Raw genomic sequence first — 46,908 nt, 5'->3', positions numbered from 1 at the left:
CGCCAAGCCGCCACCGTTAGACCTCAGGAATGAGGGGTCCTTATTCGACGCCGATCACACCGCTAACGGGGTCCCTTTTCCACGCCGATCCACACCTACCAAGCGTGAACCCCTCTCCTTCCTGCCGGTCGCCAGCGATGGCCCGCAGACGATGTCGTCAGTCGTGATCGCTGACCTCACCGGCAAACGGCACGACCACGTCATTCGCGACATCAAGACGATGCTCGACGGCCTCAACATCAGCGCCCCCACTTTTGGGGGCACGTATCGGGACAGCCAGAACAAGGACCGCCCCTGTTTCAACCTCCCCCGCCGCGAGTGCCTGATCCTCGTCTCCGGCTACAGCGTCGAACTCCGCGCCAAGATCATCGACCGCTGGGAAGAGCTGGAACGCTCGGCCCAGAAGCCGAACATCGACCTGAACAACCCGGCGCACCTCCGTCTGCTCCTGGCCGACTACGCCAACGACAAGATGGAGATGCAGGCCCAGATCGCGGACTTGGCCCCGAAGGCCGACGCCCTCGACCGGATCGCTACAGCGGAAGGCTCGCTGTGCATCACTGACGCGGCGAAGACCCTGCAGGTTCAGCCCAAGGTGCTGTTCGCCTTCCTGCGCTCGCACCGCTGGATTTACGGGCGTCTCGGCGCTGCCGGTGACGTGGCCTATCAGGACAAGCTGGCAAGCGGCCTGCTGGAGCATAAGACCACGACCGTTCACCGATCAGACGGCAGCGAGAAGGTCGTCACTCAGTGCCGCGTGACGCCCAAGGGTCTGGCCCGGCTGGCTAAAGAGCTGGAACCGAGCGTGAGGGCGGCCTGACCAACCAACCAGGGCGGCTTAGGGCCGCCCTTTCGAAGGGACGAGTCTGTCTATCGATTAACGCCGAAAGAGCTTTTGGCTCAGTCCGCTGTCACGAATGATAGATTTAAGGGTGCCAATCGGCACGTCATCGCTTTTGGTATGATAGGCAACTGTAACGAGCCACACCTTGCTCCCGGCCGCTCGACGGTAAATTTGGTGGCTTCCTGAGCCCTGCCTGTGCAGGACAAAGCCGTTGCGGAGCAGGATCTCTAGAACTTGCGCAAACGTACAGTTCAGGCGGGGCAAGGCATCTCGTAGCCAGCGTGCATAGTACGGTCATGCCCCGAAGGCTGCGAAATCAACATGTGGAGTGCAAAGGACCAAATCCACCCCATGCGCACATGCCAAGGGGCGCGGCGGGACAACAACCTCCGAGCCACCGCCGGTTCTTCCTGCAGAGCGGCGCGGACGTACATCTCAACGGCCTCGCCGAGGCAGCGCTGAACGTCCTGTATGGACCCGGCTACAACAGAAATATCGAGGTCAATGCAAATCGCCTCGTACTTCCCGTCATGCCCACGCGCAAAACAGCGCAACGTCTTAAACATTCAATCCTCCAGACCGGCGGACGAATTGAGGTCACTTTCCGGTTTGCATTTTCACCCTGAAGGTGACTCTGAAAGGTGTCAACGGAGGGGCGGTTCCCTTTTTTCATCGGATCGATGCGGACGTGTAGGGACCGACATGGATCGTTGCAGACAAACCGCGAACGTCGCAATCCCGCGCAGCAGCCTCTCCTAAAGGCCGCCCAGCACATTGCGTCGGTGAAATTTACGACCGCCCTTTGAGCGCGTCACCCTGAACAGAATTCGAACAGGCTCGCTTCGGCGGGCCTTTTTCTTTGGGCGCTCGCCCTCCCCCCGATATTCGGAGCCCGCCCATGTCTGACGCCTACGTTGTTGGGTCAGCAGCCTTTGAGCTGCGTGCCACCAAGGACAAGCTCAAGCAGGACCTGCGAGATTCTGAGGTGGATCTCAAGCGCTCAGTCGGCGTGATGGAACGTGAGGCGGGCGCTGGTGGAGACCGGATTAGTTCTGGAATGGCTCGAACCGCCAAGGGGCTCGCGGTTGGAATTGCAGCCTTAACCGCCGTCTTCGCTGCTGGACTGGCTATGGCACTGCAGTTTGGCAAGGCCAGCTTGAAGATGGCTGACGACCTGGCGAATTCCGCCCAGCGCATCGGTATCTCCACCTCTGCCCTTCAGGAGTGGCAATACGTCGCCCGCAAAACCGGCGAGGATGCCAGTGCCGTTAGCGGATCGCTGGAGACGTTCTCGAACAAGCTAGCTTCGGCAGCGGCTGGCCTGTCAAAAGCCGACGCCAAATGGTTCGGCGCCCTACTGCTCAAACCCGAAGACCTCAGAAACTTCAAAGACACCGAGTCCGCGTTAGATGAGGTCGTTGACCGGATTGGCGCACTGAAAAGCGAGAGCGACCGGGCGGCGATTGCTGAAAAGCTGGGGCTTGGCCCACTGGTCACAGCACTGCGGGAAGGTGGCGACGAAGTTGCCCGACTGCGCGATGAAGCGCGGTCCCTCGGATTTGTGATGGATGCGGAACTGATCCGTAAGGGTGCGGCCGCGCAAGGTCAGTTGGAGGATTTGTCGCAAGTCATCGGCATCCAACTGGCAGGTGCCTTTATCGGGCTCTCTGATGAGGTGATCGCCTTCACGACTTGGCTGGCAAATGCCCTGAACAAACTCAACGAGTTCTCCGAAGCTTTCAAACGCTTCGAACGCAAGGGTCAGGACCTTACAGAAGCCAACACGATGAGGCTTCAGGGCTTCGGAAAAGCGGCTTCGTCGTTGGTCAAGGGCGACTGGAGCGGCGTTCGTGAAGGCTGGAACCAAGCCAATGACGCCAACACGCTCTACTGGCGCATTCAGCGCGGCGAGGGCGTGGACGAAGACGATCCGGCCCTTCTCAATCAGCGAGGCGGTACGACGCCTTCCACCCGCCGACGCACGCCTACATACAACGCAAATCTGACTGTCCCTCCAGGACGACAAGACAACTCAGCCCAGCGTGCCGCCGAGCGTGAAGCCCGCCGCGCCGAGCGTATCGAGCAGGAGATCTACCGGGCCAAACAGCGCCTTCTCCAAGTCGCCGAACGGGACATCCTGACCGCCCAGCAGCGCTATGATCTGAACCAAGATCAGATCGCCATGGAGCGGGCTGCTCGGGACGCGGAGATCGAGAGCAAGACGATCCGCGGCGAGATCAAAGCCGCCGAAAGGACTAGGCTCGATCTGGCGAACAAGGAAGCTGACGCCCTTGAGGACCGCATCCTCGCCGACACGGCCTTCCGCGACATTCAGGACGAGCGCATCGCCAACGAGCGGCTGCTGGCGGACCTGACGGCGAACCTGCTTTCGCTCCAGAGCGCGGGCGCCAGAACTGCGGCCGAGCGCCAGCAGATCGAACTGCAGCTTCTCGCCATCACGCAGAAGCAGCGCCGAGACGCCCTGCAACTGCAGTTGGACCGCAAAGAAGGTCTGTCCAAGGCCGACCGCGACGCGGCGATGGCCCAGAACGCCAAGATCGAGAAGGAAGAGACGGCGGCGGTCGTCCGCAACAACCTGTCTCCGCTGGCGGCTTGGCGCGACCAGTCCCTGAAAGACGCTAAGCAGATCAGCCAGGCGCTGGAGAACATCTCGGCACGCGGCCTCGACAGCCTGAACTCCGGCTTGGTCGATGCGATCATGAACACCCGGTCGTTGGGCGACGTGTTCGGATCGGTGTCGAAGCAAATCCTCGCTGACCTGCTCTCCATCTCCGTCCGTCGCGGGATCACCGAACCTCTGGCGGCGATGTTGTTCGGAGACGGCAAGACCAGTGGCGGGGCAGCTGGAGCTGTGTCCAGCGGCGGGAACTGGATGCAGACGGCATTCTCTCTGGGCAAGCGGATGTTCGGCTTCGCTGACGGCCGAGTTGGAGGCGATGGAAAGGTCAGTGGGCCGGGCGGCCCTCGCACGGATTCGATTTTCGCCCTGCTTGACCAAGAGCCGATCCGCATCTCGACGGACGAGTCGATCATCAACGCTGAAGCAACGCGCAAATATGGATCGATCCTGCGGTCGATGAACGCCGGAACGTTCGACATGCGGAAGTTCGCTGACGGAATGGTTGGCCTGAGCGCCTTCCCAGCCCCTCCAAGTCTCCTGAGCGGGGTTCCGGCATTGGTTGGACATGGGGGCGTTCAGGCCTCGAAGGCGCAACAGGTGTTCGACATGCGCGGAGCCCTGACCACGGCCGATCTGCTGGCTGAGGTGAACCAGAAGGTATCGGCTGGCACTGCCGCCGCCATCCGATCCTCGACGACCATCGCTCGTAAGGGCGCGGCGTCCATCCAGCAGTCTCAACGACGCCTCGGAACGACCTGATGGACTTTTGGCCCTGGGACCTGCTGACGCCGCGCTCCGAGCGTTGGCGGCTGCGGGGTGTGACGATCAATGGCGGGATCAATGTCGCGGGCTCATCCCCCACGGCTCGCACTGATGGCGGCGGACTGTGGGTCGGCGAGCAGAACATCCTTGTGCAGGGCCGAGACGCCATCAAGGCGATCCGAGCTATTGAGGCCTGTCTCGATGCCGGTATCGGCAAGATGGTGGTCTGGTCGCACACAAAGCCGTTTGCGCCGGGCAATCTGACAACGGCTCAAGTCACCCACAGCGACGGCGCGCCCTTCGGTGACGGCTCCCTGTATGCGTCAGCCCCTCATGGCGCGACAGTCGCCGTTGCCGCTGGGTTGCGGGCCTCGTTCCTGACCATCGCAATGATCTCCGGCGTGATCCAGGGCGGCGAGGACTTCTCGATCACGCATCTGACCATGGGTACGCGCAAATACCGCATCGCCCGTGTTGATGGGGACAAGGTCGAATTCCGCCCTCCCCTTCGCGAGGCCGTGCCGGTCGGAGCCGAGATCAACTTCCTGCGCGTCGGCTGCGTCTGCAAGCTGGCGAACCCCGATGAGTTTCTTGACGCCCTCGATGCTCAGCGCGGCGCGGGTCTGTTGGAGGCAACGGCATCATGGGTGGAGGATTTCACTCGTGCTGCCTGAACAAGCCAAAGCCATGTCGGCGATGGGCGCGCCGCGCTTCTCGCTGTTCTTCCTGCTGAAGACCAAGACGGGCTATGTCCGAGCATGGCTGGGCGTGGGCGACTATGCCCTCCCCGCCGATGATGTTGACCTGACCGGCGGCATCTATCTGGGCATCGGCATGGTGGGTGACTTCCCTGCCCTGCGCCAACTGATCGGCGGGCTGGCTGAACGGATTGAGTTCGCCCTTGATGGTGCCAACTACGACACCTTCCGGCTGGCGGACGCTGATGCGGATGAGGTGCGCGGCGCCATCGTCAACGTCGGGGTGATCTTCTTCGACGAGCACTGGCAGCCCGCCGATGTCATCGCCTGGCTCTGGGAAGGCACGGCCGATGTCCCCGCCGTGGATCGCAGCTCGGACGAAGGTCAGATCACCCGTCGCGTCACCTTGTCGGTCGGCTCAGGCTTCACTGACCGGACCCGTCCGCATCTGGCCTTCTACACCCCGGCGGATCAGAAGCGCCGAAGCCCGACCGACACCTTCTGCGACCGCGTTCCGCTCTACACCCAGGAGAGCACCATCACCTGGCCCGCGCCCGGCTGATCAGTTCGGTCGATGCGTTCGCTCGGTTCGATATCCGAGCGCCTCTCCCAAGCCAGAATGCAAATCCGCCGCCAACTTCTTCGGGAAGGAGAATGCGTATGCTCCGCCGCCTTCTATTTGGAACCGCAAGTGGATCACGGCGCTACCTGCCCCCGCCTGCCATTTCCACACTGGCAGAACTGGTGGGTCAGCAGGACGCCCATATTGTTTGGCTGACGCCTGAAGGAGTTGGGCGCTCAAGTGCATCAAATCGGGAAGGTGCTGGATCGGCACCTCAATGATGAACTCGCCTTGCGGGGTGGGCAGTCCAATCGCCGCCCCGTCCACGTCCGCTGTGAAGCCTAGCGGCTTCGGTGTTCCTGAAACTCGACGCTTAGCCATTTCATCCCTCGATTGTGAGGCGCGCAGCCTGCGTCAATCCGAAGAAAGAGTCGAACTCGACGCCTTTCTGGAACGCATGGCCTGTCGCGCCTTCGACGACGGGGTGGCGGATTGTGGCCTGGTGCTAGCCGATTGGGTCATGACCGTGCGCGGGTGTGACGACCCTGCAGCCCATCTTCGGGGTCAGTACCGGACCCTGCGTGGCCGCGTGCGCCTGTTACGCCGTCTGGGCGAGATGGAGGCGGTCGTCACTGACTGCGCTGATCGAGCGGGCCTTCAGAAAACGGCGAACCCGGTTCGCGGCGATGTCGGGGTCATCGAGAAGTCCGGCCAGCTGTATGGCGGCATCTGCCTGGGTCAGCGTTGGGCGCTGCAGGGCGACGGTCTGGTCACCTGGGTTCCTGACCGCATCATTTGTGCGTGGAGCGTCTGAGATGCCGCAAGCCATTCCTGCGGCGGCGGCCGCCTTCGCAAACTGGGCCTTCGCCGCGACCGGCCTGGCCTATGGCGGCACGGCCCATGCCATCGTCACGGCAGCCCTGTATTACGGTGCGCAGGCCACGATCTATACGGCCGTCAGCATGGGCCTGTCCGCTGTCGCGCGGGCTCAGATGCCTGACCCCGAAGGCCAGAAGCTGCCGCGTAAACAGCCCCGGCCCGTTCGGGTTCATGCTCTGGGCGGTCCCTCGCGGATGTCGGGTGCCTTCATGTTGCGGGAGGCGAACGGCAACAAATACGGCGCCGTGCTGGCGGTGTGCGAGGGGCGTCTGGCCTCGATCATCCGCGTCTATGAGCACGACAACATCGTCACCCGTAACTCAGAGGGCTGGGTTCAGGGCCTGCCGGGCGAGATGTTCGGTTCGGGCGACCTGCTGCAAATCCAGACGCGGCTGGGGAACCCGGTCGAGACCCACTATTCGATGTTGACCCGCGACTTTGGGTCCTACTGGCCGACCTCGTGCCGGGGCGACGGCATTGCCTCCATCGGCATCTTCGCCCAGCACCGCTCTCGTGAGAGCTTCGCCCGGCATTTCGCCAATGGCGAGCCCAGCGTCTCCATCGTCGGCGCCGCCGTTTGCTATGACTGGCGCGATCCCAGCCAGAGCCGCAGCAATCCGGCGACCTGGAAGATGAGCTGGAATCCGGTCGTCTGGCTGGTCTTCATCGAATGGCATCGCCATGGCCGCAGTTGGGAGCGCAGCATCGCGCCCGTGCTGGCGGCGCTGAAGGTCGAGGCCGATTATTGCGACCAGATCGTCACCCGCAACGGCGTGACCGAGGCGCGCTATCGCTGCGCCGGCAACTATCCGGTCAACACCGAGCCGCAGGCGGTGCGGGAATCCATCCTGGCCACCTTTGACGGCTGGCTGTCCACCGATGGCCGAGGGCGGTTGGTGATCAAGGCCGGACGCTATGTGGCCCCGACCTTCACACTGACGGCCGAACATATCCAGGGCTACAGCTGGCGCGCCTTCCAGACCGACGAAGAGGCCTGCAATGCGTTGGTCATCTCCTTCGTCGACGGCGACAAGGACTATACCGAGGTCGAGGCCGGGACGGTCTTTGACCAGGCGGACATCGACGCCCGCAACGGCATGGAACGGTCCGAGCCGCTGCAGCTGCCTCTCTGCCCCAGCGCGACGCAATCCATGGAGCTGGGCCGCCGCAAGATGACCCGCCTGACGGCAGAGCGTCAGGGTCAGGTCCGCGCCGACATCTATGGGCTGAACGGCCTGGGCGAGCGGTTCATCCGCATCCAGAACCCCGAACTGTCGTCCATGGCCGATGTGGTGGTCGAGGTGATGAACGTCGAACTGGATTTGGCGAATGCTCAAGTCGTGTTCGACATCATCAAGGCGGACGTGAACATCGACGGCGGGGCGGCCCCGGCCCCTAACGTGCCCGAGGCGGAGAAACCGCCTGTCGTGCCGGGCGGTCAGGAACCGGCGCGCATTCTGGTGAACCGGACGGTACAGTTCCCCACCTCGGCGACGGCCGACACGATCAGCATTGTGGCCTTCAGCGGTGTGTTGCCCGATGGCTCGGCCCTGGACCTGCCTGCGGCGACCCTGACGGGCCTGGCGTCTCTAACCCAGTACGGCGTCTTCTGGCGTGCTGATGTCGGCTACGCCGCCCTGCCCGGTGATTTCGCGACCAACGCCATGGCCAGCGGCTCGTGGGTCTTCATCGGCTGGCAGGCGACTGCAGACGCAGGCGGCGACTTCCCGTCCAATCCGACGCCTCCGGGCGGCTGGGGCGGCGGCAGCGGTCAGCAAAACCAACTCTGACGCCGTCCAGCGGCTGACCCGCGCACGGCGTGCGCATCATCAAACATCGGGGGTGTCATGACTGATCTTCAGTCATTCGCGGAACTGTTCCGACGCGTGTACCGCGACTTCAATCTGGACGGCGTTCCGGCCTCTGGCGCCAATGAGCCAGAGAAGGCGGCGATCCGCGCTATCGGCCGCGCGCTGGATATTTCGTTGGCGGCGGCGTCGGTCGGCGATCTGGAAGAGGCGAGGGCCTTGCTGCAGCCGATTGCCGACGAGGCGACGGCGGCGCGGGATGAAGCGGTCGCTGCGGCCGACGGGGTGGCCTTGTCGCTTCCTGGAGGACTGTCGCGGACGTTCGGGATATTGCTCACCGGAGATATGACTGTTGCGGCCTCAGCGGTTGTTGCGGATAGCTCGATGCGGCTCGTCCAGGCTACTTCAGCACTTGGCGCTCCGGTGGTGACCGTTGATGATCCGACGGGCCGCAGCACGGCGACAGCTATCCTGCTGCCGGGCGACGTGCCGATTGGAACGGCTGTCGTCACAGTGGATGGCAAAGGGCGTCTGATCCAGGGCGAAGGCGCTGAAGGTCAAGCTCTTGTCCCCATCATTGAGCCGCGCGCACAAGTGGTGGCGCCTCTTATTGAGGCTTATGCTTCTGGCACGTTCGATGAGCGTGGCAATCTTTTGTCCGGTGTATTGCTGCCGTCACAGCTTCAATACGTGCGGCGACAAGACCCTCCAACGGCTGTCGCTTTGCCGATAGTTGGAGCATCGCCGAACCGAAGAATCCAAGTCGTCACCCGGGATGGCCGCACCGTCACGATCACCCCGCCGGACGCTGATCCCTCGGCCTTCGTCCAGAACGGCGACACCGTAAGCTACGTCCGCGCTGCGGCCTACAGCGGGGGGGCGGTCGAAATCTCTGATGAACTTCTGTCGAAAGAGGCCCATCTGCTGAGCGCGGGTTCGGTGCAGGCCTATTTCGGCTTCGGTCAATCCAACTCGAACGGCGGGACCAATGTCGAGGTTGTGACCCCCGCACCCTTCAGTGAGCGCGCCTTGATGTTCGCTCGCGGCGCCCGCCTGACCCAGACCGTTCCCGCCAGCGCGGCGCTGCCTTTGGCGGAAATCGCCTGTCTGCGGCGGCTGCGCGAGAGCCTGGACCCGCTCCTGAACCTTGGTGAGACCCCGACCAGTGGAGTGGCTTATTCCCTGACCCGGCCCGGCGCCCTGGCGGCTGACGTCTACACGATCAACGGCACCTTTGGCGTCGGCGGCTATCCGATCTCGGCGCTCAAGAAAGGCACGCGGCCCTATGCCAACCTGCTGAAGGGCGTGACGCGCGCGGCAGTGATATGCGCCATGCACGGCCTGCCCTTCACTGTCCCGGCGATCTGGTGGTTACAGGGCGAGGCCAACGTCAACACCGCGTTCTATAAGGCCGACCTGGCCCAGCTGCAGACCGACCTCGACACCGACATTCGGGCCATCATCCTCGCCGTGATCGGAACCGCCCAGGTCAATCCGGTGCTTCTGGCCGGCGCACAGTCGTGCAGTTGGACCCAGTCCAATGTCACGACGGACACGACGCCTCTGGCCATCGTCGAACTTGCCGCCCAATACCCGACCCGGTTCATCTGTGTTGGGCCGCTCTATCCTTATCCGCACACCACAAATCTGCACCTGACGGCGGCCTCTACCCGGATGTTCGCCGAAACCATGGGCAGGGCCATCGCACGGCGGATCGTGGACGGTGTGGCGCAGCCTTCGCTCGTCGCCACCGGGGCCACGCGGTCAGGGACGACGGTCACTTTGACAATGGCTGGGGCCGAAGGGGATCTGGTTCTCGACACTGCCTTGGTCGCCAACACGGCTGACGGGATGTACGGCGTCACCTTCAGTCAGGTCGGCGGCAACAGCGTGACGGTGACTGGGGTCGCGATCAGCGGCACGGACACTCTGACAGTAACCCTCAGCGCGGTCCCGACCGGGACTTCGCCTGCCATCGGCATTGCCCGGGTCGGGGTGTCCGGGGCGCTGGCCGGACCCGTCACCGGACCCCGTTCGTGCCTCAGAGACTCCGCCACCGCCACCCGCGCGGACGGCTCGCCCCTCTTCAAATGGGCCTGCGTCCAGAACATCCCGATCCTCTGAAAGGACCTTTGCTATGTCACTCATCCCCGCTCTCATCGCCCAGGGCGTCACCGGCGCCGACGCATCGCAGCCTGTGCTGCCGTTGACGGCTTATGATCAGGCCGTTGCGGCGCTAAGTGTACGTCCAGCCGCCCTTAAATCCGCCTATTGGGGAGGCAGACAGATTGGCGGCAACCCGCTTGATCGTCTGACGGGTTCCGCAATCGGTAATGTGACCGGTGTGGCTCCGGTCCTCGTTGCCTCCGACGGCGGATTTCCAACCACCATGCCAAGTGGCGCCGTCGTTAATGCTCCATCGCACGACTTTTCAGCGAACAGCAATGCGGCTTGGCGTGAGCGTGTCGGCTCTGCCACGACGGCAAGCTTCTCAATAGCAATGGTTTGGTTGCCTCCGACGCCCGAAGCAACCGGCGTACTGGCGATTGTAGGTTCAGGGCCATACGGTCCTGGTGTGTCTCTCAGTGCTGCAGATCTGCGATTGACTTTGCCTTACGGCTCGACCGTCCAGACCCTGACGAGGACAGGGAAGGTGCGGGAGGATGCAGCGAACCTCATAGTTGTCTGCGGCGATGCGGCGACAAGGCAGATCGCAACCTATCTCAACTCAAAGACGCCAGAAATCACGCCCACTGGGGTTGGACCTTCACCTTGGCCTGTATTGTCTGGAAACTCATCCAAGTGGGGCTACGCGAACTCGGGCGGAAACAATACAGCGTGTCCGATCCGCGTGGCGCAGGTGGCCACATTCGATAGATCACTACACCACGACGCCAGGTGCCAGAGCAAACTTCAGGCCTTGATCCAAGCGGCAGCCGATACTTACGGCATCCCGCTGGCTTAACGGCGCAACCAAACTTCACACGCCTATCGTCGCCCCAAAAACCTGAAAGGTGCCATCATGGCTGATACACCGCCACCTTCCGGGGCGCTGGCTGACTTTGTGCGCCTGATCGGCCCCTATGTGCCGGGGTTCGCGGGCGCCATCCTCAGCATGGCGTTCGGCGAAAAACTGACCATTCGCGGCAAGCTGCTGAGCGTAGCGGCGGGCATGGCGTCTGTGCTGTGGATCGCCCCGGCCATGGTTGCGCTGGCCGAACACTTCTGGCCCGGCGAGGGACCGCTGCCGGTCCAGATGGTCGGCTTCGTCGGCTTCGTTTCCGGCACTTTCGGCATGGTGCTGCTGTCCGGCCTGGCGCAGGCAGCGGCGCGCTATAGCCGCGATCCGCTGTCTCTGGTCCGCATACAGGTCGGAGGCGTCATCATCACGGGGGGCAACCGTGAAGGAGATGGATCATGATCGCCTGGCTTTCCGCCGCAGCGGCGGCCTTCATCGTCGGCTTGGTTGTGATGGCCGCCATCATCGGCTGGGGCGCACGGGTCACCCGATGCCAGCGGATCGGGTTGTGCGTCATGGCGGGCGGGCTGGTTTGGGCGGCGCCTGCCCGGCTGTTCGGCGCAGGGCCGGGATTGCCTGATCTGATGTTCCTGTCGGGCTTGGCGCTCTATCTGGCGGCGCGCCACGGCAAGCGGATCATGGGGCGCGTGGACCAGCTAGACGGGGTTGAGGACGGGCGGATGTCTTGGCGGCGACGCCCGTTCTGACGAACCCGGTTCGCGGCTCAGACTGCCCGAGCAATCAGCCACGCCGCCCCAGCGGTCACGACCCAGAGGCCCACGCTGATCCCGACCGCGACCGCAAGCCGAACGACAGGCGGCCGGTGCTTAATCGGTGTGTGATCCTCGGCCATCAACGTCATCCTGCGTTCAATCGGGGTGACGGCCCGCGCTGACGGGGTGGCGTTGGCGGGCCGTCGTGTCGCGCGGGTCAGTGGCGCAGCGACACGCGAGAGTTGCTGAAAGCGCCGCTTTTGGCAACTCCAACTTTTAATCTGACAATCTGGAGACTGACGATGACGGACATCAAATCCGCCAGCACGCCCGCGTGGGCGAAGGTCACGGCCCGCGTGGCCCTGGAGCTGATCGAGCACGAGGCTATCGTTCTGGAGGCCTACAAGGACTCTGTCGACGTCTGGACCTGGGGCGTCGGCGTGACCAATGCCAGCGGCCATCAGGTGCACCCTCGCTATCTCGACAAGCCCTCGACGCTTGAGCGGGCGTTGGAGATCTTCGTTTGGTTGTTGACGGAGAAATACGTCCCGGCTGTTGTCGCGGCATTCAAGGGAGAGGTGTTGACGGAAGCGCAGTTCGCAGCGGCCCTGTCGTTCCACTACAATACGGGCGCGATCGGGCGGGCCGAATGGGTCAAGTCGTGGAAGGCCGGAAAGGTCGCCACGGCGCGTACTGAGATCATGAACTGGCGCAACCCGCCGGAGATCATCGGCAGGCGCACCGCAGAGCGTGACCTGTTCTTCAGCGGCAAATGGTCGGCGAAGGGGTCGGCCAAGGTCTATCCGGTTCGGAAGCCGTCCTATCAGCCCGACTTCCGCAACGTCCGCATGGTCGATGTCCGCAAGGCGCTGGACGCGGTGATCGCATGAACGTCATCCGCACCCTCACCCCGACTTCCTGGCTGCTCGTCGGTGTCCTCGTTGCCTTCCTGCTGTTCGGAGCCTTCTGCTCATACAGGGGCGTACAGGGCCGTCAGGAGGTCCGTGCAGGCCAGACCCTAGCCGAAGGGCGCACAGGGGCCGCGCAGGACGCCAGCGCCGTCCGTGACCGCTCAGACGCCCGAAACGACCAAATCTCCAACGCCGTGAAGGAAGGAACCGCCGATGTTCGCCAAGCCCCTGATCGCTCTGCTGCTAATCTCGCCGCTCGTAGGGGCGTGTGCCGGATCAACCCAAGTGCTGGCCCCGACTGTCGGTTGCTCCTCACTGATCCCGCGCGGGTGGACTGAGCCTGTTCCGTCCGCCGCCTTGCCGTCGAGCGATGCCGTTGAGGCCGACTGGCAGGTGTTCGGCATCGAGCAGACCGGGCAGTTGGCCCGCGCCAATGGCCGCACGTCGGATGTGGTGGAGATCGTGACCTCGTGCGAGGCGCGTGATGCGAAGGCGGTGCGACAGATCGAGCGGCCGTGGTGGCGCAGGTTGTGGGCGGGCTAAAGGAGCGACAAAGTCGCATGTTGTCGCGAAATCCTCCTGTTGCATCCGCAGCAAACCGCGAAGAACGAAAGGCAGTAAGAGCGACAGTTCAGCTTTAATCATTAAGCACGACAACGAAAGCAGCCGGCGTCGCATTTCGCGTTCGACCGCCAGGCGGTGATCATGCTCCGACACCCGGCCGAAGTAGGCGAGGCCTCGGGCGATAGCGCCGATGTCATTTGCGGACGGCTTGGCCGGGCTTGTCCGCGCGTCCAGTTCAGCGATCAGCAGAAGGCGCTCTGAGAGCGGTAGGGGCTGCGACATTTCGTCCTCCGTCGTGCCACCGACCCGAGGAGAAGCGACCTACATCGACGCGAACGAAAAGAGAACAGATAGTTTGCAACCGCCTCTGTGATCCAGTGCGCTCGTGGGGATAACTCAGAGCGGTTTGCTGCTTGAGTTTTGTATTTTCGGCGCAAGTCGTGGTCTGCAAATCCTTGCACCCGGGTTCGATTCCCGGTCAGGCCTCCATCGCGATACAGAAAAGGCGCGGACCCCACGGTCCGCGCCTTTTTCGTTTCTGCGGCCCAATCAGCCGTTCGGCCCCAGTCCCGGATCATTGGCGCGCACCCGACGGATCAGCCCGCTGCGAATCCCCTGACGGATTTCCAGGGTGACACGCTGCGCTTCCTGCGCGGCCTGACGACGCCCTCGGCGATTCTCTCCATGTCTGAGTTCCGATTCGATCCGTCGCCTCGCTGCTTCCTGCTCAGGGGCGCATTGCGCCAGGGCCGCGTCCACCGTCGCGGCGGGCATTCGCCGCAACGGCTGTCCGGGCGCAGCGTGCCGGGTGACGCATTCGCGCCACCGCGCAACCTCGTCCGCCGCTTCCGGCGCGATCTGCAAGGCGGTCAAAAGAGCGAGCACGATCATGGACTGACGAAACGCCGCCCCTTCCCCGCCGTCAAATCACGCGAGCGGGATCGACAAACGCGTCGGCGATCCGCCGAAGCCGCGAATGCAAGCTTGCGCAGCCCCCGTCTCGGCTATCATGGCGCGTCTCCCCGACCATTCCAGAACGAGATTTGCGCGCGGACCACATCGCCCGCCGCTGGACTGTCTTGCCCCTTGCTGATGCGCGCGCCCCGCATGGATTGAACTGCCGCCCGTCCGAATCCCTCGCCTGCTGGAGTTTCGCTTTCAATCTGGCAGCCAGAGACTGTGCCAGTCCCTGTCGCAGTGCAGATCAAATGGACCCGCCCTCGATTGGCGCGCGCGGTCATGGGAAAATCCGGCATCGGTCGCCGTGTGTATTGAACCTCATCCGACGCCCAAATCCTGGGCGGTTCAGAGGCCTGAGCACCCAGAGTCAGCGCAAACATGAAGGCAGCGATCATGGAATCCTCCGATTGTCAGATCGAGGCGGCGCTATCGACGCCGTACAGCCTCAGACCATCTAAGATTGCCGCCGCACGCCATTTGAACAACCCTCAATCTTCAAGCAGATCGGTCGCTGTCAGCCGCAAAGGCCAGCCTAAAATGACCACAAGTCACGGTCGCGACGCCCATTGCAGGTGATGCAGAGCTACGGCGCTGGTCGCGGCGACATTCAGCGAATCGAATCCACCCGCCATCGGTATGCCCACCGCCGTGCAGCTTTCGATGACGCTGCGGGGCAGGCCTGGGCCCTCAGAGCCTAAAACCACCGCCGCCGGGCCCTTGCGCCGATAGTCCGCCAGCGTCTGGGTCGCGGAAGGCGTCAGGGCCAGAACATCGACGCCCGCCGCCTGCAGGGCTTCGGTGATGGTCTGCGCCCGGTCCATCACCACGAACGGCGTCCTAAGCACCGCGCCGACCGAGACGCGGATGGACTTGCGATAAAAGGGATCGCAGCAGCCGCCGTCCAGCAGCACCGCCCGCGCCCCGAACGCCGCCGCATTGCGGAACAGCCCGCCCATATTGTCATGATTGCCGATGCCGCTGGCGACGACGAACACATCCTGCGCCCTCACCTCGCCCAGGACGGCGTCCAGCGACAGCACCGGCGGCTTTTCACCCAGGGCCAGTATGCCCCGATGCAGGTGAAACCCTGCAATCTGATCCAGCACGTCCTGAGCCGCAACATAGACTGGCGCGTCGTCCGGCAGGGCGGCGATAACGTCCGCCAGCGCCGCCACCCGTTTCTCAGCCAGCAGCAGGGCGCGAGGTCTGCATTCCGAGGCGTCGGACGCCAGCACGCGAACGACAACCTCGCCCTCAGCAATGAACAGGCCTTCGCGTCCCGTCAGATCACGTTCACGGATATCGCGGAAGGCGGCGATGCGGGGATCCTGAGGATCGGAGACGACGAACTGATTCATGGCGCACTTTTCCCGTTGCACGAATCGAACGGGCACTGCTATAGCGCCGCTCCCGAGCAGTTCCGCGGTAGCTCAGTGGTAGAGCAGCCGACTGTTAATCGGCTGGTCGTAGGTTCGAATCCTACCCGCGGAGCCACTCGGGTGTTTGATATGGTTGAGCTTCCAGCTCCCAACTTAGATAAGTCCAGAGCAGTTCCGCGGTAGCTCAGTGGTAGAGCAGCCGACTGTTAATCGGCTGGTCGTAGGTTCGAATCCTACCCGCGGAGCCACTCAGGCATTTGATCGGATTGAGAAATCCTCCCTGCTCACGGAGCATCTGTTGGCGATGCGTCTGAACGGCGCCATCTTGGGTCGAACAGGCTCGGGGAGGTCAATATGGCTCTAGCGACAGCGAATATCGGCGCCACGCGGTACGTCACCCGCATCGCCACGGGCGGCGATCTGCAGCACAGCTTCACAGCGGACGAACCGGAGCGGCTGGGCGGTCAGGATGCCGGGCCCGCCCCGTTCGACCTGCTGGTGTCGGCGCTCGGCGCCTGCACGGCCATCACCTTGAAGATGTATGCCGACAAGAAGGAATGGCCGCTGGAAGCGTTGGAGGTCCGCCTGGAATACCGAGGTGGAGAGCAGCCGCCGCGAATCGACCGGGTGCTGGTTCCGTCCGGATCGCTGTCCGATGAACAGAAGGCGCGCCTGGCCGACGTGGCGGAACGCACGCCGGTCACCCTGGCGATCAAGAACGGCGTCCCGATTCAGACGACGCTCAGCGTTTCCTAGGCTCTAGGCGCACCCGCTTCCTGCGCCGCCTTGCGCAGCACGTCAGCCAACACCTCGTCGCCGTCCTCCTTGGCCATGCGCGCCATCTCCAGGCACATGGCCCCAATATAATGGCGCGTGGGGAATTGGGGCGAACCCGCCGACAGAGGTGCAGGCGGCTTTGAGCGGGGTCCGGGATGAGCGGTCGCCATGGCTATACTCTTGGAATCAGTCCGACAACCTATACAAGCACATATTCAGATTAAAACTACCTATACGTGCGTGATGCAGCCGACGATTGACACGCGGCTCCGCTCCAACCACGTTCGCGCCCCTTCCCGAGACCGAACCAATCATGAACCTCGTCATCGTCGAGAGCCCCGCAAAGGCCAAGACCATCAATAAATACCTGGGCTCGGACTACGAGGTCCTGGCTTCATATGGTCACGTCCGCGACCTGCCTTCCAAGGATGGCTCGGTCCTGCCCGACGACGACTTTTCAATGCATTGGGAGGCGGACGCCAAGGGCGCCAAGCGCCTGTCGGAGATCGCCGAGGCCGCCAAGCGCGCCGACCGCGTCATCCTGGCGACCGACCCCGACCGCGAAGGGGAAGCGATCAGCTGGCACGTTCTGGAAGTCCTGAACAAGAAGAAGGCGCTGAAGGACACCCACGTCGAACGCGTCACCTTCAACGCCATCACCAAGTCCGCCGTGCTGGAGGCCATGGCCAATCCGCGCCAGCTGGATATGGAGTTGGTCGAGGCCTATCTGGCCCGCCGCGCGCTGGACTATCTGGTGGGCTTCACCCTGTCGCCGGTCCTGTGGCGCAAGCTGCCGGGCGCGCGCTCGGCCGGACGGGTGCAATCCGTCGCCCTACGCATCGTCGTCGATCGCGAAATGGAGATCGAGAAGTTCAAGCCTCAGGAATACTGGTCCATCGAGGCCGACCTGAACGCCGACAGCCCGCCCTTCACCGCCCGTCTGGTCAAGCACGCCGGAAAGCGCGTGCAGCGTCTGGACATCAAGGACGAAGCCACGGCCAGCGCCGCACGCGCCGCGATCAACGCCGGCGACTTCACCATCAACTCGGTCGAGAAGAAGCCGGTCCGCCGCAATCCCTCGCCGCCTTTCACCACCTCGACCCTGCAACAGGAAGCCTCGCGCAAGCTGGGCTTCACCGCCCAACGCACCATGCAGGCGGCGCAGAAACTGTATGAAGGCGTCGACGAAACCGGCGGTCTGATCACCTATATGCGTACCGACGGCGTCTCGGTCAGCCCGGAAGGTCTGGCCCAGGCCCGCGAAGTGATCGGCAAGGAATACGGCCCCGCCTACGTCCCGTCTGAGCCGCGCTTCTACAAGGTCAAGGCCAAGAACGCCCAGGAGGCGCACGAGGCGATCCGGCCGACCAATATCGCGCGCCATCCCGATTCCGTGCGCCTCGATTCCGATCTGCAGCGTCTGTACGAGCTGATCTGGAAGCGGATGGTCGCCTCGCAGATGGAGGCCGCACGCCTGGACCGCACCACGGTCGAGATCGAGACGCACGACGGCCAGACCGGCCTGCGCGCCACCGGCCAGGTGGTCACCTTCGACGGCTTCCTGGCCGTCTATGAAGAAGGCCGCGACGAAAAGCAGAAGGGTTCGGAAGAGGACGAAGGCGACGACACCAGCCGCCTGCCCGCCCTGAAGGAAGGCGCCAAGGCCAAGGTCGACGCCATCCGCACCGACCAGCATTTCACCGAACCGCCCCCGCGTTATTCGGAAGCCACCCTGGTCAAGAAGCTGGAAGAACTGGGCATCGGCCGCCCGTCGACCTACGCCTCGACCCTGTCGACCCTGCGCGACCGCGAATATGTCCGCGTCGACAAGAACCGCTTCTATCCCGAGGACAAGGGACGGCTGGTCACGGCCTTCCTGGAGCAGTTCTTCAGCAAGTGGGTCGAATACGACTTCACCGCCGCGCTTGAGACGCGCCTCGACGAGGTGTCGGCAGGCGACCTGAACTGGAAGGTGTTGCTGCGCGAGTTCTGGCAGGACTTCCACGCCGCCACTCAAGCGGCTGGCGAACTGCGCACCACGGCCATTCTGGACGCCCTGAACGAAAGCCTGGGCGCCCATATCTTCCCGGACAAGGGCGACGGCTCTGATCCGCGCGAATGCCCCCTGTGCCACGAGGGCCAGCTTAGCCTGAAGACCAGCCGTTTCGGCGCCTTCATCGGCTGTTCGCGCTATCCAGAATGCAAATACACACGCCCCGTCGCCTCGCCCTCGGCCGAGGACGGATCGGCGGAAAGCGGCGACCGCGAACTGGGCATCGACCCGGCGACCGGCCAGCCCGTGCAGCTGAAGATCGGCCGTTTCGGCCCCTATGTCGAAATCACGCCGCCGGATGGAGAGAAACCCAAACGGTCATCTTTGCCCAAGGGCTGGTCGCCTGCGTCGCTGGATCTGGACCGGGCGCTGCGCCTTCTGGCCCTGCCGCGCGAGGTCGGGGTTCACCCGGAAGACGGCAAGATGATCACGGCAGGCCTTGGCCGCTACGGTCCCTTCGTGCTGCACGCGGGCACCTACGCCAACGTCTCGGACATCGATGAAGTGTTCGAGGTCGGCCTGAACCGCGCCGTCGCCCTGCTGGCTGAAAAGCGTGCGGGTCGTCCAGGACGCGGTGCCGCCGCCGCGCCGCTGAAGGACCTTGGCGCCCACCCGGAGACGGGCGAGCCGATCCACGTCATGGCCGGTCGTTTCGGCCCCTACGTCAAGTCGGGCAAGATCAACGCGACCCTGCCCAAGGGCGCCGCGCCGGAAGACCTGACGCTGGAAGACGCCCTGCCCTTGCTGGCCGCAAAAGCAGGCGCCGCGCCCAAGAAGAAGACCCCTGCCGCCAAGAAGGCGGCTGCGCCCAAGAAGGCTGCGGCTCCGAAAAAGGCTGCGGCCAAGAAACCAGCCGCCAAGAAGGTGCCCGCTAAAAAGGCCAAGGTCGAGGAATAGACGTCTCGCCCAGTAAGACGGATGGGGGGAGCGGTCAGTGCATGACCGCTCCCTCTTTCAATTTTATCCCCGACGCGGCTCGTCGCCGCCGCCGATGAAGGCTCCGGCGATCCAGCTGACCACGCCCGTCACGATCGCCGCGCCGATTCCCGCCCAAAGCCCATGGACGGCGAACCCATCGAGGAACAGCGACGTCAGACCGATCATCGCCGCATTCACGACCAGCAGGAACAGACCGAAGGTCAGCACCGTGAACGGCAGGGTCAGCACCACCATGATCGGGCGCACCACCGCATTGACGACGCCCAGAATGATCGCCGCTGCGATCAATGACCCATTGTTGGTGAAGTCCACGCCCGGCACCACCTTGGCCGAGAGCCAGAGGCCAGCCATTGTGACCAGGGCCTGGATGATGAAGCGGATCATGTCGTCCTCGATGAAAATGTTTTGAAGCTTGACCATAACGCGCGATGCGGACGAAGGCTCCCGTTCCTCAGCATCGGCTGCTATCCAGCATCGACAACGCGCTTCGGAGCCCCCCATGAGCCTGCACGGCGATTATGACCCCGACAATATCTTCGCCAAGATCCTGCGCGGCGAAATCCCCTCGGTTAAGGTGTGGGAGGATGAGCACGTCCTGGCCTTCATGGACGTTTTTCCTCAGTCGGAAGGCCATGTCCTGATCATCGCCAAGCAGTCGCAGGCGCGCAATCTGCTGGAGGTCGAGCCGGAGGTTCTGGCCCGCCTGACCGCCGCCCTGCAGCGCACCGCCAAGGCCGTCGAGCAGGCCCTTCAGCCCGAGGGCCTGGCCATCATGCAGTTCAACGGCGACGCAGGCGGCCAGACGGTCTTCCACCTGCATTTCCACATCATACCGCGCTGGAGCAGCCGCGAACTGAAGGGCCACGGCCATGCGCCGATGGCAGATGCCGACACGCTGAAAGCTCTGGCGGCCCGCATCGCCGAGAAACTGGACTGACCCATCTTGCGCCTTATGCAATCCGTCCGCATAAGGCGCGCCTGTCCATCAAGGACGCCGGCTTAGCTCAGTTGGTAGAGCGCCAGTTTTGTAAACTGGATGTCGCGGGTTCGATTCCTGCAGCCGGCACCACTTCCCCGCCCTTCCGCGTCAATTCCACACGTCACGCCGTCCTTGCGCTTCGCAACGGCGTGCGATGTCATGAGTTAAGCTGGGACCACGTTTCAGAAATCGTGTCTCATCTCCCACTTGGCAGATGGGGATTTATCCGGTCACTTCACGGCCTTGGGCAGGGAGGACATTGATGTTTCATCGCCGCGGATTGCTGCTGGGCGCAGGTGCGCTGACGCTGGCCGCCTGCTCGCCCCGTTCGGGCGGAGGCGCGGGCGGCGTGTCTCTATTGAACGTCTCCTATGACCCGACACGAGAACTATACCGCGCCTATAATCAGTTGTTTGATGCGCATTGGCGCGAGACCGGCCAGCCCGGCGTCAATGTCGAACAATCGCACGGCGGGTCAGGCAAACAGGCCCGCGCGGTCATTGACGGACTGCAGGCCGACGTCGTCACCCTGGCGCTCGCCGCCGACATCGACGCCATCGCCGAGCGCGGCCTGACGCACCGGGACTGGGAGACCAGCCTGCCGGACAACGCCTGCCCCTACACATCGACCATCGTCTTCCTGGTCAGGAAGGGCAATCCGAAGGCCATCAAGGATTGGCCCGATCTGGTTCGTCCGGGTGTTCAGGTCATCACCCCGAACCCCAAGACCTCCGGCGGCGCGCGCTGGAACTATCTTGCGGCCTGGGCCGACGCCATTCGTCGTCCCGGCGCGACCGAGGCGACCGCCACCGCCTATCTGCGCGAACTGTTCCGCCATGTGCCGGTGCTGGACACGGGCGCGCGCGGCTCGACCACCACCTTCGTCCAGCGCGGCATCGGCGATGTGCTGCTGGCGTGGGAGAACGAAGCCCATCTGGCGGTCGCGGAACTGGGCGCGGACAAGGTGGACATCGTCGTGCCGCCCTTCTCCATCCTGGCCGAGCCGCCTGTCGCCGTCGTCGACAAGGTGGTGGACCGCAAGGGCACGCGCGCCGTCGCCGAGGCCTATCTGAAATATCTCTACGAAGAGCCGTCGCAGGTTCTGATCGCCCAGAACTATTACCGGCCGCGCAATCAGGCCGTGGCCCAACGGTTCGCCGCCAGCTTCCCGCAGCTTGAGCTGGCCACCATCGCCGACTTCGGCGGCTGGACCGAAACCCAGAAGAAGCACTTCGCCGACGGCGGCGTGTTCGACAGCATCTACCAGCCGAGCGGCGGCGCGTGACATCCATTCCGCTGCCCCGACGATGGCGTTGGAAGGAGCCGAGCGTCCTGCCCGGTTTCGGCCTGACCTTCGGGTTCGTCGTCCTGTATCTGTCGCTGTTTCTGCTGATCCCGCTGGCGGCCCTGATCGTGCGTCCGTGGGAGTTGGGCCTTGACGGGTTCTGGAGACAGATCACCACGCCGCGCGCTCTATCCGCCCTGCAGCTCAGTTTCTACACCGCGGGCGTCGCCGCCCTGATCAACGCCGTCATGGGCCTGCTGCTGGCCTGGGCGCTGGTGCGCTATGATTTTCCGGGCAAGCGGATCATCGACGCCCTGGTCGATCTGCCCTTCGCCCTGCCGACCGCCGTCGCGGGCATCGCCCTGACCGCCATCTATGCGCCGAACGGGCCCATCGGCGCGTGGTTCAATGATGTGGGCATCCGCATCGCCTACACCCCAATCGGCATTCTGCTGGCCCTGGTGTTCGTCGGCCTGCCCTTCGTCGTCCGATCCGTCCAGCCGGTGCTGGAGGACGTGGATCATGAAGTCGAAGAGGCCGCCGAGACACTGGGCGCCAGCCCCTTCCAGCGGGCGCGTCTGGTCATCCTGCCCGCTGTCCTGCCCGCTCTGATCTCTGGCGCAGGCCTGGCCTTCGCGCGGGCGGTTGGGGAATACGGATCGGTCATCTTCATCGCCGGCAACATGCCGCTGAAATCCGAGATCGCGCCCCTGCTGATCGTGATCCAGTTGGAGCAGTTCAACTATGCAGGCGCGGCGGCCATCGGTCTGGCCATGCTGGGTCTGTCCTTCCTGATCCTGCTGGTCATGAACGGGTTGCAGACCCTGTTGCTGCGTCGAGGCCGCAAATGAGCGCCGTGCGCAGATCACCGGTGCGGGGCGCCGCGCCCTTCATCATCGGCATCGGCCTGTTGTGGCTGGCGGTGATCGTGCTGCTGCCGCTGGGCATGGTCTTCGCCGAGGCCTTCCGCAAAGGCGTCGAAGGTTTTCTGAAGGCGTTCGACGAACCGGACGCCTGGGCCGCTGTGCGTCTGACCCTGTTGGTCGCGGCCATATCCGTGCCGCTGAACGCCCTGTTCGGCTTAGCCGCCGCCTGGTGCGTCACCCGGTATGAGTTTCGCGGCAAGGCCCTGTTGACCACGCTTATCGACCTGCCCTTCTCGATCTCGCCCGTCATCTCCGGCCTGGTCTGGGTGCTGTTATTCGGCTCGGCAGGCTGGTTCGCGCCCCTGCTGGATGCCTTGGGCATACGGATCATCTTCACCGTGACGGGGCTGGTGCTGGCCACCATTCTGGTCACCCTGCCCTTCGTTGCGCGCGAGCTGATCCCGCTGATGCAGCAGCAGGGTGCGGATGAGGAACTGGCGGCGGTGACCCTTGGCGCCGGGCCGTGGGCCATCTTCTCCAAGATCACCCTGCCGAACGTGCGCTGGGCGCTGCTGTACGGGGTGTTGCTGTGCAACGCCCGGGCGATGGGCGAGTTCGGGGCCGTGTCGGTCGTCTCGGGCCACATCCGGGGCCTGACCAACACCCTGCCTCTGCACGTCGAGATTCTTTACAACGAATATGACTTCGTCGGCGCCTTTGCGACCGCCACGGTGCTGGCGGGACTGGCCCTGATCACCCTGCTGATCAAGAGCCTGCTGGAATGGCGCTTCGCCGACGAACTCGCCGCCACGAGGCGCCACTGAATGCCGCTGACGATCAAGAACCTGAGCAAGAGTTTTCGGGGTTTCACCGCCCTGCGCAACGTCGACCTGGAGGTCGGCGACGGCGAGTTCCTGGCCCTGCTCGGCCCATCCGGCTCGGGCAAGACCACCCTGCTGCGCATCATGGCCGGGTTGGAGCAGCCAGAGGCGGGATCGGTCACCTTCGATGGGGAGGACTTCCTGGCCCAAACCCCGCGCGAGCGTCGGGTCGGTCTGGTCTTCCAGCATTACGCCCTGTTCCGCCACATGACGGTGGCCGACAACATCGCATTCGGCCTGAATGTGCGGCCGGGCAAAGACCGCCCATCGAAATCCGCCATCAGGGAACGGGTCGCAGAGCTGTTGCGGCTGGTTCAGTTGGAAGACCTGGGCAAACGCTATCCGGCCCAACTTTCGGGCGGCCAGCGCCAACGCGTCGCCCTGGCCCGCGCCCTGGCCATCCAGCCGCGCCTGCTGCTGCTGGACGAACCGTTCGGCGCGCTGGACGCCAAGGTGCGGCGTGAACTGCGGCGCTGGCTGCGGCACATCCACGATGAGACCGGCGTCACGACCGTCTTCGTCACCCACGATCAGGAAGAAGCGCTGGACCTGGCGGACCGTGTCGCCATCCTGAAGGATGGCCATATTGAACAGGTCGACACGCCGCTGGACCTGTACCAGCACCCGTCCTCCGCCTTCGTCCACGACTTCCTGGGCGGCGCCGTCCACCTGCCTGCAAAGGTTCAGGATGGCGTTCTGACCGTCGATGGCTGGACGACAGATGCGCCAGAGGACGCCCCCGCGGGTGGTGTCATTCTGGCCGTGCGCGGCGAAGATCTGATCCTGAGCGAACAAGGCATAACCGCCAGCATCGTGACCCTCAGCCCGCGCGGCCCGCGCACCCGGATCGGCATCGAGATTGAGGGACAGGCGCTGGATCTGGAGCGCCCCGCGCATGATCCGCTGTCGAAACTCAGCGTTGGCCAAACAGTGCGGGTTCGCCCCGATCTGATCCATCTGTTCAAAAGCTGAGGCCTGAGCGACATTTGCAGGGATTGACGGTTCCGGCTGATTGGATGAAAGCAAACACTTAGGCGCACCCGATTTTTCGGAAACTCGCTAAGCCAGCGTTCGCGTCACCACCGCTCGACCATCTGGGGACATGGCCGAAAACACGAACAAGCTGGGACACAAGATCGGCGCACGCGGCGGACGCACGCGGCAGGCGATCCTCGACGCGACCCGCCAGCTTTTGAACGAGCGCCATTACGGTGAAATCCGCGTCGCTGATCTGGCGGCCCGCGCTGGTGTCTCGCCGTCGAATTTCTACACCTATTTCAAGACGGTGGAGGAGCCGGTTCTGGCGCTGTGCGAAGCCGCCGCCGCCGACTTCCAGGGGCTGTCCAGTCATTTCCAGGCCGACTGGCCGGGCGACAAGGCCTTCGCCATCGGGCGGGCCTTCATTCTCGACATCATGGAGATCTGGCGCACTCACGGCCAGGTTCTGCGCGTTGAGCATATGCTGGCGGACAATGGCGACGCCGCCTTTGTCGAAAGTCGAGTGCGCCGCCTGCGCCGTCTTCACCTGGCCATCGAGCGTCGCGTCGCCCAGGCCCATGCCAGCGGCCTGCATCCCAAGGACTACAGCCCGCGACTGGCTTCGTACCAGATCGCGTCCATCGCGGAATCGACGGCGGCCAGTTTCGACCTGTTGCGGCGCGCCGACACGCCAGAGGCCATTCTGGACACGGCGGCGATCATCATCGTCAAGCTGACGACCGGCCGCTGATCATACCGGCGGGCGGCGTCAGCCCCCGCCCATCGACACCGCGACATGATAGGTCACGAACGAGGCCAGATAGGCCAGACCGAACATGTAGCCGATCATCACCCAGGTCCATTTCAGCGAGTTCGTCTCACGACGCACCACGCCCAACGTCGCCACGCACTGCGGCGCGAAGATGTACCAGGCCAGGAACGACAGCGCCGTCGCCAGCGACCAGTGCTGGGCCAGGGTCGAGGCCAGAAGGCCCGTCGCATTCTCGGCGTCCGCAATGGCGTAGGTGGTGCCCAGGGCCGCCACCGCCACCTCACGCGCGGCCATGCCGGGGATCAGGGCGATGACCATCTGCCAGTTGAAGCCGATGGGCGCGAAGATCGGCTCCAGCGCCCGGCCCAGCATGCCCGCGAACGAATAGTCGATGGCCGGCAGGGTCGCGTTCTCGGGCGGATAGGGGAAGGTCGCCAGCACCCACAGAATGACCACAGCGGGCAGGATGATCCGCCCCGCCCGCGTCAGGAATATCTTGGCCCGGAGCCACAGGTTGAAGCCGACGCTTTTCAGGTCAGGAACCTTGTAGGTGGGCAGCTCCATCATGAAGGGCTCGACCGCGCCCCTCCAGAAGATCTTGCGAATGACCAAGGACACGATCAGGGCGCTGAAGATGCCGGCTGCATAGAGGCCGAACATCACAACGCCCTGCAGGTTGGCGAAGCCCCACACTGTCTCGTTGGGAATGAAGGCGGCGATGATCAGCGTATAGACCGGGATGCGCGCCGAGCAGGTCATCAGCGGGGCCACCAGAATGGTGGTCAGCCGGTCGCGCTTTGAATCGATCACCCGGGCCGCCATCACGCCGGGAATGGCGCAGGCGAAGCTGGACAACAGCGGAATGAAGGCCCGCCCATGCAGGCCCGCCCCGCCCATGATCTTGTCCATCAGGAAGGCCGCGCGGGCCATATAGCCGAAGTCTTCCAGCGCAATGATGAACAGGAACAGGATCAGGATCTGCGGCAGGAAGACCAGCACGCTGCCGACGCCGGAAATGACGCCGTCCACGATCAGGCTCTGCAACAGACCGTCAGGCAGGATGGCCGCGACCATTTCCCCGATCCAGCCGATGCCGCCCTCGATGCCGTCCATCAGGGGCGCGGCCCAACTGAACACGGCCTGGAACATGACGAACAGAATGGCCATCAGGATCAACATCCCGCCGACCGGATGCAGCAGGACGGAATCGATCTTGCCGGTCAGGGTGTCAGGCCGCTCGGGCGGGCGTACACAGGCCTTCATGATCCGCTCGGCCTCGCGTGCGGCGGAACGCAGGGCGGCGGCGTCGGGGCTATGCCATTGGCTTTCAGACAGTGCGGCGACATCCACCTGCTGTTCGACGGCGGCGATCAGATCGTCGATCCCCCGCTTGCGCGTGGCGACCGTGGTGATGATCGGCACGCCCAGTTCGGCGCCCAGCTTCTCCAGATCGATCCGCAGGCCCTGACGCTGGGCGATGTCGTACATGTTCAGCGCCAGCACCATCGGACGCCCGACAGCCTTCAGCTCCAGGATCAGGCGCAGCACCAGACGCAGATTCGTGGCGTCGGCGACGCAGACCACCACATCCGGCGGTGTTTCGCCCGCAAGACGGCCCAGAATAGCGTCGCGGGTGACCTCTTCATCCGGGCTGCGGGCGCGCAGGGAATAGGTGCCGGGCAGATCCAGCACCGACAGGGTGCGGCCCGATGCGGCGCGGATCAGGCCTTCTTTCCGTTCGACCGTGACACCGGCGTAGTTGGCGACCTTCTGGTGCGCGCCGGTCAGGGCGTTGAACAGGGCGGTCTTGCCGCTGTTGGGATTGCCGACCAGGGCGACGCGGGCGGCTTTCAGCGCAACATCCATCAGGCGGCGTCCAACTGGATCATCAGGCTTTCGGCTTCGTGGCGACGCAAGGCAACCCGCATGTCGTCCACCTTCATGGCGATGGGGTCACGTCCGAACAGGCCCTCATGCAGCAGTTCGACATGGGCGCCTTCGACGAAGCCCAGCTCCAGCAGGCGGCGCTCCAGTTCGACCGCGTCGGCCTGGTGATGGCAATGGGCGCCGACCTGGACGATCACTCCGCGATCGCCGCGACGGGCCTGACTCAGCTTGATGGTGTCGGTCAAATCTACGCTCGCACGGAAGGGCGGCGCACCCCTGCGGCCCTATATTCAGTGACAGTGATTATCAGCCGCGCGCGCCCCGCGCCAGCAGGACAGCTTGCCCAATTGCCGCGCTGGACGATTGCGGTATCAGGGGCCAAACAGGAACCGCCATGAACCGCTTCGCCCCGCTTGCCGCCGCCCCGATCCTGATGCTCGCCGCCTGCGGCAATGGCGGAGCGGACACGTCCTCTGCGCCCGCCGCCGCGCCGGCCAAACCGGCCCGCGTTCTGTCCGATGCGGAAAAGGCGACGCTGCTGGCGTCCCTGCCCGCACCGTACAACGAAGGTGATCTGGAGAATGGCCGCCGCGCCTTCGCCCGCTGCCGCTCCTGCCATACCATTGGCGAAGGCGGACCGGACATGGCGGGTCCGAACCTGTACGGCGTCTTTGGCCGTAAGGCGGGCGAGCGTCCCCGCTACAGCTACTCCAACGCCATGCGGACCGCGGACTTCACCTGGGACGCCGAAAAGCTGGATCACTGGCTCCAGAACCCGCGCACCTTCCTGCCGGGCAACAAGATGACCTTCCCCGGCCTGCCCGACGACAAGGACCGCCGCGACGTCATCGCCTTCCTGAAGGTGGAGACGGGCTACCAGGCGGAACCTGCACCAGCGCCCGCTTCCTGAGGGCCGAAGCCTATTCCACCGGAATAGGCTTCTCGCCGCCCCGCTCCAGTTCCTGGGCTTCCCATTCCTCGATCTTGCGGGCCGTCCACTCGGGCGACTTGGTGAAGCGCGCCAGAACGCCATAGATCACCGGCACCACGAACAGGGTCAGCACCGTGGCGAACATGGCGCCGGTGAAGATCACCACGCCGATGGTCTGACGGCTGCCTGCGCCCGCCCCCTGCCACAGCACCAGCGGCAGGGCGCCAAAGGCGGTGGCGATGGAGGTCATGATGATCGGGCGCAGACGCAGGGACGAGGACTCGATGATCGCCTCGCGGATCGACCGTCCCTGATCCCGCAGCTGGTTGGCGAACTCCACGATAAGGATGCCGTTCTTGGCCGCGACCCCGATCAGGATGATCAGACCGATCTGGCTGTAGATGTTGAGGCTGGACCCGGCCATCAGCAGACCAAACAGACCGCCCGCCGCCGCCAGAGGCACCGTCAGCATGATGACCGCAGGCGTGATCCAGCTTTCGAACTGGGCCGCCAGCACCAGGAAGACCAGCAACAGCGCCAGTCCGAAGGCCGCAACGACCGCGCCGCCCGCCTGTTGTTGGTCGCGCGCCGCGCCGCCCCACTGAATGGTCACGCCGCTCTGAGATTGTTTGGCGGCCTCGGCCTGCAGGAACTGGATGGCGTCGTCGATGGTCGTTCCGGGGTTCAGGTCCGCCTGCAGCGAGATCGACCGCTGGCGATCCAGACGGCGCCGATCCGGCGTGTCGCCCGTCGTCTTGGTGGTGACGACCGCCGACAGCGGCACCAACTGCCCGCCGCCGGTCGCGACATACAGGGCCTCCAGGTCCGCGACCTCGCGCCGGTTGTCGCGGTCGGTCTGGAGGATGACGTCATATTCCTTGCCGCCCTTGATGTAGGTCGTGGCGCGGCGTGAACCGAACATCGTCTCCAGCGCACGACCGATGGACTGGGACGACACGCCCAACGCCGCCGCCTTCTGCGGATCGACATCGACCAGCAGGCGTGGAGAGTTCGGCTCGTAGTTCAGGCGCGGGCGCGAAAAGCCGGGATTGGCCTGTGCCGCCGCCAGCATGGGCTGAAGCCAGTTGTAGATCTGGCGGTAGTCATTGCCTGTGGCGACCAGCTCGATGGAGTTGGAGTTGCCCCCGCCCCGTTGGAAGGCGCCGGGCGTCGAGGCGTTGACCTGCGCGTCCGTCTGACTGCGCAGCTTGCCGTTCAGCTCTTGTGCAATATCGGCGGCGCTGCGGTCACGCTTGGACCAGTCGGCCAGGTTCAGCACGGCGTTGCCGGAGTTGAAGCTGCCGCCGCCAAATCCGGGCGCGGAAATCAGGAAGGAATCCGCCTCGCCATTGGCCCGGTATTCGGCCAGCAACGGCTCCAGCCCCAGCATGATCTTGCGAGTGTAGTCGAAACCGGCGCCCTCCGGTCCGGCGACACGCACCTGAACCCGGCCCCGATCCTCGTTCGGCACCAGTTCATTGGGGAGGACCATGAAGATGCCCAGCGCGCCTGCGGCCACCAGGGCGATCACGGCGCCGACGCCGACCACGGCGATACGACGCCCCAGCAGCATGTCCAGCGAACGAGCGTAAGAGCTCTTGAGCCGTTCCATCGCCCAATCCACGCGCCGCGCCACCCATCCGCCGGTCTGGGCCGGTTTCAGAATCTTGGAGGCCAGCATCGGCGACAGGCTCAGGGCCAGGAAGGCGGAGAAGGCGACGGCGGCGGCGATGGCGGCGGCCAGTTCGACGAACAGACGCCCTACATAGCCGGGTAGGAACAGCAGAGGCGCGAACACCGACAGCAGCACGATGGTCGTGGCCACAACGGCGAAGAAGACCTGACGTGCGCCACGCTCGGCGGCGACCAGAGGCGGCTCTCCGTGATCCAGCCGTCGCTGGATGTTCTCGACCACCACGATGGCGTCATCCACCACCAAGCCGATGGCCAGCACCAGGGCCAGAAGCGTCAGCAGGTTCAGAGAGAAGCCCAGCGGGGCCAAGACGATGAAGGTCGCCAACAGGCAGATCGGCGCCACGATGGACGGGATCAACGCCGCCCGCAGACTGCCCAGGAAGATGAAGTTCACCAGGGCCACCAGCGCCATCGAAATGCCGATGGTGATCCAGACCTCGTCAATCGCGTGCGAGGTGAAGACCGAGTTGTCGGATCCGATTTCGATGGTCACGCCGGGCGGCAGGGTCGGCCGGATCTCCTCGATCATCTTCTTGACGCCGTCAGAGATGGCCAGGTCGTTCGACTGGGCCTGACGGGTCACGGCCAGACCGATCTGGTCCATGCCGTTGCCACGGAACAGGCGGCGCGCCTCGGCGGGCGCTTCCTCGACACGGGCGATGTCGCCCAGGCGCGTCACATAGGTCGGCTGCCCCTGAATGATGGCCGATGATCCGCTGCCTGATCCGGTCGCCACGGCATTGGTGACCGACGCCGCGCCCCGCACGCCGATCGGCAATTGGCGGAAGTCTTCCGGCCGCGAATAGGTTCGGGCCACGCGGACGGTGTAGTCCTTGTCCGTGGATTCCAGCGAACCCGCAGGCAGTTCGACGTTCTGGCTCGCCAGCGAGGTTTCGACGTCATTGACCGTCAGTCCGCGCGCCGCCATCGCCGTGGCGTCCAGCCATATCCGCATGGCATAGCGCTGCTCGCCATAGATGTTGACCGTAGCCACGCCCGGCACGGTGGCGATGCGGTCCACCAGGTAACGGTCGGCATAGTCCGTCAATTGCAGACGGTTCATGCTGGTCGAGCGCAGGAAGACGATCATGATCGGCTGACTGTCGGAATCCGCCTTGGCCACCTCGGGCGGGTCGGCCTGATCCGGCAGACGACCCACCACGCGGCTGACGCGGTCGCGCACGTCGTTGGCGGCGTCGTCGATCTTGCGGTCCAGCGAGAACTCGATGTTCACGTTGGAGCGGCCGTCACGACTGACGGAGGTGATCCTTTCGATCCCCTGAATGCCCGCCACCTGCTGCTCGATGGGCTCAGTGATCCGGCTCTCGATGACCTCGGCCGAAGCGCCGGCATAGGTGGTGTTGACCGAGACAATCGGCGGATCCACGTCGGGCAGTTCGCGCACCGGCAGGAAGAAGAAGGCGGCGGCGCCGATGACACACAGTACGATCGCGGCGACCGCCGCAAAGACCGGACGCCGGACCGAGACGTCGGAAAGCATCATTTGCGGGCGCCTTGCTGGGCTGCGCTCTGCTGACCCTGGGCGGCGCCTGCGACGCTGATCGGAGCGCCAGGCTGGATGCGGTTCAGGCCGGAGCCGACCAGACGCTCGCCCGCCTCGACGCCCGACAGGATTTCGACATAGCCGTTCTCGACCGCGCCAGTCGTGATCTCGACCCGCTGGGCGTTCGAGCCGTTCTGGCCGGAGGCGATGCGATAAACAAAGGCGCCTGCGCCTTCATATTGAATGGCGGCTTCGGGCGCGGCGACAGCCTGACGCTGACCCTGTTGCACCGCGACGCGCATCATCATGCCCGGACGGATGCGGCCGCCGGGATTGGAGAAGATGGCCCGCGCCGTGGCGGCGCGCGTCGTTTCATTGACCCGTGTGTCGATCAGCTCGATCCGCCCCTGGAACGGCTCTTCGCCATAGGCGTCGGCGGTGGCGGTGATCGGCGTGCCGGGCTGAAGGCGGCTGAGGTAACGCTCAGGCAGGGGGAAATCGATGCGAATGCTGGAGCTGTCGTCCAGGGTTGCGATCACGGCGCCCGGATTGATCAAGGTTCCCGGCGTCACAGACGTAAGACCCAGAGTTCCTGCGAAGGGCGCGCGGATCACGCGGTCGCCACGACGGGCCTGCGCCGCCTGCAAGGACGCCTGGGTCGTGGCCAAAGCCGTCTCTGCCTGCTCCAGCAGGATGCGCGGGGCCACGCCCCGGTCGGTCAGATTCTTGTAGCGGTCATATTCCCGCTGCGCCTGGGCGACCCGCGCCCGCGCCTCGATGACAGTCGCCTCTTCTTCGCGCGCCTGCAGTTCCACCAGAGGCGCGCCTGCCGACACCTGCTGGCCGTCAACGAACATAACGCGCGTGATCAACTGGGTCGTCGGCGAGGTGATGTTGACCGACTTGACGCCGCGCGCCACGCCCAACACCCGGATCTGGTCAGAGAACTGGCGCGTGCCGACCACGGCTTCGGACACCTGCTGCCCACGCGCGCCGCCGCGGCCAGCGCCCGGCCCTGCTTGCGGACCGTCGTGGGCGAATACAATTTTCAGAACCGCCGCAACGACCATGAGCGCCAGCAACACGCCAGCAGCGATCAGGAAAAAGTGCCGTTTAAACACGCGGTGTCTCTCACATGGTGAAGCCGCGCACGCTTAGCGACTCGGGGAACAGGCGCAACATTAAGTGTCTGTAATGAAGCGCCGAACGTTCTGAGTCTAACGTTGATCGGAGAGAAATCCGTCGCAAGTTCCGTCGCGTCAAAAACGCCGCCAGATCGCCAGGGTGAAACCGCGTGCAATCGGCGTCTCGCGACCCGCCACGGTTTCGCGCCACCCGGCCTGGACGCTCCATTCACCCAGGTCCCGCACCAGCGATCCCTCGATCGAAGCCCAGCGCGCGCCGCCGTCAGCCGCACCGCCAAACGCCTGTCCCATCACCATCCAATGGCCGCCGAACCGTCCGCCCACGGTGAAGTCCGCGCGCGTTTCATCAGGCAGATCGCTGCGCAGCCGCCTCGCCGCCTGGACCTCCACGAAGGCGCTGTCCAACCCCAACCGATCCGCCGCTTTCAACGACCGACCGGCAGAGACGCGCATCTCCCAGTCGCGCCCGCCGACGCCCGGCGCCGCGTAACCGGCGTTTCGACCCTCTCCCGCCTCGGCGTATCCGGCATACAGGCTGACGGCATTGTGATCGTCCCGCCAGACCTTCCATGTCAGCCCCAGTTCGACGGGACCGCGGCCCTCATAATCGACGAAGGCGTCTTCACCGCTCTGCCAGTCAGCCTTCAACTGCAGCGTCAGCCGATCCGTAAGACCATATTCTGCAAACAGCCCCACCGCCGCGTCCCTGTGCCGCGCAAGCAGGGGCAAGGTGTCGCCGGAAGGGTCGAAGCCTTCGTCGGCGCGCATGTCCTCGTATTTCACGATCACCTGTCCTTGGCCTTTCGGCTGGGTCCAGGCGCCGGCGGCGGCCATCGAGGGGATCAGGACCAGGAAGCACGCCCCGGCCCCCGCTGTCGTCAGACGTCGTAACCGGGCGACTTGCGATCCAGTTGGCGAAGCGCGCCCGGCCAGGCCAGGCCGGAGATGAAGCCGATCCCCCGACCCTGCTCCCTGGTTTCGTTCTGCGCCTCGTCCGGTGCGATCAGGACATGGTCGCGCCCGCCTGACAGCGCCGCGACCTGCTGCGCGCAGGCCCTCTCCAGGAAGAAGATGCCGATCCATGCTTGAGCCGCCGTTTCCCCGACCGCTAAGGTGCCGTGATTACGCAGCAACATCAGCGGCTTGTCCCCCAGGTCGGCGACCAGACGTTCGCGTTCGTCATGGTTCAGGGCCAACCCCTCGTACCCATGATAAGCAACCTGATACTGCAGTAAACACGCGTTCTGGCTGATGGGCAGCAAACCGTGCTTCTGGGCCGCGACGCCGACGCCGTTCACGGTGTGCAGGTGGACGACGAACTTGGCGTCCTCACGCGCCGCATGGACCGCCGAGTGGATGGTGAAGCCCGCCGGATTGATGAAGCTGGTCGTGTCCTGAACGATGTTTCCTTCCAGATCGACCTTCACCAGCGACGAGGCGGTGATCTCTTCGAAATAATAGCCGTAGGGGTTGATCAGGAAATGATGCTCAGGCCCCGGCACCCGCGCCGAAATATGGGTGAAGATCATGTCGTCCCACCCGTTCAGCGCCACCAGACGGTATAGGGCGGCCAACTCCACGCGGGTCTGCCATTCGGCCTCCGACACGCGGGTTTTCAGTGATGCAGCGCTGCCGTCGGCCATGATTTCCTCTTGTCATCGATTGCGCCTCTGTCGGGCTTTTTGTCAGCGTCCACCGGCTTGGAGACGGCGTCAAGGCGCGCAGAACAAGGCTGACATTACGTCATGCGGCAGCCGACGCGCGTAGTTAACCCGCCCTTCATGACCTCCGCCGTAGCGTTTGAACCTCAAAGCCCGTCGGGGGATGTGTCGTGCCTGCTGTCGTTCAAATGCGGACGCCCGAAAAGGCCGTCTCCGATCGGGACGGACGCGACCTCGTCGAACTGGCGCGCAGCCGCGACATTGACGACCGTCAACGGCTGCTCCTGTCCATCGTCGCCCTGTGCGAAGCTTCACCGCCCGAGAGCGACGCTGCTCCGGTGCTCAGTGAAGTCTTCCTGACCCTGGCGCGTCAGGCTGAGCGGGATGTGAGAAAAATCCTGTCCCAACGACTGTCGCAGGTCGACTGGGCGCCGCCCGCCCTGATCAACATGCTCGCGCTGGACGAGATCGAGATCGCGGCGCCGATCCTCGCCGCCAGTCCCCTGTTGCAGGACGCAGACCTGATCCGCGTCCTGGTTGAGGCGACCCTGGAGCATCAGATCGCCGTCGCCCGCCGTCCCTACCTGTCGGGTGTTGTTGCGGACGCCATCATAGATCGCGGCGACGCCGTGACCATGACGGCGCTGGCGTCCAACCGCACCGCCCTGATCACGGATACCTCGATGGGGCGCCTGGTGGATCAATCGCGCCGCATCGCGGGCTTGCGCGCCCCCCTATCCCGGCACCCGCGCCTCAGCGAAGCCCAGGCGCAACAACTGTATCAATGGGTCGGCCAGGCCCTGCGCCAGTCCATCGGCGAACGATTCCGCATTGATGATCAACTGCTGGACGCGGCCATACTGCAGGCCGCCGACGACGCATCCAGAACGGCGGGCGCTGCAGGCTGGCGCGCCATGTCTGCACAAGGCCGCCGAACAGAACAGGACGACCGACCGGAGATGGAGCGCCGTCTGGTCGACAAGTTGAAAACATCGGGCCAGCTTCGCCCCGGCCTGCTGGTCCGCGCGCTGCGCGAAGAACGCCTCAGTCTGTTTGAGGAAGCCCTGGCCGCCCTGGGCGGTTTTCCGATATCGGCCATACGCGCCGCCGTGCGCGCGCCCACCGCAGAAGCCCTCTATCTGGCCTGCGTCGCCGTGGGCGTGGATCGGGCCGTCTTCGCCTCCCTGCTGACAGAAGTGCGCAAATTGGCAGGGGGGCTGCCGACGGAAGCCCGGGGGAGCGCCAGCGCCATGCACCCTCAGGCGGCGGCGCGCGCCTTTCGCCAAATGATGGAAACGCCTTCTAACGTTTGACTTGAGCCGCCGCGTCGGTTCACGTCCGCCCGTGACCAAGCTTGAATCACCCCCTGCCCTGGCCTTCATCGCCAGCGACCGCCCGGAAGCCCAGGCGTCGCGACGAACCCTGATTGCGCGCTATGGCGCCGTATCCGAGGCCGAGGCGGATGTGATCGTCGCCATCGGCGGCGACGGCCAGATGCTGGAGACGCTTCACGCCAACCTGAAACGCCGCACCCCCGTCTATGGCATGAACCGCGGCTCGGTCGGGTTTCTGATGAACGACTATGAGGAAGACAATCTGCTGGAGCGGATCAGCGCCGCCGAGCGCACGGTCATTCACCCGCTGCAGATGGACGCCTGGACTGAAAGCGGCGAAGTGCAGACAGGCCTGGCGATCAACGAAGTTTCGCTGCTGCGTCAGACGCGCCAGAGCGCCAAGCTGAAGATTTCGGTCGATGGCCGGGTGCGTCTGGAGGAGCTGTCGTGCGACGGCTGCCTGGTGGCGACGCCTGCCGGGTCTACAGCCTACAACCTGTCGGCGCATGGCCCGATCATTCCGCTGGACGCCCGCGTTCTGGCGATGACGCCGATCAGCGCCTTCAGGCCGCGTCGCTGGCGCGGCGCTCTGTTGTCACACGGCGCCAAGGTGCGTTTCGATGTGCTGGAGCCGGGTAAGCGCCCTGTCTCCGCCACCGCCGACAATTTCGAAGTCCGCCGCGTCGCCACCGTGGAGGTGCGCGAACGTCGCGACGTCACCCTGACCATGCTGTTCGACGCAGGGCGCTCTTTCGAAGAGCGGGTCATGGCCGAGCAGTTCACCAACTGACCGGTCACGCCTTCTTAAGGGCGCGCGCTTAAGCTTTGGGCGATAGCTTTTGGAGATCGCCATGAGTAACCCGGCGCATATCAGCCGTCCCCCCAACACGCTTCGCATGAAGGTCGGCGGCGGGTTCAACATCAACGCCGACGCCATCGCCAAGGCGGAAGAGGCGTTGAAGGCCATGTCGGCCCAGTTCGGCCAGTGGCTGAACGACGAAATCACCAAGCTGGACAAGGCCCAGGCCGACATCCGCGAAAAGGGCTACACTCCCGAAACTGCCGAGGCGCTGTATTTCCGCGCGCACGACCTGAAGGGTCTGGGCTCGACCTATGAATATCCGTTGGTCACGCGCATCGCCGGTTCGCTGTGCAGGATGCTGGATGATCCGGCACGACGCATGACAGCCCCCGCCGTCATCCTGGACGCCCATGTCGACGCCCTGCGTGCCATCGTCCGCGACCAGATCAAGACCGACGAAAACCCCACTGGCCGAGTTCTGGCCGAAACCCTGGAAGCCAAGGTCGCCGAACACAGGGCAGGCTGAATATCGGGCAGGCTGAATACTGACGCCTCAGACAGACAAAGGCCCGCCGATTCGGCGGGCCTTTTTCGTTTCGTTGGACTGGGATCAGGCCGCGTTGGCGGCGATAACCTGCCCTTCACGCAGCGGCGCGTGATCCAGCCGCTCCATCAGATAAGCCAGATCGTCGCGCATCACATTGGGGCGCTGGGTCACGAACCGTTCGAGCATTTTCTGGCGAAAGGGCGCGCCAGAGGTGTCCGCCCCTTCGGCCGCCAGGGCCCGCCAGGTGTCGACCCCGGCGCGGAAGGCCTGGAACAGGCGCGGCGGAAGACCCGCACGGTCATAGATGGCCTTCAGGCCCAGCGGCCCGGCGTCATGAACCATCAGCCAGGCGCGCTGATGCGGCGTATGCGCCAGTTCGGCCAACCCATGTTCAAACAAGGCCATCTGCCCGCGCGCCAGTCCGCGCAGCAGCAGCGACGCGGTCAGAGCCTTGCGATTGTTCAGTTGGGCGACAAAGGCGGGCAGATCGGCGCTGGCCGCCGCCTGGTCGATCAGGTCGATCGTGGCCCGCTCACGCGCAAACTGGGCCAGTCGGATGGCGGTTTCCGGGGCAACTGCATGACGCGTCACCAGATGCTCACGCACCGTGTCGCTGGCCAGTTCGATCAGTCTTTCGGTGACCGACAAGGGCAGAACCTGACGATAGGCGACCGCCGTAACCACGTCGGGCGAGGTCGAAAAACGATCCACGACCACGCCCAGCGCCGCTTCGCTGATATCTGCGTTGTCGTTCGCGGCCAGGGTCCGCACTGACTGTTCGCATCCTTCATTGGCCAAAGCCGTCGCCACGTCCCGCGACACGCGCTGACGCCCCGCAACCGCCGTCTGGCGCACCGGCGACCCGGCGCGGACGATCTCGATCAGGTCATCGTCGCTGAAGGCCGGGCTTGCGGCGATGATCGGCAGGGCGATGCTGTCCAGATCAGCCGCCAGTTTGCGCGCCACATCATTGGGGATCAGGTCCGAGGCCTTCAGCGTGATCGCCATGGCCCGGCGCACCATTTCGGCGGCATCCTGCGACATCAGGCGGATGATCTTCTGCGCGGCCTCACGGCCCGTCTCATCCAGATCGGCGGCCTCCATGCTGCGGCACATCTTGTGCGCCGCCTCAGCCCGCTCGTCCTCGTCCGTCGCCTTGATCAGGCGGCGAATGTCCACTTCGGTCAATCGTGCGCGGTAGGCGGTCATGGACAGCTCGTGAAGGAATCGGACGTTGCCCTTACGATCACACTGCCATGCTTAACGTCCGGTTTACCATCGGCCTGTCGAAACCGGTTTCAGGTCGATTCCTTGCCGCGTGGCGAGAAGGCGCCGCCGAAGCCGCTGCTGGACTGTCCGTCCTGGCCCAGCAGCAGGGCCAGAAGCCCCTGATCCTGCTTCAGACGGTCCAGCCGCGCGGCCAGCATCTGGTCGCGCTCGCTCAGGCTGGGAGCCGCAACTGCTGGCTCGCCCGCCCCCGCCGCCGGCGCGCCCTGGCCTGCGGTGCGTTGCAGGTTGGCGTGAACTTCTGCCACCGTGGCCGCCCGGCCGTCACGATAGAAGATGCTGCGGTTCGCCCGCGCCGCATCGGGAAACAGGGCCGCAGCGCTGCCGTTCGGATTGCGGTCCATCGCCTGCATCAGGTTGGCCGCCCCTGCCGGTCCCAGGAAGTGGGCGGCGTACAGATCACCTGCCCCCGGCTCCTTGCCCGTTCGCCCGCGCAGATAGGCGGCGTTCGAGGCCGTCAGCTCCGCCGCCATGGTCGAGGCCGCCTGCGGATCGAACCTCAGATCCAGCACCACATTGCGCGCCGATCCATCGACCCGCCAGCGTCCGTCCGATCCACGCTGGATCAGGTCAGCGTACTGGCCGTATCCATGCTGGGATCCGTGTTGTTTGACCGTGGACAGCCAGGTTTGTTCGATGAACTGAAACAGGCCCGCCGCCGATGATGTCCGGGCTTTAGCCGACGGGTTCATCGCGCTCTCGCGACGGGCGGTCTTCATCAGGAAATCGAAGTCCACGCCTACGGCGTTGGAGGCGCGCCGGATGGCCGTCTCTACGCCGCTGGAAGATGGAATCGATCCGATGCCCATGCGCGGAGGGTCTGCGACCATGGTTAATGAAACCCTAATCCTTAATGGCGCCGTTAAGGATCGACGTTGGTCGAACCCGAAACCTCCGCCGTAAAGCCGCCACAACCTTGACGCTCAACTTCACCTTACGGGCGCTGCGGGGGCGGTGAACGAGGGAGTGCATATCATGATGATTCGCGCCGCCGGAGGTCCCGGCCTGATCAGCCCCATCGACTTCGGGGAACGCAGAAAACCCATCCCTCGCTGGATGTGGGGTGCTATTGGCGTATCGGTCGTCCTGCACGTCGCAGCAGGGGTCGTTCTGTATAATCAGCGTTTTGAACTGAGCGGCATGGTTGCGCCCGATCAGCCGAACGATCCGGTGGACGTCGTTATGTACCGCCCGCCTGAGACCAAACCCTTGCCGCCGACCGTGACGGCAGCCCCGCCGACGCCGATCCACAAGCCGGTCCTGACCGTGCCGATCGACGTGCCGACGATTCCGCTGACGCCGCCGGACAACCCAAGCAACATCGCACCCCCCGGCCAGATCATCGTCAGCACGGCGCCGACTGGCGTGGAAGGCGGCACGGCTCCGGTCGAAATCCCGCCCCGCGCCGCCTCGGTGATCAACAACCCGACCTGGGCCAGTCGCCCGTCCGCCGCCCAGATGGCGCGCGCCTATCCGACCCGTGCCGCCGAAAACGGCACGGCGGGTTCCGCCAGCCTCAGCTGCGTGGTCCGCGTCGATGGGGGTCTGACCGGCTGCCGTGTGGTGGGTGAAACGCCGAACGGCCAGGGTTTTGGCCGCGCGGCCCAGAGCCTGACGCGCGACTTCCGCATGAACCCGCGCACAGTTGACGGTCATGCCGTCGATGGGGCGACGGTCAACTTCACCGTCCGCTTCGCGATGGCGGACTAGAACCGTCGAGGGTCGAGGACGCGGGCTTCCTGCGAAGGGGCCCGCCCCTCGACCGCATCGGCGACGACGGCTGCAACCAGCGGCCCCAGCAGCCAGCCGTTCCGACGCGGCGCCAGGGCGAAGAACAGGCCTTCGTCATCCGGGGCAGGCCCGGCCATGGGCAGTCCATCGGCTGACGCCCCACGCACGCCTGCGCGCCATTCAATCTCCAGCAGCTCAGGCGGCTGGCCCAGCACGCGCCATGCCGCATCCATCAGCCGTTCCCCGGTCGTGACATCCGGCGCCGTGTCGCGACGGCCCGGCTCCATCGTCGCCCCGATCACCGACCCGCCCGCCATCGGCGCGACATAGGCGCCCGGTCCGCGCACGGTGTGGTCGACCAAGGCCCGTGTCAGCACGCCGATCTGGCCTCGGATCGGCTGGATCGCGGCGACAAGGTCATGCGCCGCTGGCGGCAGGCCGGCGACGGCGTCCGCCGCCCCCGTCGCCAGCACCACAGCCGATGCCTGAAGGATTTCACCGTCCCCCGAGACACGCCACAGGCCGCCCGCGCGCTCGACGGAACTCACACGGCCCTGCACCACCGCATCGCCCAGCACCTGCCTCAGTGCAGAAACAGCCTGCGCAGGCTCGACCTGGTAATCTTCATCCGTAAGGACGCGGTCGCCCGCGCGACGGGCCTCGAAACCTAGCGCCTGCAGCCGCGCCTCGATCCCATCAACATCGCCGCCACGCCATTCCGCCGGACGGCGCGCCAGCTCGATTCCTGACGCATTGGCGAACCCAGGCCAAAGGTCACGACCCTCACGGAATATCTGGGCCTGCTCCACCGACGCATCGTCGATGGCCGCCTCCATCGCCGGGGCCACCATGCCCGCCGCGACCAGCGACGCGTTCGCCGCGCCCGGATCAATCACACGCACGGCATGGCCCCGGCGTTGAAGCTCGAACGCCGTGCAGAGGCCCAGAACGCCCGCGCCGATGATCACGATGGGAGGAGATGTCGTCACGGGCCTCAGATCGACCCGTGACGCTCTTATTGCAACCCGGTTTGGACCGGAAACCCCAGCTTATTCCGCAGCGATGACCGTCTTGCCGCGCGCCTCCAGCCGTTCGACAAGGGCCGCGTGCTGCGCCCAGAGGGCCTGCGGCAGGCGGTCGCCGAACTTCTCATAGAAGGCCGGGATCAAGGCCGCTTCTTCGCGCCAGACCTCGACGTCCACATCCAACAGGGTCGACAGATGGGCTTGGGTCAGATCAAGACCCGAAAGGTCCAGCGACCCTTGCGTCGGGACGCGCCCGACGGCGGTGTCCGCCGCCTCCGCCTCGCCGTCGATCCGCTCGGAAATCCACTTCAGGACGCGCGAATTGTCGCCAAAGCCTGGCCAGACAAACCGGCCGTCCTGATCCTTGCGGAACCAGTTGACGAAGAAGATGCGCGGCAGTTTCGAGGCGTCACGCCCCTGCCCCATCTTCAGCCAGTGCGCGAAATAATCGCCCATATTGTAGCCGCAGAAGGGCAGCATGGCGAACGGGTCACGGCGCAGCTCGCCGACCTTGTTCTCGGCCGCCGCCGTGCCTTCCGACGCCACGGTCGAGCCCATGAAGACGCCGTGTTCCCAGTCGAAAGCCTCGGTGACCAGCGGCACTGCGCTGGCCCGGCGACCGCCGAACAGGATGGCGTCGATCGGCACGCCCTTGGGGTCTTCCCATTCCGCCGCGATAGCCGGGCATTGACCGGCAGGGGCGGCGAAGCGGGCGTTGGGGTGCGCCGCCGGTTCGCCGGACGCATGGTCGTGCGGTTGGCCCTTCCAGTTGGTCAGGGCTTCCGGCGCCTGTTTGGTCAGACCCTCCCACCAGACATCGCCATCATGCGTCAGGGCGGTGTTGGTGAAGATGGTGTTGGTCGCCAGGGTCTCCAGCGCATTGTGATTGGTGTCGCGGCTGGTGCCGGGCGCCACACCGAAGAAGCCCGCCTCCGGGTTCACCGCATACAGCCGTCCGTCATCGCCGAACCGCATCCAGGCGATGTCGTCGCCGATCGTCTCAGCCTTCCAGCCCGGCAGCGTCGGCTGCAGCATGGCCAGGTTCGTCTTGCCGCAGGCCGACGGGAAGGCGGCGGCGACATATTTCACGCTTCCTTTCGGATCGGTCAGCTTCAGGATCAGCATATGTTCGGCCAGCCAACCCTCGTCGCGGGCCATGATCGAGGCGATGCGCAGGGCGTAGCATTTCTTGCCCAGCAGGGCGTTGCCGCCATAGCCGGAGCCATAGGACCAGATCTCCCGCGTCTCGGGGAAATGGACGATCCATTTGTCGTCGTTGCAGGGCCACGGCACATCGGCCTGCCCCTTCGCCAGCGGCGCGCCCAGCGTATGAACAGCAGGCACGAACACGCCCTTGTCGCCCAGTTGGTCCAGAGCGGGTTTGCCCATGCGGGTCATCACGCCCATCGAAATGGCGACATAGCCGCTGTCGGTGATCTCGACGCCCAGGGCGCTGATTTCTGACCCCAGCGGCCCCATGCAGAAGGGCACGACATACAGGGTTCGCCCGGCCATGCAGCCGTCGAACAGGCCATCCAGACGCTCCCGCATCTCGATGGGATCGGCCCAGTTGTTGGTCGGGCCTGCGTCCGCTTCATCTTCCGAACAGATGAAGGTGCGGCTCTCGACGCGCGCCACATCGCGCGGGTCAGACGCGGCGTAATAGCATCCGGGACGTTTGGCCTGATCCAGTTCTTTCAGCGTGCCCTTGGCCAGCAGGTCCGCAATGATCGCCTGCTTCTCCCCCTCGGACCCATCACACCAGTGAACCCGGTCGGGCTTGGTCAGAGCGGTGATCTGCTCGACCCAGGCGATCAGTCCGGCATGGTTGGTGGGCGCTGGACGGAGTCCGGGCGTTACGGGAATCGACAAAGGGCTTCTCCTGAGCATCCAAGCCCGACGATCTGACGCCGCCGTGGCCATCAGCACGTGACGTTCACGCACTGTTACAGGCGAAATGCTCCGCTCTTTCCGCCACGTCAAACTGCGCAAGAAACCATCCATGTCCACCGGTGTCTGAGGCAAAAGATCACGGATGCCATGGCGCCGGTTCGGCGCTAGAAAGACATCCGTGCAAACTCTCGACATCATCGCCGCCCTGCCCGACGGCGCCCTGACCTCGCCTGCCGCGCGACGCAACAGCGACGCCATCCTGAACGTGCTTCGCGCCCACTTGTCGGCGCGCGGCTCACTGTTGGAAATCGCCTCCGGTTCCGGCGAACACGCCGTCAGCTTCGCCACCGCCCTGCCCGGCCTGACCTGGACGCCCAGCGACCCCAGCACCGAAGCCCGCGCCAGCATCACCGCCTGGGTCCAGCAGGTCGGCGCCGCCAATATCCGCCCCGCCCTGCCTCTGGACGCCGCCAACGCCTCAACCTGGCCGATGGGTCCATTTGACGCGATCTTTTGCGCGAACATGACGCACATCAGCCCCTGGTCGGCGACCGAGGGGCTGATGGATTTGGCCGGTCGCGTCCTGCGACGCCCCGGCGGCCTGCTGGCTCTTTACGGGCCTTATCGCGAGGCCGAGGTCCCGCTGGCCGCGTCAAACGCCACGTTCGACGCCAGCCTGAAATCACGCAATCCCGCCTGGGGTCTGCGCGACCGCACCGAGGTCGAAGCTTTGGCCAAGTCACATGGCCTTGCGGCCACGCTCAGGATCGAAATGCCGGCCAACAATCTGATGCTGCTGTTCCGGCGTTTCTGATCAGGCGATTGCGGAGACGATTTTCGACAGTTGGGCGCCTTCGTTCAACACAGTCACGCCGTCGTCGCTGAACACCGCACCGGGCGCTTCAGCCGCCACACCGAAGCTTTCCGCGGCGAGCGCGACCGCGTCCGCCAAGGCGATGACCGTCAGGCCATTGGCGCGCGCCAGATCGACCAACGAACGCACGGCGGCCAGAGCGGCTTCATCCGTCGAACCGCCCGGCACGACCAGACCCTTCAGACGTCCCTCGACGATGTCAGTCGCCGTTGCAGTGGCCAGAACAGTCACGCCGCCCGCGATCAGGCTGCCTTCGCCCGTCGAGATCGGAGCCAGACCGACGCCCTCGGCCCGAAGCGCGCCCTCCACGTCACCCAGTTCGCCGAAGTCCATGCCACGCCGCATCACCAGACCCATGCGCAGACGGGTGGGGACCGGACGGTTATAGCCAGTGCGCGAGCGGGGAGCGGAAGATTTGCTTTGAGCGTACAAGACGTCTCCTTTGTGGGCTTCAATAATACGACAGATCATGCAGCCCATGCCGCCGAACCGCCGTCACAACTGATCAGAGAAATGAAAATCGACAGGATCGACGACCGTCGTCCCGCACTTTCGATCATTTGTGGAATGCCGCGAGATATAGTGGCAAACGACCGAATATCAACCTTGATGCGCCACCGTCGGTCATCGCTGATTTAGATGGCACGCTCCGGCTTGCTGACATGTCCGCACGGCCTTAGACAGCGCCATCGATTTGGACGGAACACGATGGCCTTCACCCGCACCTATGACGGCGACGAACCGGTTCGCGTGAATAAATGGCTGGGCCAGACCGGCGTCTGCTCACGTCGCGAGGCCGAAAGCCTGATCGCCGAAGGTCTGGTCTCCATCGACGGCGAAACCATCAGCGACGCTGGCCGCAAGATCGAACCCGGCCAGACCCTGACGCTGAACGATACGGCCCAGCATGCCCTGGCGTCGGGCATGACCATCCTGCTGCACAAGCCGGTCGGCTATGTCTCGGGCCAGCCCGACCCCGGCAAGATCCCCGCGGTGCGCCTGCTGAAAACGCCCAATCGCGTCGGCGAAGGCGAGACGCCAGCACGTGACGCCTCGCTTCCCCCCATTGGACGACTAGACGAGGATTCGCGCGGCCTGTTGCTGCTGTCTTCCGACGGCGTTGTAGCCAAGGCCGTAATCGGCCCCGCCTCTGAACTGGACAAGGAATACCTCGTCGTCGTCGACGGCCATGTCACCGAAGGCAAGCTCAGTAAGCTGCGCCACGGGCTGGAGTTGAACGGCAAGGCTCTGAAACCCGCCCGCGTCACCCAGATCGAACCGCAACGCCTGCGTTTCATCCTGACGGAAGGCAAATACCGCCAGATCCGCCGCATGTGCGAACTGGTCGGGCTGGAGGTGATCGACCTCTACCGCGTCCGCGTCGGCCCGCTGCTGCTCGGCGACCTGCCCGAAGGCCGCTGGCGCCATCTGACGCCAGCGGAACGCGACGCCCTGATCACCCAGGCCAAGGGCGAAGAACGCTAGACGGAAATACCCGCCAGTCCCGCCAATCGCGTCAACTCGGCGACGTGACCCGCGAACGCGTTGCGCCCCCCTGCCGTCAGTGACAGCCATGTGCGCTGCCGCCCTGCGAAGGCGGCCTTGCGCAGCTTCACATGACCGGCTTCCTCCAACTGCTTGACGTGCTTGGACATTACAGAGTCCGACACGCCGATGCCATCGCGGGCGACACTGAACTCAACCTCGTCCGCCGCTGACAACATGGCGCAGATCTGCAAGCGCCCCGGCGCATGAATAACCGCGTCGAAGACTGGCGCAGTCATGGGCGATACGCCGTTTCTGCCCGATAGACCCTCATCCACAAGCTGGACAGGATCATCGCCAACACGAAGCCGCTGACCGCCAGAGGCGCCCCCCACCAGTAGTGACCGGTCCGTCCTGCATAGACACCCGCCAGCATCAGCCCGCCGATCAGCGCGCCCAAGAGGATCGCAACCCATCGGGCATGTTTCGGCGTATAGCCCATGACGCTGACGCCGGTCTTTTCCGACCACCTGCGCCAAAGCAGCATCAACACGCCAGCCGACCCTGCCGAAGCCAGGACATTGAGCGGCATCGGCGCGACCTGACCGCCCACCATCACAGCCGCAAACGCGGAATAGACCAGCTGATAACGCCAGGACGCCTTGGCCACACGGTTTCTCACGGCGTCCTGCGAACGTTTGATTTCCGCCAACATGGCGCCGCTGTTTTCTGGGTCTTGTGACATGGCGATGTCCTCACTTTCCGCATTGGAAAATGACAATGACTTTCCACATCGTCAAGTCATAACTTTCCGTGATGGAAAGTTATTGCGCGAGAGCAGAAAACCATCGTTCCAGCAATGAGGCTTCCGCCCTGCGCGCTTCGGTGCGCTCTGCCGCCTCGGCGTCCACGCCCCACTGCTCCTCCTGAAACAGTTCGTCGATGCGAGAGAGGTCGAACGCCTCCTCACCGGAAAGAGCGCCCTGCTCCAGCGCCAGTCCCAGGACGGCGGAACCCAGCAGCGGCACAGCCGTCGCCAGACCAGTCAGGCGGAAATCATTCAGCGTCAGGGCGTGTGCCTTCACCCGTGCGATCGCATCCTCCGACTGCGGTTGGTGAATGATGCCAACCGCAGGCTCCAGCACCACGCCCATCTCGCGTGCAGCCCATTCGCGCCACGGCGTCCAGGCCGCCTTCTGTCGCTTGACCAGCGGTGTTGGATGCTCGGCCAGATAACAGACCACGTCCGTCCCGGCATAGGCCGCGATCTCATCCGCCACCGGCTCGCGCGCCTGACCGATGCGGTCGATTGCGGTCGAGGCCAGGCGCGTGGCGGGCATGGCGTGCGGGTCCAGAAACTCGCCCTGCGCCGCCCATTCATCCGCGACCAGACGCGCAGCCGCCTCGGTCGGCAAGACCAACGGGGCCTTGGCCGGCGTCTTGGGCGTGCGGCCGTCCAGCAGCACCGCCCAGCCGTCATCGCCGTGAGGCGCGACCGTCACCTCTTTCCAGAAACGCCGAGTGCGGTCCTCGAGCTCTCGAAACCCCTTACGGGCGGCGACCATCGGGTCCAACGGGGGAATGTGGCTCATCGAATTCTCTTCACGCCCAGGAAGGGATCATCTTCGGCTTCGTCTTCTGAAAACCCGAAGTGGGCGAAGCCGGCCTTCATTTCTGGGCTCAAGGGTGCGGTGACTTTCAGGACGCCGCCGCGCGGGTGATCCAGCTCAATGCTGCGGGCGTGAAGCTGCAGCTTCAACGGACCCGACAACTCCTTGGATTTGTCGTCGCCGTATTTCGGGTCGCCCAGGATCGGATGGCCGATGCCCGCCATGTG

The 46,908-nt window shown here is 64.6% G+C and carries 47 protein-coding genes and 3 tRNA genes (1 of these 50 only partly in view); 30 read left to right on the top strand and 20 right to left on the bottom strand.

Translation table 11 applies throughout. The features are described from left to right. Positions 1–820, top strand: an 820-nt coding sequence (locus tag JKF87_RS13360) for a phage antirepressor KilAC domain-containing protein (protein WP_236261369.1), incomplete at its 5' end; no start/stop codon positions are given. Between the two features lie 57 nt (positions 821–877). On the opposite strand, the gene JKF87_RS18655 is transcribed toward JKF87_RS13360, so the two are convergent. Beyond that, the gene (locus JKF87_RS18655) at positions 878–1,108 is read right to left on the bottom strand and encodes a type II toxin-antitoxin system HicA family toxin (protein ID WP_201100379.1); all 231 of its coding nucleotides are present in this window, start codon (positions 1,106–1,108) and stop codon (positions 878–880) included. Positions 1,109–1,742: 634 nt separating this feature from the next. Between JKF87_RS18655 and JKF87_RS13350 the strand changes: the two genes are divergently transcribed. The 11 genes from JKF87_RS13350 (at position 1,743) to JKF87_RS13300 (ending at position 13,380) form a co-directional block, all read left to right on the top strand. After that, positions 1,743–4,244 (top strand): coiled-coil domain-containing protein, encoded by a 2,502-nt coding sequence (locus tag JKF87_RS13350; RefSeq protein ID WP_201100378.1) that lies wholly within the window; start codon positions 1,743–1,745, stop codon positions 4,242–4,244. Further along, complete coding sequence (locus JKF87_RS13345) at positions 4,244–4,921, top strand: hypothetical protein (protein WP_201100377.1); 678 nt, start codon at positions 4,244–4,246, stop codon at positions 4,919–4,921. Before JKF87_RS13350 ends, JKF87_RS13345 begins: the two co-directional genes overlap by 1 nt. Then, positions 4,911–5,507, top strand: a complete 597-nt coding sequence (locus tag JKF87_RS13340; RefSeq protein WP_201100376.1) for a hypothetical protein — start codon at positions 4,911–4,913, stop codon at positions 5,505–5,507. Before JKF87_RS13345 ends, JKF87_RS13340 begins: the two co-directional genes overlap by 11 nt. Positions 5,508–5,784: 277 nt before the next feature. Continuing rightward, positions 5,785–6,321 (top strand): DUF6950 family protein, encoded by a 537-nt coding sequence (locus JKF87_RS13335; RefSeq protein ID WP_394368884.1) that lies wholly within the window; start codon positions 5,785–5,787, stop codon positions 6,319–6,321. A 1-nt stretch (position 6,322) separates the two neighbouring features. Continuing rightward, positions 6,323–8,176 (top strand): phage tail protein, encoded by a 1,854-nt coding sequence (locus tag JKF87_RS13330; RefSeq protein WP_201100374.1) that lies wholly within the window; start codon positions 6,323–6,325, stop codon positions 8,174–8,176. A 195-nt stretch (positions 8,177–8,371) separates the two neighbouring features. After that, on the top strand, positions 8,372–10,318 hold the full coding sequence (locus JKF87_RS13325; protein ID WP_201100373.1) for a sialate O-acetylesterase: 1,947 nt from the start codon (positions 8,372–8,374) through the stop codon (positions 10,316–10,318). A 13-nt stretch (positions 10,319–10,331) separates the two neighbouring features. Next, positions 10,332–11,159, top strand: coding sequence for a hypothetical protein (locus tag JKF87_RS13320; protein WP_201100372.1), 828 nt, complete (start codon positions 10,332–10,334; stop codon positions 11,157–11,159). A gap of 57 nt (positions 11,160–11,216) precedes the next feature. Continuing rightward, entirely contained in the window at positions 11,217–11,615 is a 399-nt protein-coding gene (locus JKF87_RS13315; RefSeq protein WP_201100371.1) for a hypothetical protein, read from the top strand. Further along, entirely contained in the window at positions 11,612–11,920 is a 309-nt protein-coding gene (locus JKF87_RS13310; protein ID WP_201100370.1) for a hypothetical protein, read from the top strand. Before JKF87_RS13315 ends, JKF87_RS13310 begins: the two co-directional genes overlap by 4 nt. 308 nt (positions 11,921–12,228) lie before the next feature. Further along, positions 12,229–12,816: a lysozyme gene (locus JKF87_RS13305; protein WP_201100369.1), complete on the top strand. Its 588-nt coding sequence runs from the start codon at positions 12,229–12,231 to the stop codon at positions 12,814–12,816. 234 nt (positions 12,817–13,050) lie between these two features. Next, the gene (locus JKF87_RS13300) at positions 13,051–13,380 is read left to right on the top strand and encodes a hypothetical protein (protein ID WP_201100368.1); all 330 of its coding nucleotides are present in this window, start codon (positions 13,051–13,053) and stop codon (positions 13,378–13,380) included. A 570-nt stretch (positions 13,381–13,950) separates the two neighbouring features. Here the strand turns inward: JKF87_RS13300 and JKF87_RS13295 are convergent. Both JKF87_RS13295 and JKF87_RS13290 read right to left on the bottom strand, forming a co-directional pair. Further along, entirely contained in the window at positions 13,951–14,292 is a 342-nt protein-coding gene (locus tag JKF87_RS13295; protein ID WP_201100367.1) for a hypothetical protein, read from the bottom strand. A gap of 617 nt (positions 14,293–14,909) precedes the next feature. Further along, positions 14,910–15,719, bottom strand: a complete 810-nt coding sequence (locus JKF87_RS13290) for a TrmH family RNA methyltransferase (protein WP_201100366.1) — start codon at positions 15,717–15,719, stop codon at positions 14,910–14,912. A 61-nt stretch (positions 15,720–15,780) separates the two neighbouring features. Here JKF87_RS13290 and JKF87_RS13285 point away from each other — a divergent pair. The 3 genes from JKF87_RS13285 to JKF87_RS13275 all read left to right on the top strand — a co-directional run bounded on the left by JKF87_RS13285 (position 15,781) and on the right by JKF87_RS13275 (position 16,496). Further along, a tRNA-Asn gene (locus JKF87_RS13285) sits at positions 15,781–15,855 on the top strand. Positions 15,856–15,913: 58 nt separating this feature from the next. After that, a tRNA-Asn gene (locus tag JKF87_RS13280) sits at positions 15,914–15,988 on the top strand. A gap of 106 nt (positions 15,989–16,094) precedes the next feature. Next, positions 16,095–16,496 (top strand): OsmC family protein, encoded by a 402-nt coding sequence (locus JKF87_RS13275; protein WP_201100365.1) that lies wholly within the window; start codon positions 16,095–16,097, stop codon positions 16,494–16,496. Here JKF87_RS13275 and JKF87_RS13270 read toward each other — a convergent pair. Further along, positions 16,493–16,687: a hypothetical protein gene (locus tag JKF87_RS13270; protein WP_201100364.1), complete on the bottom strand. Its 195-nt coding sequence runs from the start codon at positions 16,685–16,687 to the stop codon at positions 16,493–16,495. The genes JKF87_RS13275 and JKF87_RS13270 overlap by 4 nt on opposite strands. 143 nt (positions 16,688–16,830) lie before the next feature. Here JKF87_RS13270 and topA point away from each other — a divergent pair, with 143 nt between their 5' ends. Continuing rightward, entirely contained in the window at positions 16,831–19,467 is a 2,637-nt protein-coding gene (topA, locus tag JKF87_RS13265; protein WP_201100363.1) for a type I DNA topoisomerase, read from the top strand. A 63-nt stretch (positions 19,468–19,530) separates the two neighbouring features. On the opposite strand, the gene JKF87_RS13260 is transcribed toward topA, so the two are convergent. After that, positions 19,531–19,893, bottom strand: coding sequence for a phage holin family protein (locus JKF87_RS13260; RefSeq protein ID WP_201100362.1), 363 nt, complete (start codon positions 19,891–19,893; stop codon positions 19,531–19,533). Positions 19,894–20,008: 115 nt separating this feature from the next. On the opposite strand from JKF87_RS13260, the gene JKF87_RS13255 reads away from it, so the two are divergent. From JKF87_RS13255 to JKF87_RS13225, 7 genes are all read left to right on the top strand, one after another. Further along, the gene (locus tag JKF87_RS13255) at positions 20,009–20,446 is read left to right on the top strand and encodes an HIT family protein (protein WP_201100361.1); all 438 of its coding nucleotides are present in this window, start codon (positions 20,009–20,011) and stop codon (positions 20,444–20,446) included. Between the two features lie 56 nt (positions 20,447–20,502). Further along, positions 20,503–20,578 (top strand) — tRNA-Thr (locus tag JKF87_RS13250). Between the two features lie 172 nt (positions 20,579–20,750). Then, positions 20,751–21,773, top strand: a complete 1,023-nt coding sequence (locus JKF87_RS13245; RefSeq protein ID WP_201100360.1) for a sulfate ABC transporter substrate-binding protein — start codon at positions 20,751–20,753, stop codon at positions 21,771–21,773. After that, the gene (gene cysT, locus JKF87_RS13240; protein ID WP_201100359.1) at positions 21,770–22,624 is read left to right on the top strand and encodes a sulfate ABC transporter permease subunit CysT; all 855 of its coding nucleotides are present in this window, start codon (positions 21,770–21,772) and stop codon (positions 22,622–22,624) included. Before JKF87_RS13245 ends, cysT begins: the two co-directional genes overlap by 4 nt. After that, on the top strand, positions 22,621–23,463 hold the full coding sequence (gene cysW / locus JKF87_RS13235) for a sulfate ABC transporter permease subunit CysW (protein ID WP_201100358.1): 843 nt from the start codon (positions 22,621–22,623) through the stop codon (positions 23,461–23,463). Before cysT ends, cysW begins: the two co-directional genes overlap by 4 nt. Continuing rightward, positions 23,464–24,492: a sulfate/molybdate ABC transporter ATP-binding protein gene (locus JKF87_RS13230; RefSeq protein ID WP_201100357.1), complete on the top strand. Its 1,029-nt coding sequence runs from the start codon at positions 23,464–23,466 to the stop codon at positions 24,490–24,492. 130 nt (positions 24,493–24,622) lie between these two features. Further along, positions 24,623–25,249, top strand: a complete 627-nt coding sequence (locus tag JKF87_RS13225) for a TetR/AcrR family transcriptional regulator (protein ID WP_201100356.1) — start codon at positions 24,623–24,625, stop codon at positions 25,247–25,249. An 18-nt stretch (positions 25,250–25,267) separates the two neighbouring features. Here JKF87_RS13225 and feoB read toward each other — a convergent pair whose 3' ends face one another. Further along, on the bottom strand, positions 25,268–27,136 hold the full coding sequence (gene feoB, locus JKF87_RS13220; protein ID WP_201100355.1) for a ferrous iron transporter B: 1,869 nt from the start codon (positions 27,134–27,136) through the stop codon (positions 25,268–25,270). Further along, positions 27,136–27,402: a FeoA family protein gene (locus tag JKF87_RS13215; RefSeq protein ID WP_201100354.1), complete on the bottom strand. Its 267-nt coding sequence runs from the start codon at positions 27,400–27,402 to the stop codon at positions 27,136–27,138. The genes feoB and JKF87_RS13215 overlap by 1 nt, the downstream gene beginning before the upstream one ends. Positions 27,403–27,551: 149 nt before the next feature. On the opposite strand from JKF87_RS13215, the gene JKF87_RS13210 reads away from it, so the two are divergent. Then, positions 27,552–28,067 carry a c-type cytochrome gene (locus tag JKF87_RS13210; RefSeq protein WP_201100353.1) on the top strand — a complete coding sequence of 172 codons (516 nt, stop codon included), beginning with the start codon at positions 27,552–27,554 and terminating at the stop codon, positions 28,065–28,067. Between the two features lie 10 nt (positions 28,068–28,077). Here the strand turns inward: JKF87_RS13210 and JKF87_RS13205 are convergent, their stop codons facing one another. The 4 genes from JKF87_RS13205 to JKF87_RS13190 form a co-directional block, all read right to left on the bottom strand. After that, a complete protein-coding gene (locus tag JKF87_RS13205) occupies positions 28,078–31,284 on the bottom strand; it encodes an efflux RND transporter permease subunit (RefSeq protein WP_201100395.1) in 3,207 nt (1,068 codons plus the stop codon). Next, positions 31,284–32,408, bottom strand: a complete 1,125-nt coding sequence (locus JKF87_RS13200) for an efflux RND transporter periplasmic adaptor subunit (protein ID WP_201100352.1) — start codon at positions 32,406–32,408, stop codon at positions 31,284–31,286. The genes JKF87_RS13205 and JKF87_RS13200 overlap by 1 nt, the downstream gene beginning before the upstream one ends. Positions 32,409–32,546: 138 nt before the next feature. Further along, positions 32,547–33,266 (bottom strand): hypothetical protein, encoded by a 720-nt coding sequence (locus JKF87_RS13195; RefSeq protein WP_201100351.1) that lies wholly within the window; start codon positions 33,264–33,266, stop codon positions 32,547–32,549. Positions 33,267–33,310: 44 nt separating this feature from the next. Next, positions 33,311–34,075: a class II aldolase/adducin family protein gene (locus JKF87_RS13190; protein ID WP_201100350.1), complete on the bottom strand. Its 765-nt coding sequence runs from the start codon at positions 34,073–34,075 to the stop codon at positions 33,311–33,313. A gap of 188 nt (positions 34,076–34,263) precedes the next feature. Here JKF87_RS13190 and JKF87_RS13185 point away from each other — a divergent pair, with 188 nt between their 5' ends. The 3 genes from JKF87_RS13185 (at position 34,264) to JKF87_RS13175 (ending at position 36,755) form a co-directional block, all read left to right on the top strand. Next, a complete protein-coding gene (locus JKF87_RS13185) occupies positions 34,264–35,406 on the top strand; it encodes a DUF2336 domain-containing protein (protein WP_307418005.1) in 1,143 nt (380 codons plus the stop codon). 31 nt (positions 35,407–35,437) lie between these two features. Then, positions 35,438–36,217, top strand: coding sequence for an NAD kinase (locus tag JKF87_RS13180; protein ID WP_201100349.1), 780 nt, complete (start codon positions 35,438–35,440; stop codon positions 36,215–36,217). 61 nt (positions 36,218–36,278) lie between these two features. Beyond that, complete coding sequence (locus JKF87_RS13175; RefSeq protein ID WP_201100348.1) at positions 36,279–36,755, top strand: Hpt domain-containing protein; 477 nt, start codon at positions 36,279–36,281, stop codon at positions 36,753–36,755. A gap of 84 nt (positions 36,756–36,839) precedes the next feature. Here the strand turns inward: JKF87_RS13175 and JKF87_RS13170 are convergent, their stop codons facing one another. Then, the gene (locus JKF87_RS13170; RefSeq protein ID WP_201100347.1) at positions 36,840–37,985 is read right to left on the bottom strand and encodes a DUF2336 domain-containing protein; all 1,146 of its coding nucleotides are present in this window, start codon (positions 37,983–37,985) and stop codon (positions 36,840–36,842) included. An 89-nt stretch (positions 37,986–38,074) separates the two neighbouring features. Further along, positions 38,075–38,893, bottom strand: coding sequence for a transglycosylase SLT domain-containing protein (locus JKF87_RS13165; RefSeq protein ID WP_236261368.1), 819 nt, complete (start codon positions 38,891–38,893; stop codon positions 38,075–38,077). Positions 38,894–39,038: 145 nt separating this feature from the next. Here JKF87_RS13165 and JKF87_RS13160 point away from each other — a divergent pair, with 145 nt between their 5' ends. Further along, the gene (locus JKF87_RS13160) at positions 39,039–39,773 is read left to right on the top strand and encodes a TonB family protein (RefSeq protein WP_236261367.1); all 735 of its coding nucleotides are present in this window, start codon (positions 39,039–39,041) and stop codon (positions 39,771–39,773) included. Here the strand turns inward: JKF87_RS13160 and JKF87_RS13155 are convergent. Further along, complete coding sequence (locus JKF87_RS13155) at positions 39,770–40,783, bottom strand: NAD(P)/FAD-dependent oxidoreductase (RefSeq protein WP_307418007.1); 1,014 nt, start codon at positions 40,781–40,783, stop codon at positions 39,770–39,772. The genes JKF87_RS13160 and JKF87_RS13155 overlap by 4 nt on opposite strands. Positions 40,784–40,843: 60 nt before the next feature. Next, complete coding sequence (locus JKF87_RS13150) at positions 40,844–42,691, bottom strand: phosphoenolpyruvate carboxykinase (GTP) (RefSeq protein ID WP_236261366.1); 1,848 nt, start codon at positions 42,689–42,691, stop codon at positions 40,844–40,846. A gap of 199 nt (positions 42,692–42,890) precedes the next feature. On the opposite strand from JKF87_RS13150, the gene JKF87_RS13145 reads away from it, so the two are divergent. Beyond that, the gene (locus tag JKF87_RS13145) at positions 42,891–43,526 is read left to right on the top strand and encodes a DUF938 domain-containing protein (protein ID WP_201100346.1); all 636 of its coding nucleotides are present in this window, start codon (positions 42,891–42,893) and stop codon (positions 43,524–43,526) included. Here JKF87_RS13145 and JKF87_RS13140 read toward each other — a convergent pair whose 3' ends face one another. Further along, on the bottom strand, positions 43,527–44,018 hold the full coding sequence (locus tag JKF87_RS13140) for a hypothetical protein (protein WP_236261365.1): 492 nt from the start codon (positions 44,016–44,018) through the stop codon (positions 43,527–43,529). Between the two features lie 276 nt (positions 44,019–44,294). On the opposite strand from JKF87_RS13140, the gene JKF87_RS13135 reads away from it, so the two are divergent. Further along, the gene (locus tag JKF87_RS13135) at positions 44,295–45,071 is read left to right on the top strand and encodes a pseudouridine synthase (protein WP_201100345.1); all 777 of its coding nucleotides are present in this window, start codon (positions 44,295–44,297) and stop codon (positions 45,069–45,071) included. Here the strand turns inward: JKF87_RS13135 and JKF87_RS13130 are convergent. The 4 genes from JKF87_RS13130 to JKF87_RS13115 all read right to left on the bottom strand — a co-directional run. Next, positions 45,068–45,370, bottom strand: coding sequence for a transcriptional regulator (locus JKF87_RS13130; RefSeq protein ID WP_201100344.1), 303 nt, complete (start codon positions 45,368–45,370; stop codon positions 45,068–45,070). The genes JKF87_RS13135 and JKF87_RS13130 overlap by 4 nt on opposite strands. Continuing rightward, positions 45,367–45,816, bottom strand: a complete 450-nt coding sequence (locus JKF87_RS13125) for a hypothetical protein (RefSeq protein ID WP_201100343.1) — start codon at positions 45,814–45,816, stop codon at positions 45,367–45,369. The genes JKF87_RS13130 and JKF87_RS13125 overlap by 4 nt, the downstream gene beginning before the upstream one ends. Positions 45,817–45,895: 79 nt before the next feature. Beyond that, entirely contained in the window at positions 45,896–46,663 is a 768-nt protein-coding gene (locus tag JKF87_RS13120; RefSeq protein WP_201100342.1) for an ATP12 family chaperone protein, read from the bottom strand. Further along, positions 46,660–46,908 carry the 3' portion of an RluA family pseudouridine synthase gene (locus JKF87_RS13115; RefSeq protein ID WP_201100341.1) on the bottom strand. The gene runs 774 nt beyond the window's last position, so 249 of the gene's 1,023 nt are visible here — the last part of the coding sequence; its start codon lies beyond the right edge, outside the window; it ends in the stop codon at positions 46,660–46,662. The genes JKF87_RS13120 and JKF87_RS13115 overlap by 4 nt, the downstream gene beginning before the upstream one ends.

Source organism: Brevundimonas nasdae, from assembly GCF_016654005.1.
Classification (GTDB): domain Bacteria; phylum Pseudomonadota; class Alphaproteobacteria; order Caulobacterales; family Caulobacteraceae; genus Brevundimonas; species Brevundimonas nasdae.
This window is presented reverse-complemented; position numbering and strand designations above follow the sequence as displayed.

Coding starts and splice junctions, on each gene's coding strand:
- JKF87_RS13255 (WP_201100361.1), top strand. CDS start 20,009: ATGAGCCTGCACGGCGATTATGACCCCGACAATATCTTCGCCAAGATC.
- JKF87_RS13335 (WP_394368884.1), top strand. CDS start 5,785: ATGATGAACTCGCCTTGCGGGGTGGGCAGTCCAATCGCCGCCCCGTCC.
- JKF87_RS13300 (WP_201100368.1), top strand. CDS start 13,051: ATGTTCGCCAAGCCCCTGATCGCTCTGCTGCTAATCTCGCCGCTCGTA.
- JKF87_RS13210 (WP_201100353.1), top strand. CDS start 27,552: ATGAACCGCTTCGCCCCGCTTGCCGCCGCCCCGATCCTGATGCTCGCC.
- JKF87_RS13195 (WP_201100351.1), bottom strand. CDS start 33,266: ATGGCCGCCGCCGGCGCCTGGACCCAGCCGAAAGGCCAAGGACAGGTG.
- JKF87_RS13315 (WP_201100371.1), top strand. CDS start 11,217: ATGGCTGATACACCGCCACCTTCCGGGGCGCTGGCTGACTTTGTGCGC.
- JKF87_RS13305 (WP_201100369.1), top strand. CDS start 12,229: ATGACGGACATCAAATCCGCCAGCACGCCCGCGTGGGCGAAGGTCACG.
- JKF87_RS13125 (WP_201100343.1), bottom strand. CDS start 45,816: ATGTCACAAGACCCAGAAAACAGCGGCGCCATGTTGGCGGAAATCAAA.
- feoB (WP_201100355.1), bottom strand. CDS start 27,136: ATGGATGTTGCGCTGAAAGCCGCCCGCGTCGCCCTGGTCGGCAATCCC.
- JKF87_RS13330 (WP_201100374.1), top strand. CDS start 6,323: ATGCCGCAAGCCATTCCTGCGGCGGCGGCCGCCTTCGCAAACTGGGCC.
- topA (WP_201100363.1), top strand. CDS start 16,831: ATGAACCTCGTCATCGTCGAGAGCCCCGCAAAGGCCAAGACCATCAAT.
- JKF87_RS13175 (WP_201100348.1), top strand. CDS start 36,279: ATGAGTAACCCGGCGCATATCAGCCGTCCCCCCAACACGCTTCGCATG.
- JKF87_RS13345 (WP_201100377.1), top strand. CDS start 4,244: ATGGACTTTTGGCCCTGGGACCTGCTGACGCCGCGCTCCGAGCGTTGG.
- JKF87_RS13350 (WP_201100378.1), top strand. CDS start 1,743: ATGTCTGACGCCTACGTTGTTGGGTCAGCAGCCTTTGAGCTGCGTGCC.
- JKF87_RS13295 (WP_201100367.1), bottom strand. CDS start 14,292: ATGATCGTGCTCGCTCTTTTGACCGCCTTGCAGATCGCGCCGGAAGCG.
- JKF87_RS13160 (WP_236261367.1), top strand. CDS start 39,039: ATGATGATTCGCGCCGCCGGAGGTCCCGGCCTGATCAGCCCCATCGAC.
- JKF87_RS13290 (WP_201100366.1), bottom strand. CDS start 15,719: ATGAATCAGTTCGTCGTCTCCGATCCTCAGGATCCCCGCATCGCCGCC.
- JKF87_RS13130 (WP_201100344.1), bottom strand. CDS start 45,370: ATGACTGCGCCAGTCTTCGACGCGGTTATTCATGCGCCGGGGCGCTTG.
- JKF87_RS13260 (WP_201100362.1), bottom strand. CDS start 19,893: ATGATCCGCTTCATCATCCAGGCCCTGGTCACAATGGCTGGCCTCTGG.
- JKF87_RS13310 (WP_201100370.1), top strand. CDS start 11,612: ATGATCGCCTGGCTTTCCGCCGCAGCGGCGGCCTTCATCGTCGGCTTG.
- JKF87_RS13275 (WP_201100365.1), top strand. CDS start 16,095: ATGGCTCTAGCGACAGCGAATATCGGCGCCACGCGGTACGTCACCCGC.
- JKF87_RS13190 (WP_201100350.1), bottom strand. CDS start 34,075: ATGGCCGACGGCAGCGCTGCATCACTGAAAACCCGCGTGTCGGAGGCC.
- JKF87_RS13225 (WP_201100356.1), top strand. CDS start 24,623: ATGGCCGAAAACACGAACAAGCTGGGACACAAGATCGGCGCACGCGGC.
- JKF87_RS13135 (WP_201100345.1), top strand. CDS start 44,295: ATGGCCTTCACCCGCACCTATGACGGCGACGAACCGGTTCGCGTGAAT.
- JKF87_RS13165 (WP_236261368.1), bottom strand. CDS start 38,893: ATGGTCGCAGACCCTCCGCGCATGGGCATCGGATCGATTCCATCTTCC.
- JKF87_RS13205 (WP_201100395.1), bottom strand. CDS start 31,284: ATGCTTTCCGACGTCTCGGTCCGGCGTCCGGTCTTTGCGGCGGTCGCC.
- JKF87_RS13270 (WP_201100364.1), bottom strand. CDS start 16,687: ATGGCGACCGCTCATCCCGGACCCCGCTCAAAGCCGCCTGCACCTCTG.
- JKF87_RS13245 (WP_201100360.1), top strand. CDS start 20,751: ATGTTTCATCGCCGCGGATTGCTGCTGGGCGCAGGTGCGCTGACGCTG.
- JKF87_RS13120 (WP_201100342.1), bottom strand. CDS start 46,663: ATGAGCCACATTCCCCCGTTGGACCCGATGGTCGCCGCCCGTAAGGGG.
- JKF87_RS13170 (WP_201100347.1), bottom strand. CDS start 37,985: ATGACCGCCTACCGCGCACGATTGACCGAAGTGGACATTCGCCGCCTG.
- JKF87_RS13320 (WP_201100372.1), top strand. CDS start 10,332: ATGTCACTCATCCCCGCTCTCATCGCCCAGGGCGTCACCGGCGCCGAC.
- JKF87_RS13230 (WP_201100357.1), top strand. CDS start 23,464: ATGCCGCTGACGATCAAGAACCTGAGCAAGAGTTTTCGGGGTTTCACC.
- cysW (WP_201100358.1), top strand. CDS start 22,621: ATGAGCGCCGTGCGCAGATCACCGGTGCGGGGCGCCGCGCCCTTCATC.